The sequence below is a fragment of the Streptomyces sp. NRRL S-340 genome (assembly GCF_000720185.1).
Classification (GTDB): Bacteria; Actinomycetota; Actinomycetes; order Streptomycetales; family Streptomycetaceae; genus Streptomyces.
In genome coordinates this window covers 1-57,341 of record NZ_JOIY01000057.1, presented here as the reverse complement: position 1 = coordinate 57,341, position 57,341 = coordinate 1, and the positions used below count along the sequence as shown (strand labels likewise).

The window sequence follows — 57,341 nt, the reverse complement described above, 5'->3', positions numbered from 1 at the left end:
GGCCGGCCCGGTCGAGGAGCCGGCCCGACACGGTGATCCGTTCCCCGACCGGCTCCCCGGTGTGCTGCCGGGTGAGGTCGTTGTCGGTCTCGGTGACGTCCCGTTCGCCGAAGGCGGGCGAGGTCAGCTCCACCAGCTCCGGGTCCTTGCCGACGTCGATGGCGACCAGCGGCCGGCGGGGGTGGCGCAGCACCGAGGAGCGGTAGGGCGCGTAGTCGCGGCACGGATGGTGCTCGGCCGGTGCGCCGGCGGCGAGCCGCTCCTCGTACGCGGCGTGTTCGGCCGCGATCTCCTGGTCGATGTCGTGCTGGGTGAGGGTCATGCGGGTACCTGGCGCTTCCTTGAGAGTTCCGGACGGAACGGGAGTCCGGAACTCTCACAGCTCCGGACGAAGGGCCCCGGCGGGCGGCGCGGCCACGCGGACGGCGTTGCGGTTCTCCTCGCCGGCGCCGTCGGCGTTGCCGGGACGGACGCCGTCGATCCGGGCCGGGTCCGGGCCGGGTGTCCGGGTGAGGAGTGCGCGCAGGGCGTGGGCGGCCGGGTCGTCCGGGCGCGCGCCCGCGAGGGCTCCGTCGTCCTTGCCGGACGGGGTGCGCGCGGCGTCGACCGGGCGGACGTCCTTCACTCGCAGCCCTCCGCGACGGTCAGTTCGGCGTCGGTCCTGCGGACGACCTCCTCGGCGCTGACGCCGGGCGCGGTCTCCGCGAGCACGAGTCCGTCACCGGTGACGTCCAGGACGCCGAGGTCGGTGATGATCCGGTGCACGCAGCGCTTGCCGGTCAGCGGCAGCGTGCACTCTCGGACGATCTTCGGGGAACCGTCCTTGGCCGTGTGCGTCATCACGACGACGACCGTGCGGGCACCGTGCACGAGGTCCATCGCCCCGCCGATCCCGGTGACCATCCTGCCCGGGACGGCCCAGTTCGCCAGGTCGCCGGTCCGCGAGACCTGCATGGCGCCGAGCACGGCGACGTCGATGTGGCCGCCGCGGATCATCGCGAAGGACAGCGCCGAGTCGAAGAACGAGGCGCCCGGCAGGACCGTGACGGTCTCCTTGCCCGCGTTGATCAGGTCCGGATCGACCTGGTCCTCGGCCGGGTAGGGGCCGGTGCCCAGGATGCCGTTCTCCGACTCCAGGACCACCTCCACGCCCGGCGGCAGGTGGTTCGGGATCAGCGTCGGCAGCCCGATGCCCAGGTTGACGTACTGCCCGTCCCGCAGCTCGCGCGCCGCACGGGCGGCCATCTCCTCACGTGTCCACGCCATCAGGCGCTCACCGTCCCTCGCACACCGGGCACGGACACCGTCCGGTTCTCGATCTTCTTGTCGGCGGCCTGCTCAGGGCTCAGCGCGACCACGCGCTGCACGAAGATCCCCGGCAGGTGCACCGCGTCCGGGTCCAGCGCGCCGGGCTCGACCAGCTCCTCCACCTCCGCGATCGTCACCTTGCCGGCCATGGCGGCCGGCGGGTTGAAGTTGCGGGTGGACCTGTTGAAGACGAGGTTCCCGTGCCGGTCGCCCCGCGCCGCCCGGACCAGCGCGAAGTCGGTGCGGATGCCGCGCTCCAGCACGTACTCGGTGCCGTCGAACTCGCGGACCTCCTTCGGCGCGGAGGCCACCGCGACGCCGCCGCGGCCGTCGTAGCGCCAGGGCAGTCCGCCCTCGGCGACCTGCGTGCCCACCCCGGCCGGCGTGTAGAAGGCGGGGATCCCGGCCCCGCCCGCGCGCAGCCGCTCGGCCAGCGTGCCCTGCGGGATCAGCTCGACCTCCAGCTCACCGGCCAGGTACTGCCGGGCGAACTCCTTGTTCGCGCCGATGTAGGAGCCGGTCACCCGGGCGATCCGGCCCGCCGCCAGCAGCACCGCCAGCCCGGACCCCATCGCCCCGCAGTTGTTCGACACCACCGACAGGCCGCCCACGCCGCGCTCGTACAGCGCCTGGATCAGCACGTTCGGCACACCGCTCAGCCCGAAACCGCCCACCGCGAGCGACGCGCCGTCCGGCACGTCGGCCACCGCCTCCACGGCCGTCGCGACCACCTTGTCCATCGGAAACAAGCCTCATCTCTGCCGAGCGACGCCGACCCGCCCGGAGCCCAGATAGTCAGGGCACTGAGTAAATCGGCAAAGGCGCCCTCACGCTGCCACCGGCGGGACGAGCAGTCAAGACCGGGACGAGAAAGGGGACGTGCCAGGAATGGCTGAGGGCAGGCGAGCGGTACTGTTCAGTGCACGTACAAAAAAGGCAGGCGCCGCGACAGGTCTGCCGAGCCGTGTCCGCGAAGACGTGTACCAAGATGTGCGTACGAGGTCGTGCGTACGGCCACGCGGCTACGACGTCGCGGCTGCGGCGACGTACGCGCGACCAGGCAGGACCGCACCGGCAGACCTACCCCGAGGAGCGCACATGGCCGCGGTGGACCTCACGACGCACCCCGGGCACCTGGCCCGCCGGCTCCAGCAGGCCCACTACCTGCTGTGGAACACGATGGTCTCCGAGGAGATCACCTCGCCCCAGTTCGCGGTCCTCAACGCGCTCGTCGCCGAACCGGGACTCGACCAGCGCACGGTGGGGGAGCGGGTGGGCCTGGACCGGTCCACCATCGCCGAGGTCATCACCCGGCTCGGCCGCCGCGGCCTGCTCGACAAGGTCCGCGACCCGCAGGACGGCCGCCGCTTCCTGCTCCGCCTGACCGACGAGGGGGAACGCACCCACCGACGGCTCACCGTGCGCACGGCCCGGATGAACCAGGTCTTCCTGGGCCCGCTCAGCACGGCGGAGCAGGCCCAGTTCTTCGACCTCATCCGGCGCGTCGCGGACGCGGCCGAGGGCCTGCGCAACCCGCCGGAACCGGCTGCCGCACGCCCCTGACCCGGGGGGCGCCCGCCCCTCGGAGGCCCCCCGTCCGGGTTCGCCCGTCCGGCCCCGGGTACCCGGCCGTCCGTCAAGGCACCGGAGCGTGACGGAAGGGGCGCGACACGATGAAGGCAGTGACCTGGCAGGGCAAGCGCGACGTCCGGGTGGACGACGTCCCCGACCCGAAGATCCAGGAGCCGACGGACGCCGTCATCCGGATCACCTCGTCCGGGCTGTGCGGCTCCGACCTGCACCTGTACGAGGTGCTCACCCCGTTCATGACCCCCGGCGACATCCTCGGCCACGAACCGATGGGCATCGTCGAGGAGGTCGGCCCCGAGGTGACGAATCTCAGGCCCGGCGACCGGGTGGTCGTCCCGTTCCAGATCTCCTGCGGCCACTGCGTCATGTGCTCCACCGGTCTGCAGACCCAGTGCGAGACCACCCAGGTCACCAGCGAGCACATGGGCGCCGCGCTGTTCGGCTACACCCGCCTGTACGGGGCGGTCCCGGGCGCCCAGGCCGAGTACCTGCGGGTGCCGCAGGCCCAGTACGGTCCGATCAAGGTGCCCGAGGGCCCGGCCGACGACCGCTTCGTGTACCTCTCCGACGTGCTGCCCACCGCCTGGCAGGCGGTCGCCTACGCCGACGTCCCGCGCGGCGGCACCGTCGCCGTGCTCGGCCTCGGCCCGATCGGCGACATGGCCTGCCGGATCGCCCTGGCCCGTGGCGCCGGACGGGTGTTCGGGGTGGACCTGGTCACCGAACGCCTGGACCGCGCCAGGCGCCGCGGGGTGCAGACGTACGACCTGCGCGACTTCGACGGCGAGAAGGAACTGGTCGCCGCGATCCACGACGAGACCGACGGGCGCGGCCCCGACGCCGTGATCGACGCGGTCGGCACCGAGGCGCACGGCAGCCACGTCGCCCGGCTCGTCCAGCAGACCGCCGCGATCATGCCGCGCGCCCTGAGCGGGCCGCTGGCCGAACGCTTCAGCGTGGACCGGCTCACCGCCCTCTACACCGCGATCGACCTGGTCCGCCGCGGCGGCACCATCTCCCTCTCGGGCGTCTACGGCGGATCGGCCGACCCGCTGCCGCTGCTCACCATGTTCGACAAGCAGCTCCAGATCCGCATGGGCCAGGCCAACGTCCGCCGCTGGACCGACGACATCCTGCCCTACCTCACCGACGAGGACCCGCTCGGCGTCGACGACTTCGCCACCCACCGGGTCCCGCTCAAGGAGGCGCCGCACGCCTACGAGATGTTCCAGCGCAAGCAGGACGGCGCGGTCAAGGTCCTCATGACCCCCTGAGCCGCGAGGCCCTCACGCCTTCCGGCCCCCGCCCGGCCACGCCTCCCGCCCCCTCCGGGCCCTGCCGTGCTGGGCCCGCCCGGCTCACGGCCCGGAGCCCAGGATCTCGGCGAGGTCGTAGCGGACGGGCTCCTCCAGCTGGGCGTACGTGCAACTGCTCGGGGTGCGGTCCGGGCGCCAGCGCCGGAAGCGCGCCGTGTGCCGGAACCGCGCCCCGTTCTCCATGTGGTCGTACGCCACCTCCGCCACCCGCTCCGGCCGCAGCGGCACCCAGGACAGGTCCTTCTTGCCCGACCAGCGGCTCGGCGCGCCCGGCAGCCGGGCCGACTCGTGCGCCGCCTCCTGGGACCACGCGGCCCACGGATGCCCGGCCGTGTCGTCCATCCGCAGCGGTGCCAGCTCCTCGATCAGCTCCGCGCGCCGCTTCATCGGGAAGGCCGCCGACACCCCGACGTGCTGGAGGGTGCCCCGGTCGTCGTAGAGGCCGAGCAGGAGGGAGCCGACGACGGGACCGCTCTTGTGCAGGCGGTAGCCGGCGACCACCACGTCCGCCGTCCGCTCGTGCTTGATCTTGAACATGGCCCGCTCGTCCTGGAGGTAGCGCAGTCCCAGGGGCTTGGCGATCACCCCGTCCAGACCCGCGCCCTCGTACTGCTCGAACCACTGCCGCGCCACCTCGACGTCCGTCGTCGCGGGCGCCACGTGCACCGGCGCCCGCACCCCCTGGAGCGCCCTGACCAGCAGCGCCCTGCGGTCGGTCAGCGGCACGTCCAGCAGCGACTCGCCGTCCAGCGCGAGCAGGTCGAAGGCGACGAACGAGGACGGGGTCCGCTCGGCCAGCGTCCGCACCCGCGAGTCGGCCGGGTGGATCCGCTCGGTCAGCGCGTCGAAGTCCAGCCGTCCCTCCCGGGCGATCACGATCTCCCCGTCCAGCACGCACCTTTCGGGCAGCCGCTCCCCGAGCGCCGCCACCAGTTCGGGGAAGTACCTGGTCAGCGGCTTGCCCGTACGGCTGCCCAGTTCGATCTCGGCGCCGTCGCGGAACACGATCGCCCGGAACCCGTCCCACTTCGCCTCGTACTGCATGCCCGGCGGGATCTTCGCCACCGGCTTGGCGAGCATCGGCTTCACGGGCGGCATCACGGGAAGATCCATGCCAGCGATTCTGCGCGCCGGCGGCGCCTTTCGCCCGGTGTGCGAGGTGGGCGGGGGACGCCTACCGTGGCTCGCATGGGCGATGCGGTGGAACTCGACGTGGCCGGCCGGACCGTCAGGCTGTCCAGCCCGGACAAGGTCTTCTTTCCGGAGCACGGGTACACCAAGCTGGACGTCGCCCGGTACTACCAGGCGGTCGCCCCGGGCATCCTGCGCGCCCTGCGTGAGCGGCCCACCACCCTGGAGCGCTACCCGGACGGCATCGACGGCGAGTGGTTCTTCCAGAAGCGGGCGCCCAAGGGCATGCCCGACTGGATCCCGACCGCCCACATCACCTTTCCCAGCGGCCGCAGCGCCGACGAGATGTGCCCCACCGAGCAGGCGGCGGTCGTCTGGGCGGCCCAGTACGGCACCCTCACCTTCCACCCCTGGCCGGTGCGGCGCGACGACGTCGAGCACCCCGACGAACTGCGCATCGACCTGGACCCGCAGCCCGGCACCGACTACGCCGACGCCGTCCGCGCCGCCGGTGAACTGCGTGCCGTCCTGGAGGAGTTCGGCGGCCTGCGCGGCTGGCCCAAGACCTCCGGCGGACGCGGCCTGCACGTCTTCGTCCCCATCGAGCCCCGCTGGACGTTCACCCAGGTACGGCGGGCCGCCATCGCGGTCGGCCGGGAGCTGGAGCGCCGGATGCCGCAGCAGGTGACCACCAAGTGGTGGAAGGAGGAGCGCGGCGCCCGCATCTTCGTCGACTACAACCAGACCGCCCGCGACCGCACCATCGCCGCCGCCTACTCGGTGCGCCCCCGCCCGCACGCCCCCGTCTCGGCGCCGCTGCGCTGGGAGGAGGTCGGCGTCGCCCAGCCCCGCGACTTCGACATCACGACCATGCCCGCCCGGTTCGCCGAGGCCGGGGACGTGCACGCCGACATGGACGACCACGCGTTCTCGCTGGAGGGGCTGCTGGACCTCGCCGCCCGGGACGAACGCGACCACGGCCTCGGCGACCTGCCCTACCCGCCCGAGTACCCGAAGATGCCGGGCGAGCCGAAGCGCGTGCAGCCGAGCCGGGCCAGGGCACGCAAGGAGCAGGAGGGCCCGGCCGTCACCTGATCGGCTGACGGCCGGGCCCTCGGTCCCGAGGGGTGCTGCGGCTCCTCGATCCGGATGCCGCGGCAGGAGACGACGTCCGAGGTGCAGTGCGCCCGGATCGCGGTGCACCCGGAGCCGGACCGCCGTCCGACCGTGCCCGGTGTCCGGTGCGTGCGATCGCAAGGCGCCGGAAGGTTCTTGTAGCGGAGCTACCAGGGCCTTCCGGCAACGCGGCGAGGGCGCGTGCCGGGCGCCGCCCACCGGGGCCCACTTTTGTTCGCAGCTCTAAGGGCGGGGAGAGCGCTCTCATCCGGTGGCGGACGCGGGGCTATCCTGTGCCGCAGCCGCTTGTGAGGAGCCCCGAAGTGAGCGAGACAGCGCCGCGTCCGACGCTGGAGGCCGTGGCCGCGCGGGCGGGTGTGTCCCGGGCCACCGTGTCCCGGGTGGTCAACGGCGGGGAGGGCGTGCGCGAGCCGCTCGCCGCGCGGGTCCGGCGGGCGGTGGAGGAACTCGGGTACGTCCCCAACCAGGCGGCCCGCAGCCTGGTGACCAAGCGGCACGACGCCGTCGCCGTCGTCATCGCCGAACCGGAGACACGCGTCTTCGCCGACCCCTTCTTCGCGCTGCAACTGCGCGGGATCAGCAAGGAACTGACGGCCCACGACGCACAGCTCGTGCTGCTGCTCACGGAAGGCCGCGAGGACCACGCCCGGGTCGGGCGCTACCTCGCCGGCGGTCACGTCGACGGCGCGCTGGTCTTCTCGCTCCACCTCGACGACCCGCTGCCCGGCCTGATCCAGCGCGCCGGCGTGCCGACCGTGTTCGGCGGCCGGCCCGGCTGGAGCGACGGCACTCGGGAGGCGGTGTACGTCGACAGCGACAACAGGGGCGGTGCCCGGACGGCCGTACGGCACCTGGCCGGACTCGGCCGCAGGCGGATCGCCCACATCTCCGGGCCGCTGGACCAGACCTCGGCGGCGGACCGGCTCGAAGGCTTTTGCGACGTCATGGGCGACGACGACCCGGGGCTGGTCGCGGTGAGCGACTTCACGCCCGCCGGGGGCGAGCGCGCCATGCGTGAACTCCTCGACCGGCTGCCCGGCCTGGACGCCGTGTTCGCCGCCAACGACCTCAGTGCCGCGGGCGCCCTGCGCGTCCTGCGCGAACGCGGACTGCGGGTGCCCGAGGACGTCGCCGTCGTCGGGTTCGACGACATGCTGCCCGTCGCCGAGCAGACCGATCCGCCGCTGACGACCGTCCGTCAGGACATCGAGGAGATGGGCCGCCTGATGGCCCGCCTCCTGCTTGGCGACCGGCACGCCTCACGTCCCGCGGGCCCCGGCCGACGGACGGAGGACGACCGGCGCGGCATCGTCCTGCCCACCGTCTTGATCCGCCGGGCCTCGGCATGACCCCGCGCACCGTGCGGCCCCGGTGCTCGCTCAGGCCTGCTGCCGCGGCGCCGGCCTGAGCACCGCGAAGCGGGCGCCGTGCGGGTCGGCGAGCCGGGCCACGCGGCCGACGCCGGGGATGTCGGTGGCCGCCATGCGGACCGTACCGCCCAGGTCGCGTGCCCGGTCGACGACGGCGTCCGCGTCCGCGACGGCGAAGTACGGCAGCCAGTGGGCCCCGGCCGCCCCCGCAGCCGCCTCGACCGGGTCGTCGCCCAGCGGGACGATGCCGCCGAACATGGCGTCCTCCCCGCCGGCCGCGGGATTGACGCAGGTGTAGGAGCCACCGGGGAACGAGACCGCCGAGGTCTCCAGCCCGAGCATCCGGTGGTAGAACGCGGCCGCCGCCGCGAGGTCCGGCGTGTACAGCTCGACCCAGCACAGCGAGCCCGGCTCACCGGCGGCGTCCAGGCCCTTGCGGTGCCCCGGCTGCCAGAGGCCGAAGGGCACCCCCGCCCGGTCGGCGAGGAGCGCCACGCGCCCCTGGTCCATCACGTCCACCGGCCCGGCCAGCACTCTGCCGTGCGCCTCCTCGGCGGCCTTCGCGACGGCCTGTGCGTCGCCGCACCGGAAGTACACCGTCCACGCCGGCGGAGCCTGCTCCGCCGTCACCTGCATGCCGCCGGCCACGGCCCTGCCGTCGAGCTGGAAGAAGCCGTAGCCGCCGGCGTCGGGGCCCGCGGAGCGGAAGTCCCAGCCGAAGAGCCCGGCGTAGAAGGAACGAGCACCGTCGATGTCGGGGGTGGCGACATCGATCCAGTTCGGAGCGCCGTCCACGAAACGGGTGGTGAGCATCGTCGCCCTCCTTCGAAGGGACTCGTGGCCTGCTCTGCCGAGTCTCGCACCGCCCACCGGCGATCGCTGCCGGAAGGCTCCGGCTCCGCGCGCCGCCGTGCGCACGGGCCGCCCCCGGCGGATCATCCGGGGGAGGGCTCCCGGACGCGGTGTTGATCCCGCGTTGATCGAACGTTTTTCGCCGCCCGGCACGATCTGGCTCATGCACATCGAGACGATCACCCCGGACGCCCCCGCCTGGCAGGCCCAGGCCCTGTGCGCACAGACCGGGGGTGACTTCTTCTTCCCCGAGCCGGGCAGTTCCGTGCGCGAGGCGAAGCGCATCTGCGCCCTGTGCGAGATGCGCCCGGCCTGCCTGGAGTACGCGCTGGCCAACGACGAACGCTTCGGCGTCTGGGGCGGCCTGTCCGAGAAGGAACGGCAGAACCTGCGGCGAGCGGCCCGCTAGCGAGCGGGCCACCGCGCAGCTTCTGCCGTCCCCGGACCGTTCCGCCGGTGACCTGGACCTGTCCGCCGGCGATCGGTTCCCGTCCGCCGACGCCGCAGCTTCCTGCCCGCCGGCGATCGGCCTTCGTCCGCCGTGACCGGTCAGGCGCTCGCTCGCGCCGCCATCCGCGCCTTGCGCGCCGCCAGCCGCTCGTCGAACGTCGTGGCCTCGGCGTCCAGTCCGCCCATGAACATGCCCAGCTCCTCCTGCGCCTGCCGGCCCTCGGGGCCCAGCCCGTCGATCTCCATGATCTTCAGGAAGCGCAGCACCGGCTGGAGCACGTCGTCGTGGTGGATGCGCAGGTTGTAGACCTCGCCGATGGCCATCTGGGCGGCGGCCCGCTCGAAGCCGGGGATGCCGTGGCCCGGCATGCGGAAATTGACCACGACGTCCCGCACCGCCTGCATGGTGAGGTCGGGCGCGATCTCGAAGGCCGCCTTCAGCAGATTGCGGTAGAAGATCATGTGCAGGTTCTCGTCGGTCGCGATGCGCGCCAGCATGCGGTCGCAGACCGGGTCGCCCGACTGGTGGCCGGTGTTGCGGTGCGAGATGCGGGTGGCCAGTTCCTGGAAGGCGACGTAGGCGACCGAGTGCAGCATCGAGTGGCTGTTGTCGGACTCGAAGCCCTCGCTCATGTGCGCCATCCGGAACCGCTCCAGCTTGTCCGGGTCGACCGCGCGCGAGGCGAGCAGGTAGTCGCGCATCACGATGCCGTGCCGGCCCTCCTCGGCGGTCCAGCGGTGCACCCAGGTGCCCCAGGCGCCGTCACGGCCGAAGAGCGTGGCGATCTCGTGGTGGTAGCTGGGGAGGTTGTCCTCGGTCAGCAGGTTGACGACGAGGGCGATCCGGCCGATCTCCGTCACCTTCGACTGTTCCTTGTCCCAGGCCTCGCCGTCCGCGAAGAGACCGGGGAAGTTGCGGCCGTCGCTCCAGGGGACGTACTCGTGCGGCATCCAGTCCTTGGCGACCCGCAGGTGCCGGTCGAGTTCCTTCTCGACCACCTCCTCCAGCGCGTACAGCATCCGTGCGTCGGTCCAGGCGGACGAACTGCCGAGGTGAGGGGAGGTGATCGTCAAGGTTACTCCAGGGGACGCACGTGCCGGGCGGGGCCGGCGGGAACAGCGGAACTGAGGGAGACGGGAAACCGGCGGGGGACGCCGGACCGGACCGGCGAGCGGTGCCGGTCCGATGGCTTGAACCTACGGGATCGTAGGCTACGAACCCGTAGGTTACGAAGCCGTAGGTTAAGGGTGCCGTAAAGATCACTGATCAGGTCACCGGCCCCGCAAAGCCGACCGGTCGTGCCAGGCTCCGCAAGGCGCAGGTCCCGGCGCCGGAGGGAGGGCCGGCGGCAGGACCGGCCACAGCGCTCCCGCAGCGGCACCGAGAGCCATGTCACACCCTTCCGCCCCCCCGCAGGGAGCAGGCCCGCTACGCCAGTTCCACGATCGCCTCCCGTGTGGTCTCCTTCAGCTCTCCGCCCTCCAGCAGCAGCCACCGGGTGATGCCGATGGACTCCAGGAACGGTACGTCGTGTCCGGCCACGAGCAGCGCGCCCTCGTAGGACTCCAGGGCGGCCGTCAGCCGGCGCACGCTCGCCATGTCGAGGTTGTTCGTCGGCTCGTCGAGCAGCAGCAGTTGCGGCGCGGGTTCGGCGAGCATGAGCGCGGCCAGCGTGGCCCGGAAGCGTTCCCCGCCGGACAGGGTCGCCGCCTTCTGGCCGGCCCGGGCGCCCCGGAACAGGAAGCGGGCCAGACGGGCCCGGATCACGTTCTCCGTGGCGCCCGGCGCGAGACGGGCCACGTTCTCGGCGATGCTCAGCCCGCCGTCGAGGACGTCGAGCCGCTGCGGCAGGAACCTCAGCGGAACGTGCACCTCCGCCTCACCCGACACCGGAGCCAGCTCCCCGGCCACCGTGCGCAGCAGCGTCGTCTTCCCGGCGCCGTTGCGGCCGAGCAGCGCGACGCGCTCCGGGCCGTGCACGTCGAGTCCGCCGCGCACCCGTGCGCCGTACGCCAGTTCAAGGTTGCGCAGGGTGAGGACGGTACGGCCCGGCGGGACCGCCGTGTACGGCAGCTCGACGCGGATCTCGTCGTCCTCGCGCACCGCCTCCACCGCCTCGTCGAGCCGTTCCCTGGCCTCGGCGAGCTTCTCCTCGTGCATGATGCGGTGCTTGCCCGCGGACTCCTGCGCCGTGCGTCTGCGCTGCTTCATCACCGCCCGGGGTTCGCGCTTGGTGTCGTACATCTTCTGGCCGTACCGCTTGCGGCGGGACAGTTTGACGTGCGCGTCGGCCAGTTCGCGCTTCTGCTTGCGCAGGTCGGCCTCGGCGACGCGGACCATCCGCCCGGCGGCCTCCTGTTCGACGGCGAGGGCCTCCTCGTACGCCGAGAAGTTGCCGCCGTACCAGGTGACCTGGCCGGCCCGCAGGTCGGCGATCTGGTCGACCAGCTCCAGCAGTTCGCGGTCGTGGCTGACCACGACCAGCGTGCCGGGCCAGGCGGAGACGGCCGCGTACAGCCGCCGGCGCGCGTACAGGTCGAGGTTGTTGGTCGGCTCGTCCAGCAGCAGCACGTCGGGCCGGCGCAGCAGCAGCGCGGCCAGCCGCAGCAGCACCGACTCGCCGCCGGACACCTCGCCGACCGTGCGGTCCAGACCGATGTGGCCGAGACCGAGTTCACCGAGGGCGGCCAGGGCGCGTTCTTCGACGTCCCAGTCGTCGCCGACGGTCTCGAAGTGCTCCTCGGACGCGTCGCCCGCCTCGATGGCGCGCAGCGCGGCCCGCCGCCGGGCGATGCCGAGGGCCTGGTCGACCCGGAGCGCGGTGTCCAGGGTGACGTTCTGCGGGAGGTGACCGATCTCGCCGGCCGTGCGGACGACGCCGCCGGACGGGGTCAGTTCGCCCGCCATCAGTTTCAACAGGGTGGACTTCCCCGAGCCGTTGGCCCCGACGAGGCCGGTGCGGCCCGGGCCGAAGGCGATGTCGAGCCCGGTGAGGACCGGGGTGCCGTCGGGCCAGGCGAAGGACAGGGAGGTGCAGGAGAGGGATGCGGACATGGGCGCCTCGCGGTTGCTCGGTGCGGTGGGCAGGGGCACACGCGTGTCTGGACACCGCGAGACGACGGGCACCGTGTAGGACCGGCTCCACCGGGCATGAGAAAAGCCCTGGGCCGACTTCCTCCGGGACGGCTCTACGCCGAGGTCGCACGCGACGCACACACCTGTGCGGTGTGACGCGGTGTCTCAGGACCTCAGACGAGCAACGTCCTTCTCCGATCGGCGGCAACAGGGACGTCGTACACCGTAGGAGTGGCGGGTACGGCTGTCAACGGCTTTCCGGGCGGGCCCCGCGCCCCCCGCGTGAAGGAGGTCATCCGGCCCATGCCCGACGGCTCGCCCGTGACAAGTGATCCGTCCGCACCCGACCGGTTCTCGCTGCCCGCCCGGCTCTGTCTGCTGGCCTGGGACCCCGACCCCGCAGCGGAAGGGACCGCCCGCCCGCAGCACCTGGTCAGGGCGGGCGCCCTCACCGAGCTGGCCCAGCGCGGACTGCTCGTCGACGACGACGGCATCGCGACCCCCGTCGACCTCGACGCCGCCACCGGGGACGCGGTGCTGGACGGCCTGCTCGAACTCGTCCGTGAGTCACGGCCCCGCCCCTGGGGGACCTGGGTGAGCCTGCGGGCCGGGTACACCCTGACGGCCGTACGGGACCAGCTGGCCGCCGAGGGGTGCCTGCGCGCACGGAGACGGCGCCGGCTCGGTGTGCTGCCGGTCACCGGGCACACCCTCGAACGCGCCGACGTCGCGGATGCGCTGCGGGCCGGGGCGCGGCAGGCGCTCGACGGCGCGCGACCCGCCGCGGAGGTCTCCGCGCGGGACGCGGCCGTCGTCGTCCTCGCGTCGGCCGCCGGGCTGCGCACCGTCCTGTCCGGCGGCGGGGACGGCGGTCACGGTCACCACCGGCGGGCCGCCGGGGAACTGGACGAACGGCTGGAGGAACTGACCGAGCGCAGCGCGGCGGCGGACCCCGCCCTGCGCACGGTCGTCCGAGAGATCCGGACCGCGCTGCGGCGGACGTCTCCGTGCCCGGAGCCGGCCGACCGGGGCGACCTGACCTAGAGCAGGCCCAGGGCAGACCCAGGGCCCTCTCGGACATCCACAGGGCCTAGCAGGCGTCCCCCATGAGCACGGCCAGGTCGTGGTCGAGGTCGAGCCGGCGGTGTTCGGAGCCGACGGGCACCAGTTCGCTGCTGGCCTGGAGGAACCGCCGGATCTCGCCGCTGCGGACGTGCACCACCGCGGTGCCCTCCGGGGCGTGGAACTCCAGGACGGTGCGGTCGTAGCCGTACGGCCGCACCCGGACGTCCCCGTGTCCCTCCGGCGCCTGCATCCCGGCCGCCAGCAGGTCGCGGGCGAACGTCCAGCAGACCTCCACGCCCTCCAGGGTGGCGGGGGCGGGGAAGGACATGCGGACCGCGAACGGGTCGCTCAGGTCGTAGTGCAACGTTGCGGGAATGCTGGGCATCCGCGGCGCGGCGGCGACCAGGCGCGCCTCGACGGTCTGCTCGATGACGGTGGACAACGCCTTGCTCCCTTGTGACGTCTGACGGCTGGGGACACGTCCGGGTGGATGAAGCCGGGACACCGGGCACTGGAAGAGACGACTGAATCAGCCGTTCAGTGCACATGGGAAGCGAGTGACCTCGGTCACTGCGTTCATGCACGGAAGTGACGAGTGTCTCCGGCGGGCAGCGGCCCCGGGCCGCCGGCGGATCGCCGGGGCCGGAGGCGGACGGGCCGTGGGCCGTTCCGGGCGTCCCTTCCGGGCGTCCGTTCCGCGGCCGCCCGGAGGACGCGCGGCGGACCCCCGTACCCGCGCGCGGCCCTCTTTCCGTGCGGGCGGGGGAAGTTGGGGCCCGTGGGCCGTCTGGACGCCGCCGGGGGAGTGGGCTAGCTTCGCCCGCCATGAAGCTGAGGCGCTGGGGAACGAAGCGACGGACGGGCCGGACGGGTCCGACGATCCGGACGGGCCGGACGACCGGGACGGGCTCGGTGGGCCCGGGGATCCGGACGGACGGGACGGACCGGGCGCCCCGGACGAGCGGAACCGGTGGAGCGGTCGGCGCGGGCCCCGCGACCGGAACACGGCCCGCGGCGCACGCGGAGCCCGCGTCCCGCCTTGCCGCCCCGGCCCTGCGTGCCGGCCGCCGGCCGGCCGGGCTCGTGGGGGCGGTGGTGCTCGCCGTGCTGGCGGCGGTGCCCGCGCAGGCGGCCGGGCCGGTGCACGGCGGCCCCCACGCGCACCGCCCCCACGCCCCGCAGTGGCGGCTCGAGGACGGCGGCACCCCCGACGTCCGCTTCCGCGGCCTGTCCGCCGTGAGCCGCCGCACCGCCTGGGTGGCCGGCACCGGCGGCACCGTGCTGCGGACCACCGACGCCGGCGCCTCCTGGCGGAACGTCTCGCCGGCCGGCGCGGCGGACCTGGAGTTCCGCGACGTCGAGGCGTTCGACGCGCGACGGGCCGTGGTCCTGGCCGTCGGCGAGGGCGAGGCCTCACGCGTCTTCCGCACCGACGACGGCGGAGCCACCTGGACGGAGTCCTTCCGCAACACCGACGCCGGTGCCTTCTACGACTGCCTGGCCTTCTTCGACCACCGGCACGGCCTGGCCGTGAGCGACCCGGTGAACGGCAAGTTCCGCGCCCTGTCCACCAGCGACGGCGGGCGCTCCTGGAAGGTCCTGCCCGACCGGGGCATGCCGGCCGCGCAGCCCGGCGAGGCGGGATTCGCCGCGAGCGGCCAGTGCCTGGTCACCGCCGGGCCGCGGGACGTCTGGCTGGCCACCGGGGGAGGCGCACGCGCGCGCGTGCTGCACTCCGCGGACCGCGGGCTGACCTGGCGGGCCGCCGACGCGCCGCTCCCGGCGGGCGACCCCGCCAAGGGCGTCTTCGCGCTCGCCTTCCGGGACCGGACGCACGGACTCGCGGTCGGTGGCGACTACCGTCCCGATCAGGCGTCGCCGGACGCCTCCGCCACCACCGCCGACGGCGGCCGTACCTGGCGGCCCTCGGCCACGCCGCCGCCGGCCTATCGCTCCGGCGCCGTCTGGATCCCGCACACACGCGCGAGCGCCCTCGCCGTCGGCCCGACCGGAACGGACCTCACCACCGACGGCGGCCGGAACTGGCGCACGGTCGACACCGGTTCGTACGACACCGTGGACTGCGCCTGGGACGGCGGCTGCTGGGCATCCGGTGAGAAGGGCCGTATCGCTCGACTGGGGGATTGAATATCGCCTGATATGACGAACTGTTCCAGGATGCGGGTATCCGTTCCTTGACAGAGAGGAAGTGAACGGTATGCCACGCGGTTCCAGCTCCAAGCGGGAGCGCCAGTACGAGCACATCAAGGAGAGCGCGCAGGACCGGGGGGAGAGCACCGGCCGCGCCAAGGAGATCGCCGCGCGCACGGTGAACAAGGAGCGCGCGCGCTCCGGCGAGTCCAAGACCGCGAGCCGCACCTCCACGCAGGACATGTCCTCCGCGAAGCGCGGCGGCCAGCGCTCGGGCCGGGGCTCCGAGGGGCCCACCTACGACCAGTTGTACGAGGAGGCCAAGCGGCGCAACATCCACGGCCGCTCGGACATGAACAAGCAGCAGCTCCAGCAGGCCCTGGGCAAGCACTGAGCCGAGCCCGCGAGCGAGGCGGGCCCGCGCCGGTACACACCGTACGGACGTACGGACGTACGGACCGCGAGCCCGCCCCGCCCGGCCGCCGGACCGTGAGCCTGCCGCGCCCGCCCCGCCGGGCCGTGAGCCCGCCCCGCCCCGTCGCCGGACCGCGGACCCCGGCCCGACGGCCCGCCGCCCGCGCACGGGCCCGTCCCTCGCCCGCGGGTGCGCCCGGCCGGGCGGATCCCCGCGTCCCCGTGCCCCCGCACGCGTCGTACGCTCGTCCGTCATGACGATCACGACGACCGTGGGCATCCCCGAAGGCTGGCCCGCGACCGAGGCGCAGGCCCTGGCCGTGCAGGACGAGCTGCGGGCCCGGGTGGTGCTGGACGAGCCCGGCCCGGAGCCGGGGACCGGCCACGTCACGGGCGTCGACGTGGCCTACGACGACGAGCGGGACGTGGTGGCCGCGGCGGCCGTCGTCCTGGACGCGGCCACCCTCCGGGTGGTGGCCGAGGCGACCGCGGTGGGCCGGATCTCCTTCCCGTACGTGCCCGGTCTGCTGGCCTTCCGGGAGATCCCCGCGGTGCTGGCCGCCCTCGCCGCCCTGGACCGGGAGCCCGGACTGGTGGTCTGCGACGGCTACGGCCTCGCCCACCCCCGCCGCTTCGGCCTCGCCAGTCACCTCGGCGTACTGACCGGGCTGCCGGCCGTCGGGGTCGCGAAGAACCCGTTCACCTTCACCCACGACGACCCGGCCGCCCCGCGCGGCAGCGTCGCGCCGCTCCTGGCCGACGGCCGGGAGGAGGTCGGCCGCGCGCTGCGCACACGCGACGGCGTCAAACCCGTCTTCGTCTCCGTGGGCCACCGGGTCACCCTGGACAACGCCTGCGCGCACACCCTCGCCCTCACCCCCTCCTACCGGCTGCCGGAGACGACCCGCAGGGCCGACGCCTTGTGCCGCCGCGCACTGAGGGAAGCCACGGACCCGACGCTGAGGAGGACCACGGACCCGACGCGAAAGGCCTGAGCCCGCGCGGGCACCGCCGCACCGGGCCCTACCGCCTCGCCACGCTCGTGCGGAACGTGATCCCCGCGTCGCGCAGCCGCCGCACCAGCGCGTCGCCCATGGCGACGGCCGTCGTCACCTGGCCCGCCGTCGCCGGCAGCTCGTCCAGGGCGAGGCACAGGGCCGATTCCGCGAACATCTTCGCCGTCTCGTCGTACCCGGGGTCCCCGCCCGCCACCTCGGTGCGCACCCGCCGGCCGCCGCCCTCGCCCACGAAGCGCGCCGAGAACCAGCTCCTGGCCCGCCGCTCGGGGCTCGGGCCCTGCCCCGGGCTCAGCCGGCCGGACAACCAGCGCCGGGCCGGTGGCAGTTGGGCGACCCCAGCGAGCGTGCCGACGGCGGCGACCCCGCCGAGGGCGACGGGCAGGTGCCGGACGGCCGCGTAGTGGCGGTAGCGGAAGTCGGGACCGTACCGTTCCAGCGCCCGAGCCGAGCGCGCGACGATCTGCGGGTCGAGGGTCGGCAGCGGCAGCGCCCAGGCGCCGGCCTCCGCAGCGAACCGGGGCGCGCCCACCGGCGCGGACACCCGCCGCCCCGGCAGCCGCGGCTCGTGTCGCGCGCGGTCACGGGCGGCCGCCCGCATCCGCAGGGGACGGGCGAACTGGTTGAGCGCCGAGGCCAGCGTCCCGCCGGAGAAGGCCGCGTCCACCCGGACGAACCCGTCCACCGTCAGCGGCACGCCCTCGGGCAGCTCCCGCACGGTGAGGTACACGCCCAGGTCGTGCGGTACCGAGTCGAATCCGCAGGCGTGCACCAGGCGTGCGCCGGTCTCCCGCGCGCGCGTGTCGTGACGGACGTACACCAGGTCGACGAACTCGGGCTCACCGGTGAGGTCCAGGTAGTCGGTGCCGCTGTCCGCGCAGGCGGCGACCAGGTCCTCGCCGTGGGTCACATAGGGCCCCACGGTCGTGGCCAGCACGCGCGTGCGCCGGGCCAGTTCACGCAACGACGCCGGGTCGGCCGCGTCCGCCCGCAGCACCCCGGCGCCCGCGCCGCCGGGCAGCCGCTCCCGCAGCTCCTCCAGCCGGCGCTCACTGCGGCCCGCGACGGCCCAGCGCAGCCCCTCGGGGGCGTGCGCGGCCAGGTACCGGGCGGTGAGGGCCCCCACGAAACCGGTCGCTCCGAAGAGCACGATGTCGTACGGACGTTCCGTCTTCTTCGCCCTGCTCATGACACCCCTAGTCATCTCATGACACCCCTCGCCGCCCGCCCGCGGCCTCCCTCGCCCCGCCGGACCGCGATCCCGTGCCACTGTCGGTGGCCGAGGCTAGCGTGAAGGAGTGGCGACCGGCGGTGCGGGTGGCGGCGGGCCGGCATCCGCCGCGGCGGCGGCCGGCACGCACCGGCCGGACCCTCGGCTAAGCGCTTGCTCGTTCAGGGCTTGTGCCCGGTGCGGCGCGTTCTTAGCATCATCGGTGTCACATCGGTTGTGTCACAGCAAGGGGGCTGGGATGGCAACGGCACAGGCGCCCGGGCGCGACGGTCCGCTGAGCGGCGTCCGCGTGGTCGAGCTGGCCGGTATCGGCCCCGGCCCCTTCGCCGCCATGCTCCTGGCCGACCTGGGGGCCGACGTGGTCCGGGTCGACCGCCCCGGCGGCGCCGGCCTCGGGATCGACCCGGCCGCCGACCCGACCCACCGCAACAAGCGTTCGGTGGTCGTCGACCTGAAGTCCCCGGACGGCCCCGCCCGCGTCCTCGACCTGGCCGCCCGCGCCGACATCCTCGTCGAGGGCTACCGTCCCGGCGTGGCCGAACGCCTCGGCGTCGGCCCCGACGCCTGCCACGCCCGCAACCCCCGCCTCGTCTACGGCCGGATGACCGGCTGGGGCCAGGACGGCCCGCTCGCCCCGCGCGCGGGACACGACATCGCCTACATCGCCGTCACCGGCGCGCTCGGCATGATCGGGGACGCGGACCGGCCCCCCGCCGTCCCCGCCAACCTCCTCGGCGACTACGCCGGCGGCTCCCTCTACCTCGTCGTCGGCGTCCTCGCCGCCCTCCACCACGCGCGTGCGACCGGCACCGGACAGGTCGTCGACGCCGCCATCGTCGACGGCACCGCCCACCTCTCCACGATGATCCACGGCATGCTCGCCGCCGGCGCCTGGCAGGACCGGCGCGCCGCCAACCTCCTGGACGGCGGCTGTCCCTTCTACGGCGCCTACGAGACCGCCGACGGACGCCACATGGCCGTCGGCGCCCTGGAGCCGCGCTTCTACGCCGAGTTCATGAAGCTCCTCGGCGTCCCCGGCCAGGTGCCGGCGCGCGACGACACGGCCCGCTGGGGCGAGCTGCGCGAGGTGATCGCCGCCCGATTCCGCACCCGCACCCGCGACGAGTGGACGGCCGTGTTCGAGGACTCCGACGCCTGCGTGGCGCCCGTGCTGTCGCTGCGCGAGGCCCCGCACCACCCGCACCTCGCCGCCCGCGGCACCTTCACCGACCACGGCGGCATCACCCAGCCGGCGCCCGCGCCCCGCTTCTCCGCGACCCCCACCACCGTGCGCACCGCCCCCGCCCGCCCCGGCGCCGGCACCGACGCGGTGGCCCGCGACTGGGGCATACCCGCCCTGTCCGCCCCGCCCGAGACGACCCCGCCGGCGACCCGGCCCCCGACAGTCCCCCGGGACACCCTTCAGTGAAAGGTCTGCCAGTGACCACCGAAGCGTACGTGTACGACGCGATCCGCACCCCCCGCGGCCGGGGCAAGGCGAACGGCGCCCTGCACGGCACGAAGCCCGTCGACCTGGTCGTCGGCCTCATCCACGAGATCCGCCGCCGCTTCCCGGACCTCGACCCGGCCGCCGTGGACGACGTCGTGCTCGGCGTCGTCGGCCCCGTCGGCGACCAGGGCTCCGACATCGCCCGCATCGCCGCCATCGCCGCGGGACTGCCGGACACCGTCGCCGGCGTACAGGAGAACCGCTTCTGCGCCTCGGGCCTGGAAGCCGTCAACCTGGCCGCCGCCAAGGTGCGCTCCGGCTGGGAGGACCTGGTCCTGGCGGGCGGCGTCGAGTCGATGTCCCGGGTGCCGATGGCCTCGGACGGCGGCGCCTGGTTCAACGACCCGATGACCAACCTGGCCACCAACTTCGTGCCCCAGGGCATCGGCGCCGACCTCATCGCCACCATCGAGGGCTTCTCCCGCCGCGACGTGGACGAGTACGCGGCCCTGTCCCAGGAGCGCGCGGCCACCGCCTGGAAGGAGGGCCGCTTCGAGCGCTCCGTCGTGCCGGTGAAGGACCGCAGCGGCCTGACCGTCCTCGACCACGACGAGCACCCGCGCCCCGGCACCACCGCCGACTCGCTGGCGAAGCTCAAGCCGTCCTTCGCCGACATCGGGGAACTCGGCGGCTTCGACGCGGTGGCGCTCCAGAAGTACCACTGGGTGGAGAAGATCGACCACGTCCACCACGCGGGCAACTCCTCCGGCATCGTCGACGGCGCCTCCCTGGTCGCCATCGGCTCCAAGGAGGTCGGCGAGCGCTACGGCCTCACCCCGCGGGCGCGGATCGTCTCCGCCGCCGTCTCCGGCTCGGAGCCCACCATCATGCTCACCGGGCCCGCGCCGGCCACCCGCAAGGCGCTCGCCAAGGCCGGTCTGAGCATCGACGACATCGACCTCGTCGAGATCAACGAGGCCTTCGCGGCGGTCGTGCTGCGCTTCGTGAAGGACATGGGCCTGACCCTGGACAAGGTCAACGTCAACGGCGGCGCCATCGCGCTGGGCCACCCCCTCGGCGCCACCGGCGCGATGATCCTCGGCACCCTCGTCGACGAACTGGAGCGCCAGGACAAGCGGTACGGCCTCGCCACCCTGTGCGTGGGCGGCGGCATGGGCATCGCCACCATCGTCGAGCGCATCTGACCCCCTCCCGACGGATCACCTGGAGCCCCTCCTCATGACCACCGAGTCCACCACCATCCGCTGGGAACAGGACGACACCGGTGTCGTCACCCTCGTCCTCGACGACCCGGACCAGTCCGCGAACACCATGAACCAGGCGTTCCGCACCTCGCTCGCCGCGGTCGCGGACCGTCTGGAGGCCGAGAAGGACACCGTCCGCGGCGTCATCGTCACCTCCGCCAAGAAGACGTTCTTCGCCGGGGGCGACCTGCGCGACCTGATCCGCGTCACCCCCGAGACCGCCGAGGACCTCTTCGACGGCGGCATGGCGATCAAGCGCGACCTGCGCCGCATCGAGACCCTCGGCAAGCCCGTCGTCGCCGCCATGAACGGCGCGGCCCTCGGCGGCGGCTACGAGATCGCCCTCGCCTGCCACCACCGCGTCGCCCTCGACGCCCCCGGCTCCAAGATCGGCTGTCCCGAGGTCACCCTCGGCCTGCTGCCCGGCGGCGGCGGAGTCGTCCGCACCGTCCGGATGCTCGGCATCACCGACGCCCTGCTGAAGGTGCTCCTCCAGGGCACCCAGTACAACCCGCGCCGTGCCCTGGAGAACGGCCTGGTCGACGAGGTCGCCGACACCCGCGAGGACATGCTCGCCAAGGCCCGCGCCTTCATCGACGCCCACCCCGAGTCCGCCCAGCCCTGGGACCGGCCCGGCTACCGCATCCCCGGCGGCACCCCGTCCCACCCGAAGTTCGCCGCCAACCTGCCCGCCTTCCCGGCCAACCTGCGCAAGCAGACGGGCGGCGCGCCCTACCCCGCGCCGCGCAACATCATGGCCGCCGCCGTCGAGGGAGCCCAGGTCGACTTCGAGACCGCCCAGGTCATCGAGGCCCGCTACTTCGTCGAGCTGGCCGCCGGGCAGACCTCGAAGAACATGATCCAGGCGTTCTTCTTCGACCTCCAGGCGGTCAACTCCGGCGCCAACCGCCCCCGGGGCGTCGAGCCCCGCAAGGTCCGCAAGGTGGCCGTGCTCGGTGCCGGGATGATGGGCGCGGGCATCGCCTACGCGTGCGCCCGCGCCGGCATCGAGGTCGTCCTCAAGGACGTCTCCCTGGAGGCCGCCGTCAAGGGCAGGGGCTATTCCGAGAAGCTGTGCGCCAAGGCCGTCTCCCGGGGCCGGACCAGCCAGGAGAAGGCGGACGCGCTGCTCGCCCGCATCACGCCCACCGCCGACGCCGCCGACCTCGCGGGCTGCGACGCGGTGATCGAGGCGGTCTTCGAGGACACGGCGCTCAAGCACAAGGTGTTCCAGGAGATCGAGCACGTCGTCGCCCCGGACGCGCTGCTGTGCTCCAACACCTCCACACTGCCCATCACCGCGCTCGCCGAGGGCGTGCAGCGGCAGGGCGACTTCATCGGGCTGCACTTCTTCTCGCCCGTCGACAAGATGCCCCTGGTGGAGATCATCAAGGGCGAGCGCACCGGCGAGGAGGCCCTGGCCCGCGCCTTCGACCTGGTCCGGCAGATCAACAAGACGCCGATCGTCGTCAACGACTCGCGCGGCTTCTTCACCTCCCGGGTGATCGGCCACTTCATCAACGAGGGCGTGGCCATGGTGGGCGAGGGCATCGAGCCCGCCTCCGTCGAGCAGGCGGCGGCCCAGGCCGGCTATCCGGCCAAGGTGCTCTCCCTGATGGACGAGCTGACCCTCACCCTGCCCCGCAAGATCCGCAACGAGTCGAAGCGGGCCGTGGAGGAGGCCGGCGGCACCTGGCCCGCCCACCCCGCCGAGGCGGTCATCGACCGCATGGTGGACGAGTTCGGCCGTACCGGCCGCAGCGGCGGCGCCGGCTTCTACGAGTACGGCGAGGACGGCAAGCGGGCGGGCCTGTGGCCGGGCCTGCGCGAGCACTTCACGAAGCCGGGCCACCAGATCCCGTTCAAGGACATGCAGGAGCGCATGCTCTTCTCGGAGGCGCTCGACACGGTCAAGCTGCTGGAGGAGGGCGTCCTGACCTCGGTCGCCGACGCCAACATCGGCTCGGTCTTCGGCATCGGCTTCCCCGGCTGGACCGGCGGTGTCCTGCAGTACATCAACGGCTACGACGGCGGCACCGGGGGAGCGACCGGTCTGCCCGCCTTCGTCGCCCGCGCGCGCGAACTGGCCGAGCGCTACGGCGAGCGGTTCACCCCGCCCGCCCTGCTGGTCGCCAAGGCGGAGAAGGGGGAGACCTTCACCGACCAGCGCTGAGCCGCGGCTCAGGCGGAGGGCGCGCCCTCCGCCGGGTCCTCCTCCACCCGGTCCCCCTCCGCCCCGGCTTCCCCGGCCCGGGCCTGCCGCGCCTCGTCCGCCGGGGGCTCCGCCCGGTGCTCCCCGGCCCGGGGCCCGGGCCCGGCGTCCCCCTCGGGGGAGCCGACCCACTCCCGCAGCTCCTCCTTCAGCGACCGCTGGAAGGTGGTCAGCAGCGCCTGCACCACCAGGGGGTGCATATGGGCGGACAGGGACTTCACGTCCTGCGTGCCGCGTTCGGCCACCGCGTCGCGCAGCAGCCCCGACAGTTCGCGCGCCGCCGCCCGCGCGTGGTCGATCAGCGCCGTACGGGCCGCGAGCACGGTCTCCTCGGACAGCGGTACGTCCAGCAGCTCCACCCCCAGCCGCAGCAGCCCGGCGTCGACGCGGAAGGAGTCGTCCTCCCGCGCCAGCACGCTCATCGCCGCCAGCCGCTCCACGTCCTCGTCGGTGAGCGGCCGGCCGGCGCGCCGCTCCAGTTCCGGCCGTGAGAGCATCTCCATGCTCTCCGGTGCCCAGGAGGCGACCACCGCGCGGTGCACGGCCAGGTCGTGCGGGCTGAGGCCGGGCGGGAGCCGGCGCAGATGGCGTTCGATCGCCGCGAGCGTCATGCCCTGGTGCTGCATCTCCTCGATCAGCGCCAGCCGCGCGAGGTGGTCGCGGCCGTAGTGGCCCACCCGGCGCGGGCCGATCGCGGGCGGCGGCAGCAGGCCCCGGCCGGCGTAGAACCGCACCGTGCGCACCGTGACTCCGGCCCGCGCGGCCAGCTCGTCGATGGTGAGGACCGGCTCGCCGGTGTCGGTCGTCGTCATGTGCAGCAGTATCGCTGTCTCACCAGTGGTGTGAAAGCGGGTGACCGATCTGCGTGGAAAGTGTGAGAAGTCCCCCTCTGTGACGTACGCCATCGCATGGGAGCTGATCCCTCTGGGAAGCTGCTCTCCTGGTCTGTACCGCGTACCCAGTGGTGCACGCCGGAATCGTACGGACACCCGGGCGCACCCCGCTCGGCCCCCAGAGAGTGGATACCACCGCGTGAGCAAGGACTCCGTGCACACGGAACAGGTCGCCGACCGTCCCCGGGCGACCGCCACCCCCGCCGACGCGGGCGACGCCGGTTACAGCAAGGACCTCAAGCACCGCCACGTCAACATGATCGCCATCGGCGGCGCGATCGGCACCGGCCTCTTCCTGGGCGCCGGCGGCCGGCTGCACTCGGCGGGACCGGCGCTGGCGCTGGCCTACCTGGTCTGCGGCGTCTTCGCGTTCTTCGTCGTGCGGGCCCTGGGCGAGCTGGTCCTGTACCGCCCCTCGTCCGGGTCCTTCGTGTCGTACGCCCGCGAGTTCCTCGGCGAGAAGGGCGCCTACGTCGCCGGCTGGATGTACTTCCTGAACTGGTCGACGACCGGCATCGCCGACATCACCGCCATCGCGCTGTACACGCACTACTGGAGCTTCTTCACGCCCGTCCCGCAGTGGGTGCTGGCGCTGATCGCCCTCGCCGTCGTCCTCACCGTGAACCTGATCTCGGTGAAGATCTTCGGTGAGATGGAGTTCTGGTTCGCGATCGTCAAGGTGGCCACGCTGGTCGCGTTCATGCTGATCGGCATCTTCCTGCTGGCCACCCAGCACAAGGTGGACGGCGCGACTCCGGGCCTGAGTGTGATCAGCGACCACGGCGGACTGCTCCCGCACGGCGCGATGCCGGTGGTCCTCGTCATGCAGGGCGTGATCTTCGCGTACGCCGCCCTGGAGCTGGTCGGCGTCGCCGCGGGCGAGACCGCCGAGCCGGAGAAGGTCGTCCCGCGCGCGGTGAACTCGATCATGTGGCGGGTCGCCCTGTTCTACGTCGGCTCGGTCGTCCTGCTCGCCCTGCTGCTGCCCGGCTCGGTCTACTCGGGCGACGAGAGCCCCTTCGTCACCGTCCTGTCGAAGATCGGCGTCCCCGCGGCCGGTGACGTCATGAACCTGGTGGTCCTCACCGCCGCCATGTCCTCGCTGAACTCCGGCCTGTACTCCACCGGCCGCATCCTGCGCTCCATGGCGATGGCGGGCTCGGCGCCGAAGTTCACCCGCGTGATGAGCCGCAGCCAGGTGCCCTACGGCGGCATCCTGCTGACCTGCGCGGTCTGCGTGCTCGGCGTCGGCCTCAACTACCTGGTGCCCAGCCAGGCCTTCGAGATCGTGCTGAACGTCGCCTCGCTCGGCATCGTCAGCACCTGGGTGATCATCATGATCTGCCACCTGGTCTTCGTCCGCCGGGCGAAGGCGGGCCTGGTCGACCGGCCGCACTTCCGCCTGCCCGGCAGCCCGGTCACCGAGATCGCCACGATCGCCTTCCTGCTGGCCTGCCTCGGCCTGATGTGGAACGACCCCGACGTGGGCCGCAAGACCCTCTTCCTGATCCCGCTGATCGCGGTGCTCCTGGTCGGCGGCTGGTTCGGCGTCCGCCGCCGTGTCACGCAGCAGTCCGCCGAGGCCCCCTCCCTCACGAAGTAGCGGTTCACCCGGCGGCCCCGGCGCCCCCGGCCGGGGTACGAGAGGACCGAGGCCGTCCCGGCCCGGCTCGCCGCCGGTGCTGCCGGGCCGGACGCACGATCGTCACGGCCCCGGGGGCCGGACCGCCCCGGTGCGGAGCGGTCCGGCCGGTGCTCACCTGGCGTGGACGGAGTTCGTCGCCTCGATCTTCTTCCACGACCTCGGCTGCGCCGGGACCGCCGCCGGTGCCGCGGCGAAGGACGCCGCGCGCGCCGCGGGAGCGGCCGGCTTCACCGGCTGGAACAGCCAGGTGTCGAAGAGCGCGGCCAGCGGCTTGCCGGAGACCTGCTCGGCGTACTTCTGGAAGTCGGCCACGGAGGCGTTGCCGTAGGCGTGCTGCTGGGGCCACCCCTTCAGCAGGGCGAAGAACGCCTGGTCGCCGATCGCGTTGCGCAGCGCCTGGATGGCGACGGCCCCCCGGTCGTAGACCGCCGTGTCGAACTGGTCGTCCGGACCCGGGTCACCCGGCTTCACCGTCCAGAAGGCGTCGTCGGCGGGGTGCGAGGCGTACACGTAGTCCGCCAGCTCCTGCGTGGTGCCCTCGCCCTCGTGCTCGGACCACAGCCACTGCGCGTACCGCGCGAAGCCCTCGTTGATCCAGATGTCCTTCCAGCCCTTGAGGGACACGCTGTCCCCGTACCACTGGTGGGCCAGCTCGTGCACCACGACGGAGGTGTTGGAGCCGTTCGCGAACTGCTTCGGGCTGTAGTAGACGCGGGACTGGGTCTCCAGCGCGTACCCGGTCGTCGTGTTCGGCACGTACCCGCCCGCCGAGCTGAACGGATACGGCCCGAAATAGCCGCTCAGCCAGTCGACCAGCTCCCCGGTGCGCTCCACGCTCGCGCGGGCCGCCCCGTCGTTGTCGCCGAGGTCCTTGCTGTAGGCGTTGATCACCGGGACACCGCCCTCGGAGGTACCGGTGGTGATGTCGAACTTCCCGAGCGCCAGCGTGGACAGGTAGGTCGCCTGCGGCTTGTTCTGGCGCCAGTTGTAGCGGGTCCAGCCCAGCTTCGAGGAGACCGACTGGAGGGTGCCGTTGGAGATCGCCTGGGTGCCGTCCGGGACCGCCACCGACACGTCGTAGGTGGCCTTGTCGCTGGGGTGGTCGTTGCTCGGGAACCACCACCAGGCGGCCTCGGGCTCGTCCGCCGCGACCGCGCCGTCCGGGGTGCGGTGCCAGGTGGAGAACCCGTAGGCGCTCTTCGTGGACGGCACCCCGCGGTAGCGGACGACCACCGTGACCGGCGTGCCCTTCGCCAGCGGGCTCCTCGGCGTGACGACCAGCTCGTGCTGGCGCGCGGTGGTGAAGGCCGCCTTCGTCCCGTTGACCCGCACCTCGCTGACGTCCAGCAGGAAGTCCAGGTCGAAGCTGGACAGGTCCTGCGTGGTGCGCGCCGAGATCGTCGCCGTGCCCTCCAGCTCGTCCGTCGCGGGCCGGTACGTCAGCCGCAGGTCGTAGTGGGACACGTCGTAGCCGCCGTTGCCGTAGTCGGGGTAGTAGGGGTCGCCGATGCCCGGCGCGCCGGGGGAGTCGCTCGCGGCCGACGCCGGGATCGCCAGCAACAGGGAGGCCGCCGCCAGAGTGCCCGGCACGATGATTCTGCGGTGCACGTCAGCTCCAAGTCCTAGGGGAACGAAGTCTGTTCGGAGCCTATTGAGTCCCTGGCGGCCCAGACATGTCCATGGTCACTGCTGTCACATGATCGCCATTCGGCCGTCACGAGGGGAACAGCTCGCGTGCGCGTCCGGGCATGAGCGTGCACTCCCGCACCCCTGGGGTGCCCCTTGTGCCCCTGCGGCCCCCTCCGCCCCGGCAACACGTCAGTTTTCCCCTTCTGCCCGGCAGTTGCCCCCTGTACCGTCCCGCTCATGCCGAACAGCATGCGCATGACGACCTGGAGATCGATCGCCCTGACGGTCGTCGCCGTCCTGGCGACCGCACTCCTCAGCCCGGCGGCGCACGCCGCGCCGCACGACGGCCCGGCCCCGCGCGAGAGCCGCCCCGTCTACTCCTACACGAACGCCGTCCGCGAGTCCGTCTGGGTCGACACCGGTCTCGACGGTGACGGCGACGGGCACAGCGACCGCGTCGCCGCCGACATCGTGCGGCCCCGCGAAGCGGCCCTGCAGGGCCGGAAAGTGCCCGTCATCATGGACGCCAGCCCGTACTACTCCTGCTGCGGGCGCGGCAACGAGAGCCAGCTGAAGACGTATGACGCCGACGGCCGCGTCGTGCAGATGCCGCTCTTCTACGACAACTACTTCGTGCCCCGCGGCTACGCCGTCGTCGGCGTCGACCTCGCCGGCACCAACCGCTCCGACGGCTGCGTCGACGTCGGCGGGCGCTTTGACGTCCAGTCCGCCAAGGCCGTCGTCGACTGGCTGAACGGCCGGGCCCGCGCCTACACCACCCGCACCGGCTCCACCCCGGTCAAGGCCGGCTGGACCGACGGGAAGACCGGCATGATCGGCAAGAGCTGGGACGGCACCATCGCCAACGGCGTGGCCGCCACCGGCGTCGAGGGCCTGAAGACCATCGTGCCGATCAGCGCCATCTCCTCCTGGTACGACTACTACTTCGCCCAGGGCGCCCCGCTGTACGGCTCGGGCCCCGACTGGCTCTCCGACGCGGTGGAGAGCGACGCCGCCCACGCCCACTGCGCCGCGGTGCAGAAGAAGCTCGTCGACGGCGCCCCGCGCACCGGCGACTGGACGCCCCTGTGGACCGAGCGCGACTACGTCAAGGACGCGGCCAAGGTCAGGGCGAGCGTCTTCCTCGTCCACGGCATGCAGGACCTCAACGTGCGCACCAAGAACTTCGGCCAGTGGTGGGACGCCCTCGCGAAGAACGGCGTGCAGCGCAAGATCTGGCTCTCCCAGACCGGCCACGTCGACCCCTTCGACTACCGCCGCGGCGCCTGGGTCGACACCCTGCACCGCTGGTTCGACCACGAACTGCTCGGCTACCGCAACGGCGTCGACCGCGAGCCCATGGCCGACATCGAACGCCGCCCCGACCAGTGGGTGACCTCCGCCGTCTGGCCGCCGCGCGGCACCGCGACGGCCACGCTGCGCCCCGCGCCCGGCACCCGGGCCGGCGTCGGCACCCTCGGCCTGCGCCCGGCGCACGGCACCGAGACGTTCACCGACGACCCGAAGCTGAGCGAGACGGACTGGGCCGCGCGGATCGACACCGCGACCCCGGACAAGGCCGGGTTCGTCACCGGGCCGCTCCGCCGCGACCTGCGGCTGTCCGGCTCCTCCGAGGTCACCGTCCGCGCCACGTCCACCACCACGAGCGCCCACCTGTCCGCCGTCCTCGTCGACCTCGGCCCCGACACCATCCGGGACTACGCCGACGCCGCCGAGGGCATCACCACCCTCGCCGACCGCACCTGCTGGGGCGCGAGCACGGCGGGCGACAGCGCCTGCTACAAGGAGACGGCGGCGAAGACGACCCAGGTCGGCTTCACGGTCCTCAGCCGCGGCTGGGCCGACCTCGGCCACCACACCCCCGACGGCAAGGGCCGCCCGCTCGTCCCGGGCAAGGCGTACACCCTCACCCTGGACCTGGCGCCGACCGACCACGTCGTGCCCCGGGGCCACCGCCTGGCGCTGATCGTCGCGGGCACCGACAAGGACCTCATCGACCCGCCGTCCACCACCCCGACGCTCACCCTCGACCTGGCGCACACCTCGGCCAGGGTCCCGCTGGCCGGCGGCGCGGCGGCGTTCGCCGGCGCCACGGCGGGCAGCACCCCCTCCGCCACCGCCGTGACACCGTCCGCCCCGGCGTCCCGGCCGCTCGACGGCGTACGCGCACAGCGCCCCGCGCACCCGCTGCCCGGGCAGTGACGCGGCGCTGAAGCAGCGGCGCCGAGCAGGTCAGGCGGCCGGGAGGACGAGCCCGGCCGCCTGGCGCGCACAGCCCCAGGCCACGGTGACCCCGGCGCCGCCGTGGCCGTAGTTGTGCACCAGCGCGCGCCCGTCCGCGAGCGTCGCCCGCTCCAGCCGCACACCCGAGCGGCGGGCCGGGCGCAGCCCGACCCGGTGCTCCAGCACCCGCGCACCGGCGATCTCCGGCCGCAGCGCCGCGCACCGTGCGACGATCCGCTCGGCCACCCGCGGATCCGGCTCCCTCGACCAGGAGTCCTCCTCGGCCGTACCGCCGAGCAGCAGACCGCCCGGCTGCGGAATGAAGTAGGTGGAGGACGCCGAGACGTCGTCGACGGCGGTCAGCCAGGTCGTGATCCCCGGGTTCTCCACGACGACGAGCTGACCGCGCACCGGATACACCTCCGGATCCGGCACCAGGTCACGGGCGCCCAGCCCCGCGCAGTTCACCACCACCGGGGCGTCCACGGCGGCCAGATCCGTCACCGTCCGCTCCTGAACCGCACCGCCCGCCGCCCGCAGCCGCTCCCGCAGCCAGGGCAGATGAACCGACATGTCGACCACGGGCAGCCGCGCCCACAGCGCCGTCCCCGCGTACTCCCCGGCGTGCGCCGGGCGCAGTCCAGGCACCTGCGCGGCCCACGGCCCGAGTTGCTCCAGCCGGGTCCCGCCGTGCACCCCCTCGGCCATCCGCACGCCGGTCTCCTGCGGCCGGGCCGCCAGTTCCTCGTACACGGCGAAGGACCGCAGCGCCCAGTCACCGACGAGCGGCTCCGGCTCGATCCGGTACGGCCACCACAGACCGCCGGCGACGGCCGAGGTCGTCCGCTCGGCGGGCTCCCGCGTCCACACCCGCACCCGCCGGCCGCCCTCGGCCAGCACCACGGCGGTCGTCAGTCCTATGACCCCGCCGCCGACCACCACCACGTCACCGTTCACCCCAGCATCCATACGGGGACCGTAGCCGACGGTGCCAGGACCGGCCCGGCCGCCCGTCCCGGCCGCCGCGGGCCCGCACGACCGGAACGGGAGGACCTAAGATCGGCGGTCTGATGACTGCCACCCTCGTCGCCAAGAACCTCGCCGCCGGACACGGCGACCGCGCGCTCTTCTCCGGGCTCGACCTCGTCGTCGCGCCCGGGGACGTGATCGGTCTCGTCGGTGCCAACGGCGCGGGCAAGTCCACGCTGCTGCGCATCCTCGCCAGCCTGGACACCCCCGAGCAGGGCGAACTCACCCTCTCCCCGCCGACCGCGACCGTCGGCCACCTGCCCCAGGAGCCGGAGCGCCGGCCCGGCGAGACCGTCCGGGAGTTCCTGGCCCGCCGCACCGGCGTCGCCGACGCCCAGCGGGCCATGGACGAGGCCACCCAGGCCCTCGTCGACGGCGCCCCCGGCGCGGACGACACCTACGCGAGCGCCCTGGAGCGCTGGCTCGGCCTGGGCGGCGCCGACCTGGACGAACGGGCCGAGGAGACCGCCGGCTCGCTCGGTCTGACCGTCGGCCTGGACCAGGCGATGACGTCGCTGTCCGGCGGCCAGGCGGCCCGCGCCGGACTCGCCTCCCTGCTCCTGTCCCGCTACGACGTCTTCCTCCTCGACGAGCCGACCAACGACCTCGACCTCGACGGACTGGAACGCCTCGAACGCTTCGTCACCGGCCTGCGCGCCGGGACGGTCGTCGTCAGCCACGACCGCGAGTTCCTCACCCGCACCGTCACGAAGGTCCTCGAACTCGACCTGGCCCAGGGCCGGGTCAACCTCTTCGGCGGTGGTTACGCGGCCTACCTGGAGGAACGCGAGGTCGCCCGGCGGCACGCCCGCGACGACTACGAGGAGTACGCCGACAAGAAGGCCTCCCTCCAGGAGCGTGCGCAGACGCAGCGGGCCTGGATGGACAAGGGCGTCAAGAACGCCCGGCGCAAGGCCGGCAGCGACAACGACAAGATCGGCCGCAAGTTTCGCAGCGAGGCCAGCGAGAAGCAGGCCGCCAAGGCCCGCCAGACCCAGCGCATGATCGAACGCCTGGAGACCGTCGAGGAGCCCCGCAAGGAGTGGGAGCTGCGCATGGAGATCGCGGCCGCCCCCCGTTCGGGCGCGGTCGTCGCCACCCTGCGCGACGCGGAGGTACGGCGCGGCCCGTTCGTGCTCGGCCCGGTCTCCCTCCAGATCGACTGGGCGGACCGGGTGGCGGTCACCGGCGCCAACGGAGCGGGCAAGTCGACCCTGCTGGCGGCCCTGCTCGGCCGCCTCCCGCTGGACGCGGGGCACGCGGCCGTGGGCTCCGGCGTCCTGGTCGGCGAGGTCGACCAGGCCCGCCGCCTGTTCCACGGCTCCGAGTCGCTCCTGGACGCCTTCCGTGCGGCGGTCCCGGACACCGAACCGGCCGAGGTACGCACGCTGCTCGCCAAGTTCGGCCTGAAGGCGGACCACGTACTGCGCCCCGCGGCGACCCTCTCACCGGGCGAGCGCACGCGCGCCGCACTCGCCCTGCTCCAGGGCAGGGGCGTCAACCTGCTCGTCCTGGACGAGCCGACCAACCACCTCGACCTGCCGGCCATCGAGCAACTGGAGTCCGCCCTCGACGCCTACGAGGGCACCCTCCTCCTGGTCACCCACGACCGCCGCATGCTCCAGGCGGTACGGACCACCCGCCACCTGGAAGTGGCCGACGGCAAGGTGACGGAACACTAGTGCGGCGACCGGGAAGGTCCACCGGCTCGCGACGCCCGGCACGGCGCCTCGCCGCGCGGTCGCGTCCCACGGGTACTTCCGGTACGCGGGTCGTGCTCCGCCCTGCGGTCCACCGCACCGGACGCCGCGAGCTTCCCGGCGGACCTTCCCGGCCACAGCACCGGAGGCCGTCCGGCGGCCCGGGCGCCGGCGACGGCGCGAACCCGGGCCCGGTCCTCGGGCCGGAACCCGGGTCCGGTCGTCAGGTCAGGACCCGAACCGGTCCTCACGCCCTTGTCGAGTACCTGCCCGGAGGCGGTCACAGGTGCCTCGGCCAGGGGGCCTTACACTCGGCAACCGTTGCCCACCGGAGTGAAGCCGCAGACAGAAAGGCATGGTCGCCCATGTTCCAGGACGCCCCCATCTACCACCAGCTGGTCGCGGAACGCGGTGACGTACCCGCACGGGTCCGTGACGCGGCCACGAGCATACGGCGCGAACTCGACCAGGTGATGCGGACGGGGCAGCCGTCGGGCGCCTTCGAGCCCGGCCCCGGGGCGCGGAACGCCTCCCCACGGCCGCACTCCGCGCTGCCGCCCGGCCAGGCTCCGCGATAGCGGCCCCGTCCACGGCGCCCGTCCTGCCCGCGCGTCCCCGGCAGTGACGCGCGCCGGACGGCGGACCGCCGCGACGCGGCCACCGGGCCCGGCCCACCGCCGCGACGCGGCCACCGGGCCCGGCCCACCGCACCACGCGGGGGCCGGGCCCGCGGTACGTCAGCGACGGCCCTTGTCGGAGTCCAGCAGACCGGCCCGGCGCAGCGCGTCCGCCATGGCGCCGTTGGCCGGCGCCGGCGCCTGACGTGAGCCGCCACCGCCGCCACCGCGGCCCTGGCGCTGCTGCGGCGGCCGGCCGCCGCGCCGGCGCGGCTCACCGCCGCCGCCCTGTCCCTGACGGTCCTGCGGCGCCGCCTCGTCGTCCAGGCGCAGGGTCAGCGAGATCCGCTTGCGCGGGATGTCGACGTCCAGCACCTTCACCTTGACGATGTCGCCGGGCTTGACCACGTCCCGCGGGTCCTTGACGAAGGTCTTCGACATCGCCGACACGTGCACCAGACCGTCCTGGTGGACACCGACGTCCACGAACGCGCCGAACGCCGCCACGTTCGTCACGACGCCCTCCAGGACCATCCCCGAGGACAGGTCGGAGATCTTCTCCACGCCCTCCTTGAAGGTGGCCGTCCTGAAGGCGGGCCGCGGGTCGCGCCCCGGCTTCTCCAGCTCCTTGAGGATGTCGGTGACCGTGGGCAGACCGAACGTGTCGTCGACGAAGTCGGCCGGGCGCAGCGAGCGCAGCACACCCGTGTTCCCGACGAGCGAGGCCACCTCCTGGCCGGTGGTCTTCACCATCCGGCGCACCACCGGGTACGCCTCCGGGTGCACGCTGGAGGCGTCCAGCGGGTCGTCGCCGCCGCGGATGCGGAGGAAGCCCGCGCACTGCTCGTAGGCCTTCGGACCGAGCCGCGAGACCTTCTTCAGCTGGGCGCGCGAGGTGAACGGGCCGTTGGCGTCGCGGTGCGCCACGATGTTCTCGGCGAGCGAGCCGGTGATGCCGGAGACGCGCGAGAGCAGCGGCACGGACGCGGTGTTGACGTCCACCCCGACACCGTTCACACAGTCCTCGACCACCGCGTCCAGGGAGCGGGACAGCTTCACCTCGGACAGGTCGTGCTGGTACTGGCCGACACCGATCGACTTCGGGTCGATCTTCACCAGCTCGGCCAGCGGGTCCTGCAGCCGGCGCGCGATGGACACCGCGCCGCGCAGCGACACGTCCATCCCGGGCAGCTCCTGCGAGGCGTACGCGGAGGCGGAGTACACGGACGCGCCCGCCTCGGACACCATCACCTTGGTGAGTTTCAGCTCGGGGTGCCTGGTGATCAGTTCACCGGCGAGCTTGTCGGTCTCCCTGGACGCCGTGCCGTTGCCGATCGCGACCAGTTCGACGGCGTGCTCCCGGGCCAGGCGCGCCAGCGTGGCGATGGCCTCGTCCCACTTGTTGGCCGGGACGTGCGGGTGGATGACGTCCGTGGCGACGACCTTGCCGGTCGCGTCGACCACGGCGACCTTCACACCCGTACGGAAGCCCGGGTCCAGGCCCAGCGTCGCGCGGGTGCCCGCCGGGGCGGCCAGCAGCAGGTCACGCAGGTTGGCCGCGAACACGTTCACCGCCTCGTCCTCGGCGGCCGTCCGCAGCCGCAGCCGCAGGTCGATGCCGAGGTGGACGAGGATCCGGGTGCGCCAGGCCCAGCGGACCGTGTCGGTGAGCCACTTGTCGGCGGGCCGGCCGCGGTCCGCGATGCCGAAGCGGTGCGCCACGATCGCCTCGTACGACGACGGGCCGTCGGTCGGCTCCTCGGGCTCCAGGACGAGGTCGAGGACCTCTTCCTTCTCGCCGCGCAGCATCGCCAGGATCCGGTGCGAGGGCAGCTCGGTGAACGGCTCCGCGAAGTCGAAGTAGTCGGCGAACTTCGCGCCCGCCTCCTCCTTGCCCTCGCGCACCTTCGCGGCCAGCCGCCCGCGCGTCCACATGCGCTCGCGGACCTCGCCGATCAGGTCGGCGTCCTCGGAGAACCGCTCGGTGAGGATCGCGCGGGCCCCGTCGAGCGCGGCCTGCGGATCGGCCACCCCCTTGTCCGCGTCCACGAAGGCCGCCGCCGCGGCCAGCGGCTCCACGCCCGGGTCGCCCAGCAGGCCGTCCGCCAGCGGCTCCAGGCCCGCCTCCCGCGCGATCTGCGCCTTCGTCCGCCGCTTCGGCTTGAACGGCAGGTAGATGTCCTCCAGCCGCGCCTTCGTCTCGGCGCCCCGGATCCGCGCCTCCAGTTCACCGGTGAGCTTGCCCTGCTCGCGCACCGAGTCCAGGATCGCGGCCCGCCGGTCCTCCAGCTCCCGCAGATAGCGCAGCCGCTCCTCGAGCGTGCGCAACTGCGCATCGTCGAGCATCTCGGTCGCTTCCTTGCGGTAGCGGGCGATGAAGGGCACCGTCGAACCGCCGTCGAGCAACTCCACGGCGGCCCTGACCTGCCGCTCCCTGACGCCGAGTTCCTCGGCGATCCTGCCTTCGATGGACCCTGCTGCGAGGGACCCGGGTGTCGTCACGTTCCGGTACCGCCTTCTCCACTTCGGGTTGCGCCGCAATTGTGGCAGGCGGCACCGGCATCCGGGGATCAGGGCGGTCCCCGGCGGGCGCGTCGCCACGGCGGAGCCGGGCGCCCGCGGCCCGGCCGGCCCGGCGGGCGCATGGCCGGAAAGGTGGGAAACCCGTCGTTGCGGCCGTCGTCGCGCCCGCCCAGAATCGACGGCATGGCGCAGCGAACCGTTCTCGTCGTCCTCTTCGACGGCGTGCAGAGCCTGGACGTCACCGGCCCCCTGGAGGTGTTCGCCGGAGCCGAGAAGCACACCCCGGGCAGCTACCGGCTCCGTACGGCCTCGCTGGACGGCGCCCCCGTGCGCACCTCCAGCGGCCTGAGCCTCGTGCCGGACACCGCGCTCACCGGCGCGCCCCGGGCGCACACCCTCCTCGTCCCCGGGGGCGAGGGCACCCGCCGGTCCGATCCGCGCCTGGTCGAGTGGGTGCGCGGACACGGTCCGTGCGCGGCCCGGCTGGTCTCGGTGTGCACCGGCGCGGTCCTGCTGGCCGAGGCGGGCCTGCTGGACGGGCGCCGCGCCACCACGCACTGGGCGTACTGCGCGCAACTCGCCCGCGACCATCCCGCGGTCCGGGTCGAGGCCGACCCGATCTTCGTACGGGACGGCCAGGTGGCCACCTCGGCCGGTGTCACCGCGGGCATCGACCTGGCCCTCGCGCTCGTCGAGGAGGACCTGGGCCGCGACACCGCGCTCACCGTCGCCCGCCACCTGGTGGTCTTCCTGCGCAGACCCGGCAACCAGGCGCAGTTCAGCGCGCAGCTCACCGCGCAGACCGCCCACCGCGAGCCGCTCAGGGAGGTCCAGCAGTGGATCACCGAGCACCCTGCCGGTGACCTGACCGTCGAGGCGCTCGCCGTCCGCGCCGCCCTCTCCCCCCGCCACTTCGCCCGGGCCTTCCAGGCCGAGACGGGCATGTCCCCGGGCCGGTACGTCGACCGGGTCCGCCTGGAACACGCCCGGCGGCTGCTGGAGGACACCGCCGACGGCATCGCGCAGATCGCCCGTGCCAGCGGCTACGGCACGCCCGAGGCCATGCGGCGCGCCTTCCTGCGCACGCTCGGCGCGTCACCGGCGGAGTACCGGCGCCGCTTCCGCCCGGCGCACGCCACCACCTGACCTCCCGTCCACGGCGCTCACGGCGCTCCCCGTGCGGCCCGCCGACCGTCCGCCGGGCGTCCGCCGGCCGTTCACCGGCCGGGGCCGCTCCGTGCGGCTCACCGAAGGGAAGACCATGCAGATCGCCATCGTCCTCTACGACCGCTTCACCGCGCTCGACGCCGTCGGCCCGTACGAGACGCTGGGCCGCCTGCCCGGCGCGGACACCGTCTTCGTCGCCGAGCGGACCGGCCCGGTGCGCACGGACACCGGGAACCTCGCCCTGACCGCCGACCGCACCCTGGCCGACGTACCGTCCCCCGACATCGTGGTCGTCCCGGGCGGACCCGGCCAGAGCGCGCGGATGGACGACGCGGCCCTCCTCGACTGGCTGCGCGCCGCCGATGCCACCAGCACCTGGACCACCTCCGTGTGCACCGGCTCCCTGCTGCTCGGCGCGGCCGGACTCCTGCGCGGCCGGCGCGCCACCTCCCACTGGCTGGCCCTCGACCACCTCGCCTCGCTCGGCGCGGAGCCCACCGGCGAGCGGGTGGTCACCGACGGCAAGTACGTCACCGCCGCGGGCGTCTCCTCCGGCATCGACATGGGGCTCACGCTGCTCGGCCGCATCGCGGGCGACGAGACGGCCCAGGCCGTCCAGCTCCTGACCGAGTACGACCCCCAGCCGCCCTACGACGCCGGCTCCCCGCAGAAGGCCCCCGCCCACCTCGTGGAGAAGCTCCGCGCCGACAGCCGCCCCTACCTCCGGTAGAGCCGCGCGCCGTGCCCCGGTCCGCGCTCCCCGCCCCTACTCGGCGCTCCAGGTGAAGCGCGGCGCCCGGCGTTCCAGGAAGGCGGCGACGCCCTCGGCGGTGTCGCCGCTGCCGCGCGCCTGGGCGGCCCAGTGGGCGTCGCGGTCCGTGCGGCCGTCCGCGAACTCCTTGGCCGCCGCCTGCGTCAGCGGCGAGCGCGAGGTCAGGAGACGGGTGAACTCCGCGACACGCTCGTCCAGACCTCCCTCGGGCAGCACTTCGTCGACCAGCCCGGTGCGCAGCGCCCGCCGCGCACCGATCAGCTCGCCGGAGAACAGCAGGTACTTGGCGGTGGCCGGGCCCACCAGGGACACCAGTCGGCGGGTCGCGGAGGCGGGATAGACGATCCCGAGTCTGGCCGGGGTCACCCCGAACAGCGCGCCCTCCTCGGCGAACCGCAGGTCGCAGGCGGCCGCGAGCTGCGCGCCGCCGCCGACGCAGTGCCCGCGCACGGCGGCCAGGGTCGGTCTGGGGAAGGCGGCGAGCGCCTCCTCGGCGAGCACGGCGAGCTGCTGCGCCTCGGCGGGCGACTCGCGCAGCGTGGAGATGTCCGCACCGGCGCAGAACGTTCCGTCCGCACCCGTCAGCACCAGCGCCCGTACGCCCGGGTCGGCCGCCAGGCGGTCCAGGAGCGGCGGCAGCGCCCGCCACATGGCCGCCGTCATGGCGTTGCGCTTGGCCGGGTGGTGGACGACGACGGTGGCGACCGCGTCGGTGACGTCGTGCAGCAGCTGCGGCTCCATGGCCGGATGCTATCGGCTCGATCGGGCGTTCGATCGCGACCGGGGTCGCGGAGGGAACCCGTACAACCCGAAAAGTTCGCAAACGCGGCGCCGGTCGGGCAGAGCCGGTCCAGGTCGGCGCCGTGGACGACTGAAACGATCGGAAAGGGCCGGGAACCGGCTGACTTGTGTTCACTCCTTGGGGCCGCGCGCCGCGGTACCAACACTCGTCGTGTGGTGACAATCGAGCGCGAGGGTGGCGACCGGACGATGGACGACCACGGGCGTGGGGACGGCCCGCGCCCAGCAGGCGGCACAGCGGCCCCCCTGGACGGCGTGCCGCCGCCCCCGCCGGCCCCGCTGGAGGGCGCGCCGCCGCCCCCGCCGGCCCCGATGCCGTACGAGGGCGTCTGGCGGTTCACCGCTCCCGCGGTCGACGCCTCCGTCCCGCAGGCCCGGCACGCCGTGCGCGACCTGCTGCGCCGCCAGGGCGTACCCGCCTCGGGCGATCTGGTCCACGGCCTGCTGCTGATCGTGTCCGAGCTGGTCACGAACGCCGTCCGGCACGCGGCGGTGCTGTCGCCGATGCTCGCCGTGGAGGTCGCCGTCGGCGCCGACTGGCTGCGGGTCTCCGTCGAGGACGACCACCCCTACCGGCCGACCGCGCTGGAGACCGACCACGGCCGCACCGGCGGGCGCGGGCTGCTGCTCGTGCGCGAGATCGCACGGGAGGCGGGCGGTGTCTGCGACGTCGAGCACACGGCCGGCGGCGGCAAGGTGATCTGGGCCGCCCTGCCGCTCACCCCCGGGCCCTAGGCCCTGTCGTCACATTCCCGTCGTGCGCCCGCGGGGCAGACGGGGACGTGACGACAGGGCCCAGCTGGAACACCCCGCGGAAACGGTTCGCGAGGGCCGGCCGGCTCACCAGCCCGCGGGGCCGGTCAGCTCCCTGATCGCCGGGCGGGCCGCGTCGAGCACGGTCATGAACCACGCCGAGAACGGGTCGCGCGCGTGCCGCGCGGCCAGCTCCTCGGGCGCCACGAACATGGTGTCGGCGATCTCCTTCGGGTCCGGCCGCAGCGGTGACTGCACCAGGCCGACGAAGAGGTGGTTGAACTCCTGCTCCACCAGGCCCGACGCGGGGTCCGGGTGGTTGTAGCGGACGGTGCCCGCCTCGGCGAGCAGCGTCGGGGAGACGCCCAGCTCCTCGTACGTCCGCCGGGCAGCGGCCGCGAAGGGCGCCTCGCCGGGGTAGGGGTGGCCGCAGCAGGTGTTGGACCACACACCGGGGGAGTGGTACTTGCCCAGCGCCCGCTGCTGGAGCAGCAGGCGGCCCTGCTCGTCGAAGAGGAAGACGGAGAAGGCGCGGTGCAGCTGCCCCGGCGGCTGGTGCGCGGCGAGCTTCTCCGCGGTGCCGATCGTCACGCCGTCCTCGTCGACGAGTTCCAGCAAGATCGCGTCCGCGGTGCCGTTCGACGAGCTGTGCGTCGCGGTGGCAGGTGTGATCGGCATACCCATCCTTCGCATCGGTCCTCGAGCCCCAAGTCTGCCGCACGAAACCGGCACTCCCGGCACTTCCCGGCGTACCCGCATGTCCCCGCGGCACCGCGCCCGGGGGCGGGCGCGGCGGTCACCGGACGGTCACCGCGAGAGGGACCCGGTTACTGATCGTGCCCTGCCGGGCGCCACCGGAACCGTCCGGGTACCCCGGCGGACCGGGGGCCGGGAGGGCGCTCAGTGGCACAGACGCGCCTCGTGCTCGGCATGCCCGCCGGGTTCCAGCTGGAAGGTGCAGTGTTCCACGTCGAAGTGGTGGCCGAGACAGCCCTGCAGTTCGTGCAGCAGCTTTTCGTGACCGACCGCGCTCAGCACCTCGGAACTGACCACCACGTGCGCGGACAGGACCGGAAGCCCGGAGGTGATCGTCCAGGCGTGCAGATCGTGCACGTCCTCGACGCCGTCCAGTGCCAGGATGTGCGCCCGCACGTCGTCCATGTCGACGTTCTTCGGGGCCGCCTCCAGGAGCACGTCCAGGGTCTCGCGCAGCAGCTTGACCGTGCGCGGCACGATCAGCAGGCCGATGGCCAGGGAGGCGATCGGGTCGGCGGCCTGCCAGCCGGTGAGCAGGATGACCGCCGCCGAGACCATCACGGCCAGCGAGCCGACCGCGTCCGCGGCCACCTCCAGGAACGCGCCGCGCACGTTCAGGCTCTCCCGCTGGCCGCGCATCAGCAGGGCCAGCGAGACGGAGTTCGCCACCAGGCCGATCAGACCGAACACGATCATCAGCCCGCCGTGCGTCTCGGCGGGCCGCACGAACCGCTGCACCGCCTCGTACAGGACGTACCCGCCCACTCCGAGCAGCAGCAGGCAGTTGGCGAGCGCGGCCAGGATCTCGGCGCGGGCGTAGCCGAAGGTGCGGTTCCCGCTCGGCGGCCGGTTCGCGAAGTGGATGGCGAGCAGCGCCATGCCCAGGCCGAGGGCGTCCGTCGCCATGTGGGCGGCGTCGGCCACCAGCGCGAGGGAATCCGCGACCACGCCGCCGATGATCTCCACCACCATGACGGCGAGCGTGATCGACAGTGCGATGCGCAGCGTGCCGCGGTGGGCGGCCGCCGCCGTGCCGGTGGCGCCGTGCGCGTGCCCGTGGTCGTGACCGGCCCCCATCAGCCTCTCCGTCCTCGTGGGTCCCGCCCGGATCCCCGCCGGGCGCGACCCAGTCAACTACGGGTGGGGGGTATGGGGCAACGCGGCACTGAACACCGTTGTCATGTGCCCTGACCTGCGCAAACGATCCGCAGGTCAGAACGTTTCGGCAGAGGCGGCACCGCGTGTCGGCGGGCGCGTCGCCAGGCGGCGGGGCAGGGGCGGTGCGGGGGGTGACCGGACGGCGGGACGGGTCGGCGGCGGGCGGCGATGCCGTGAGCGCCCCGGCGCCCGACGGGCGGGACGGTCCCGGCTACCGCACCTGCCCACCGCTCACCGCACCGCCCGACCGCCGTCCGTCGCCCCCGCCCGCCCACGGCGTCGTCCGACCGCCGCCCACTGCGCTGCCCGGCCGCTGCCCGGCCGCCGTCCACAGCCCCGCCCGGCCGCGGGCCGCCGTGCCGTCCGGCACCCGCCCCTCACCGTCGCCCCGTCGTTCCCGCACCCGCGCCGCGCGTTCGCGGTGAATGTCCGATCTGGTGCGGAGTTTGTGAGGCGGCACCCCGATCACCGATGATGATCTCGGCGCAGGCTGCGGGCAGATGACGTCGATCGGCCCGTGAACGGGCGGTGAACGCGGGCTTCCCGGCATCCGATAGCCTCTGCCGACATGCCGCCCGGCCGCCCCGGGGCAAGCGGCACCCCTCCACCATGCACATGACCGGCGCCCCCGCGTCGGCACCAGGGAGTGAGTTCGGTTGTCGACCGCCATCCTCACCGGTCAGCCGGTCCCCGGATCGTCGATCGAGGCCGATCTGCGGGCCCTCGGCTTCGACGTGCGTCCCGCCGCCGACGTCGGTGACGCCGAGGCCGTGCTGGCCCGGGTGCCGAGCGAGGAGCGGGTCGCCGTCGTCGACGCCCGCTTCGTCGGGCACGCCCACGCCCTGCGCCTGGGCCTGACCGACCCCCGCTTCCCGCTCGCCGCCGTCCCCGGCGCCGTCACCGCGCAGCCGGCCGGCCGCCAGGCACTGGTCCGCGCGCTGGCCCGGGAGAACACCGCGGGCGGCGGCACCGCGCTCGCCGTGGACAGCGTCGCCGACCGCGTCGTCGCCGCCCTGCACGCCGACGGCACCGCCGTGCACCACCCCGAACTCGGCAGCCTCGTCGCCGTCGTCCCGGCCGACCCGCAGGCCCGCAACGAGGCGCGGCAGGCCGTCGCCGCCGTCGACGACGAGGCCGTCCGCCTGAAGTCGGCCGTCAAGGCCCGCGACGGCTTCTTCACCACCTTCTTCATCAGCCCGTACTCGCGCTACCTCGCCCGCTGGTGCGCCCGCCGCGGCCTGACCCCCAACCAGGTCACCACCGCCTCCCTGCTCACCGCGCTCATAGCGGCCGGCTGCGCCGCCACCGGCACCCGGGGCGGCTTCGTCGCCGCCGGCGTGCTCCTGATCGCCTCGTTCGTCCTGGACTGCACCGACGGCCAGCTCGCCCGCTACTCGCTGCAGTACTCCACCCTCGGCGCCTGGCTCGACGCCACCTTCGACCGGGCCAAGGAGTACGCCTACTACGCCGGACTCGCCCTCGGCGCGGCCCGCGGCGGCGGCCACGACGACGTGTGGGCCCTCGCGCTGGGCGCCATGGTCCTGCAGACCTGCCGGCACGTCGTGGACTTCTCCTTCAACGAGGCCAACCACGACGCCACCGCCAACACCAGCCCCACCGCCGCCCTCTCCGACAAGCTCGACAGCGTCGGCTGGACGGTCTGGCTGCGCCGCATGATCGTCCTGCCCATCGGGGAACGCTGGGCCATGATCGCCGTCCTGACGGCCGCCACCACCCCCCGCATCACCTTCTACGTCCTGCTCGCCGGCTGCGCCTTCGCGGCGACGTACACCACGGCGGGCCGCGTGCTGCGCTCGGTGACCCGCAAGGCACGCCGCACCGACCGGGCCGCGCAGGCGCTCGCGGACCTCGCGGACAACGGGCCGCTGGGCGAGGGCCTCGCCCGCGCCCTGCGCGGACCCGCCCGCAAGCTGCCCGCCGTCACCGCACCCGCCGTCGCCCTGCTCGGCGGCCTCGCCGTCGTCGCGTGCTGTGCCCTCACCGGCTTCGGCGGCCTGTGGCCCGTCGCCGGCGCCCTGGCCTACGTCCTCACCTCGGCGCTCGCCCTCGCCCGCCCCCTCAAGGGCGCCCTGGACTGGCTGGTCCCGCCGCTGTTCCGGGCCGCGGAGTACGCAACCGTCCTGGTCCTGGCGGCCCGCGCCGACGTGAACGGAGCCCTGCCGGCGGCTTTCGGGCTGGTGGCGGCCGTCGCCTACCATCACTACGACACGGTGTACCGCATCCGCGGTGACGCCGGAGCGCCGCCGGCCCGTCTGGTGCGCGCCATCGGGGGGCAGGAAGGGCGGACGCTGCTCGTCACCGTACTGGCGGCGCTGCTCACCGCCGCGCAGTTCAAGGCCGCGCTCACGGTCATCGCCGTGCTCGTGGCCGTCGTGGTGCTCGCCGAGAGCATCCGCTTCTGGGTGGCCGCCCACAAGGGCGGCGCGCCCGCCGTACACGACGAAGGAGAACCCGCATGATCGGCCTCGTGCTGGCGGCCGGCGCCGGACGGCGTCTGCGCCCCTACACCGACACCCTGCCCAAGGCGCTGGTGCCGGTCGGGCCCGCGGGCATAGAGGACGGTTCCGACGGGCTCACCGTCCTCGACCTCACCCTCGCCAACTTCGCCGAGATCGGTCTGAGCGAGGCCGGTGTCATCGTCGGCTACCGCAAGGAGGCCGTGTACGAGCGCAAGGCGGCCCTGGAGCGGAAGTACGGCCTCAAGATCACGCTCATCGACAACGACAAGGCCGAGGAGTGGAACAACGCCTACTCGCTGTGGTGCGGCCGTGACGCTCTCGAGGACGGCGTGATCCTCGCCAACGGCGACACCGTCCACCCGGTCTCCGTGGAGAAGACGCTGCTCGCCGCCCGCGGCGACGGCAAGCGGATCATCCTCGCGCTGGACACCGTCAAGACGCTGGCCGACGAGGAGATGAAGGTCGTCGTCGACCCCGCCACCGGTGTGCGGCGCATCACGAAGCTGATGGACCCCGCCGAGGCGACCGGCGAGTACATCGGTGTCACCCTCATCGAGGGCGAGGCCGCCGCCGACCTGGCCGACGCGCTCAAGGCCACCTTCGAGCGCGACCCGCAGCTCTACTACGAGGACGGCTACCAGGAGCTGGTCGACCGCGGCTTCCGCATCGACGTCGCACCGATCGGCGAGGTCGACTGGGTCGAGATCGACAACCACGACGACCTCGCCCGGGGACGGGAGATCGCGTGCCGCTACTGACCCGGCTGATCCCCTCGCCGGTCGCCGTCGACATCCGCCCGGGCGCCCTGGACGACCTGGCCTGCGTCCTCGCCGACGAGCGGGTCTCGCACTCCGGCCGGCTCGCCGTCGCCGTCAGCGGCGGCTCCGGCGCCCGGCTGCGCGAGCGGGTCGCCCCCACCCTGCCGGGCGCCACCTGGTACGAGGTCGGCGGCGGCACCCTGGACGACGCGATCCGGCTGGCCGGGGAGATGAAGAGCGGCCACTACGACGCCGTCGTCGGCCTGGGCGGCGGAAAGATCATCGACTGCGCGAAGTTCGCGGCGGCCCGCGTCGGCCTGCCCCTGGTGGCCGTGCCCACCAACCTCGCGCACGACGGCCTGTGCTCCCCGGTCGCCACCCTCGACAACGACGCCGGCCGCGGCTCCTACGGCGTGCCCAACCCGATCGCCGTCGTCATCGACCTGGACGTCATCCGCGAGGCCCCGGCCCGCTTCGTCCGCTCCGGCATCGGCGACGCCGTCTCCAACATCAACGCGGTCGCGGACTGGGAACTGGCCCACCGGGTGAACGGCGAGAAGATCGACGGACTGGCCGCCGCCATGGCCCGGCAGGCGGGCGAGGCGGTGCTGCGCCACCCCGGCGGCATCGCCGACGGCGGCTTCCTCCAGGTGCTGGCCGAGGCCCTGGTCCTCACCGGCGTCGCGATGTCCGTCTCGGGCGACTCGCGTCCCGCCTCCGGCTCCTGCCACGAGATCAACCACGCCTTCGACCTGCTGTTCCCCCAGCGCGCCGCGAGCCACGGCGAACAGTGCGGGATGGGCGCGGCCTTCGCGATGCACCTCCGCGGCGCCGTCGAGGAGTCGGCGCTGATGGCCGGGGTGCTGCGCCGGCACGGGCTGCCGGTGCTGCCGCAGGACATCGGCTTCACGGTGGACGAGTTCGTCCGTGCCGTGGAGTTCGCCCCGGAGACCCGCCCCGGCCGCTACACGATCCTCGAACACCTCGACCTCAAGACCGAACAGATCAAGGACGCCTACGCCGACTATGTCAAGGCCATCGGTAGCTGAACTCAGACCGGTCGTGCACCCCGTGGGGGTCAAGGACCGGCGCAGCGGTGAGCACTGGATGGGACGCCTCTACATGCGTGAGGTGTCCCTGCGGGTCGACCGCTACCTGGTGAACACCAAGGTCACACCCAACCAGCTCACGTACCTGATGACGGTGTGCGGTGTCCTCGCCGCCCCGGCCCTGCTGGTGCCGGGCGTGTGGGGCGCGGTGCTCGGTGTCGTCGCGGTCCAGCTCTACCTGCTGCTGGACTGCGTCGACGGCGAGGTGGCCCGCTGGAAGCAGCAGTTCTCGCTCGGCGGGGTCTACCTGGACCGGGTCGGCGCCTACCTGACCGACGCGGCCGTCCTGGTCGGCCTCGGACTGCGCGCCGCCGACCTGTGGGGGAGCGGACGGATCGACTGGCTGTGGGCCTTCCTGGGCACCCTGGCCGCGCTCGGCGCCATCCTGATCAAGGCGGAGACGGACCTGGTCGGCGTGGCCCGCCACCAGGGCGGACTGCCCCCGGTCAAGGAGAGCGCCGCCGAACCGCGCTCCTCCGGCGTGGCGCTGGCCCGCCGGGCCGCCGCCGCGCTCAAGTTCCACCGGCTGATCCTCGGTATCGAGGCGTCCCTGCTGATCCTGGTCCTCGCGATCGTGGACCAGATACGGGGCGACCTGTTCTTCACCCGTCTCGGTACGGCCGTCCTGGCCGGCATCGCGCTCCTGCAGACTTTGCTGCACCTGGTGTCCGTCCTCGCCTCCAGCAGGCTGCGGTGAGCGGCATGACCACCTCGCCGAAGGTCGGGGCCGTCGTCATCACGATGGGCAACCGCCCCGACGAGCTGCGCGCGCTGCTCGACTCGGTGGCCGCGCAGGACGGCGACCCGGTCGAGGTCGTCGTCGTCGGCAACGGCTCGCCCGTCCCGGACGTCCCCGAGGGCGTCCGGACCATCGAGCTGCCGGAGAACCTCGGCATCCCCGGCGGGCGCAACGTCGGCATCGAGGCCTTCGGCCCCGGCGGCACCGACGTCGACATCCTGCTCTTCCTCGACGACGACGGCCTGCTGGCGCGCACCGACACCGTCGAGCTGTGCCGCCGCGCCTTCACCGCCGACGACAAGCTGGGCATCATCAGCTTCCGCATCGCCGATCCCGAGACCGGTCTCACCCAGCGCCGCCACGTGCCGCGGCTGCGGGCCTCCGACCCGATGCGCTCCTCCCGGGTCACCACCTTCCTGGGCGGGGCGAACGCCGCCCGTACGAAGGTCTTCGCGGAGGTCGGCGGGCTGCCGGACGAGTTCTTCTACGCCCATGAGGAGACCGACCTGGCGTGGCGGGCCCTCGACGCGGGCTGGATGATCGACTACCGGTCCGACATGGTGCTCCATCACCCCACGACCGCGCCCTCGCGGCACGCGGTCTACCACCGCATGGTCGCCCGCAACCGGGTCTGGCTGGCCCGCCGCAACCTGCCGGCCCCGCTCGTCCCGGTCTACCTCGGGGTGTGGATGCTCCTCACCCTGGCCCGGCGCCCCTCGCGCCCGGCCCTGAAGGCCTGGTTCGGTGGGTTCCGGGAAGGCTGGGGCACACCGTGCGGACCGCGCCGGCCCATGCGGTGGCGTACCGTGTGGCGGCTCACCCGGCTGGGCCGGCCGCCGGTCATCTGACAAGCTCGTTGCCCGGCAGCACCGGCCGCACCCGGCCGGTGCCCGTGCCATGCCCGTCCATCCGCACAGGCTGCGCATCTCGAAGACGAAAGTATTCCCTTGTGAGTGAGACAACGCATGACGGCCCTGTCGCCCTCGGCGCGGCTTCGCCGCCCGACGAGGGCCTTCCGGCGGACCGGCTCGCCGCCAAGTACGGCCTGTCCGTCAGCGGCGCCCGGCCCACGCTCATCGAGTACGTACGCCAGCTGTGGGGCAGGCGCCACTTCATCCTCGCCTTCTCCCAGGCGAAGCTGACCGCACAGTACAGCCAGGCCAAGCTCGGCCAGCTCTGGCAGGTGGTGACGCCGCTGCTGAACGCGGCCGTGTACTACTTCATCTTCGGTGTCATCCTCAAGGCCAACCGCGGCCTGTCGCACGACACCTACCTGCCGTTCCTGGTCACCGGCGTGTTCGTCTTCACCTTCACGCAGAACTCGGTCATGGCCGGCGTCCGCGCCATCTCCGGCAACCTGGGCCTGGTGCGGGCGCTGCACTTCCCGCGGGCCTCGCTGCCGGTCTCCTTCGCGCTGCAGCAGCTCCAGCAGCTGCTGTTCTCGATGATCGTGCTGTTCGTCATGGTCATCGCCTTCGGCAGTCTCCCCGCCATGTCCTGGCTGCTGATCGTCCCGGCGCTGGTGCTGCAGTTCCTGTTCAACACGGGCCTGTCGCTGATCGTGGCCAGGATGGGCGCCAAGACGCCCGACCTCGCCCAGCTGATGCCGTTCATCATGCGGACCTGGATGTACGCGTCCGGCGTGATGTTCTCCATCGACAGCATGCTCAAGGGCCGCCCGGAGTGGTTCATCCGGCTGATGCAGGTCAACCCCGCCGCCGTCTACATGGACCTGATGCGTTTCGCGCTGATCGACGGCTACGGCGCCTCGCACCTCCCGCCGCACGTGTGGGCCGTCGCCCTGCTGTGGGCCGTGGTCTTCTTCGCCGGCGGTTTCGTGTACTTCTGGAAGGCCGAGGAGAGGTACGGACGTGGCTGAGCACAACAGCGGCCCGGAGACCGCGCGCGAGGGCGGGTCCCGGATCCCCACCGTCATCGCGGACGAGCTGCACATCGTCTACCGCGTCAACGGCGCGAAGAGCGGCAGGGGCAGCGCCACCGCGGCCCTGAGCCGGATCCTGAAGCGGGGCTCGGACGACTCGGCGCGCGGGGTGCGCAAGGTGCACGCCGTCAAGGGCGTCTCCTTCGTCGCCTACCGCGGCGAGGCGATCGGCCTGATCGGTTCCAACGGTTCGGGCAAGTCCACCCTGCTGCGGGCCAAAGGGCGACTTCATCACGCTGCCGATGCGGACGTACTCCTCCGGCATGGCGGCGCGGCTGCGGTTCTCCATCGCCGCCGCCAAGGACCACGACGTCCTCATGATCGACGAGGCGCTGGCCACCGGCGACCGCAAGTTCCAGCAGCGCTCCGAGGAACGCATCCGCGAGCTGCGCAAGGAGGCGGGCACCGTGTTCCTGGTGAGCCACAACAACAAGTCGATCCGGGACACCTGCGACCGGGTGCTGTGGCTGGAACGCGGGGAACTGCGGATGGACGGGCCCACCGGCGAGGTGCTCAAGGAGTACGAGAAGTTCACGGGTAAATAGGCGACGCGGTGGCGGGGCCCCGCCGGAACTCTTCCGGCGGGGCCCCTTCGTCCGTAAAGGAACCGTCAACTCGTACGCTGCTTAGGAATCTTGAACGGGATCGGTGTGTTGTTGTGATGTGCGGGACCCCCCCCTGCGACCCGCACCGTTGTACAACGTAAGCTGTACCGGTCCCGGAAAGCGGCAAGTGGGGAGATAATGCGCGACACCCTCCGCCAGGGCCGCTGCCCGGAGGGCCGGGCGGCGTGTCCGAAATAGTGTGTGTCGGGTCGGCAGTGTAGAACGGGAGATGTGACGGCAATGGCTACGGAAACTCCCCTGCTCACCGCAGCATGTGCCGTCCATGCGCCGGGCAGCGGACGATGACCGGGGCGGCCACGGCGCTCGACCCCGAACGCGCCACACTCGACAAGGCCGCGGGTGAGAACTTCCCCGTGGCACCGTTCTTCCTGCCCCGCGCCTGGCGCACCGACCTGATGGCCGTCTACGGCTTCGCACGTCTGGTCGACGACATCGGCGACGGAGACCTGGCTCCCGGCGGCGCCGACGCACGACTGCTCGGCGTCCCGCCCGAGGAGGCCGAGGACCGCCTCGTCCTCCTGGACGCCTTCGAGGCCGACCTGCGCCGCGTCTTCGACGGCACCCCACGCCACCCCCTGCTGCGCCGCCTGCAGCCCACCGTCCGCCGCCGCGCACTGACCCCCGAGCCGTTCCTCGGGCTGATCGCCGCCAACCGGCAGGACCAGCTCGTCACCCGGTACGAGACCTACGACGACCTGCTGGCCTACTGCGAGCTGTCCGCCAACCCCGTCGGCCGTCTCGTGCTCGCCGTCACCGGCACCTCGACCCCCGAGCGGATCCGCCGCTCCGACGCGGTCTGCACCGCCCTGCAGATCGTCGAGCACCTCCAGGACGTCGCGGAGGACCTCGGCCGCGACCGCATCTATCTGCCCGTCTCGGACATGAAACGCTTTCACGTCCAGGAGGCGGATCTCGCCACGCCCACCGCGGGCGCGTCGGTGCGCGCGCTGGTCGCGTACGAAGCCGAACGCGCCCGTGAACTCCTGAATGAAGGCGCCCCCCTGGTGGGTAGCGTCCACGGCAGGCTGAAGCTGCTGCTCGCGGGGTTCGTGGCGGGGGGGAGGGCGGCGCTCCGTGCGATCGCCGCCGCCGAACACGACGTACTTCCCGGCCCGCCCAAGCCCGGCAAGGTCCAGTTGCTGCGCGAGGTGGGCGTGACTCTGCGAGGAGAGGGGTGATCCGGGCCGTGGAGCCGCAACAGCACGCGTCCGCACCGGTACTCGCCGCCTACAGCTACTGCGAGGCCGTCACCGGACAGCAGGCCCGCAACTTCGCCTACGGCATCCGGCTGCTGCCGGCGCCCAAGCGGCGCGCCATGTCGGCGCTGTACGCGTTCTCGCGGCGCGTCGACGACATCGGCGACGGCGCGCTGGCGGACGACGTCAAGGAAGCCCGGCTCCAGGACACGCGGGCCCTGCTCGGCCGGATCCGCGACGGCGCGGTCGAGGACGACGACACCGATCCCGTCGCCGTCGCGCTCGCCCACGCGGCCCGCACCTTCCCGATCCCGCTCGGCGGCCTGGACGAACTCATCGACGGCGTCCTCGCGGACGTCCGCGGCGAGACCTACGAGACCTGGGACGACCTGAAGGTCTACTGCCGGTGCGTCGCCGGCGCCATCGGACGGCTCTCCCTCGGCGTGTTCGGCACCGAGCCCGGCGCGCGCGGCGCCGAGCGCGCCCCCGAGTACGCCGACACGCTCGGCCTGGCGCTGCAACTGACCAACATCCTGCGCGACGTGCGCGAGGACGCCGAGGGCGGCCGCACCTACCTGCCCGCCGACGACCTCGCCAAGTTCGGCTGCTCGGCCGGTTTCGACGGGCCCACCCCGCCGGAGGGCTCCGACTTCGCGGGCCTCGTCCACTTCGAAGTGCGCCGCGCCCGCGCCCTGTTCGCCGAGGGCTACCAGCTGCTGCCCATGCTGGACCGGCGCAGCGGGGCCTGCGTCGCCGCCATGGCCGGCATCTACCGCCGCCTGCTCGACCGCATCGCACGCGAACCCGAGGCCGTGCTGCGCGGCCGGGTCTCCCTGCCCGGCCGGGAGAAGGCCTACGTCGCCGTGCGCGGCCTGTCCGGCCTGGACACCCGGCACGTGACCCGGCAGGCCGTCAGGAGGCGCGCCTGATGGCTCCGGCCCACCACGAACAGCAGCAGGGCGACGAACCGCGGGCAACCCCGCACCGCCCCACGGCGTCACTGACGGCGACGGCCGGCCGGGGAGCACGCGCCCACCGCGGCGGACGGACAGGGGAGGGCGCACGATGACGGACGGGACGCGACCGGGCGGACCACTCGCGGCGGCGGTGCCGGGGCGGCACGCCGTCGTCGTCGGCGGCGGCCTCGCCGGGGTGACCGCCGCGCTCGCCCTCGCCGACGCCGGGGTGCGCGTGACGCTCCTCGAAGGCCGGCCGCGCCTTGGCGGCCTCGCCTTCTCCTTCCGGCGCGGCGACCTCACCGTCGACAACGGACAGCACGTCTACCTGCGCTGCTGCACCGCCTACCGCTGGTTCCTCGAACGGATCGAGGGCGCCGCGCTCGCCCCGCTGCAGGACCGGCTCGACGTGCCCGTCCTCGACGCAGACAGACCCGAGGGACGCCGGCTCGGCAGACTGCGCCGCGACGCACTGCCCGTGCCCCTGCACCTCGGGCGCAGCCTGGCCACCTACCCGCACCTCTCGCTCGCCGAGCGCGCCCGCGTCGGCCGCGCCGCACTCGCCCTCAAGGCACTGGACCCGGCCGACCCCGCCCTGGACTCCCAGAACTTCGGGAGCTGGCTGGCCGAGCACGGCCAGTCGGCCCGTGCCGTCGAGGCACTGTGGGACCTCGTGGGGGTCGCCACCCTCAACGCGGTCGCCTCCGACGCCTCACTGGGGCTGGCCGCGATGGTGTTCAAGACCGGTCTGCTGTCCGACCCGGGAGCGGCCGACATCGGCTGGGCCCGCGTCCCGCTGGGCGAACTGCACGACCGCCTCGCCCGCAAGGCGCTCGACTCCGCGGGCGTCCGTACCGAGGTCCGTACACGCGTCACCTCCGTCTCCACCAACGAGAACGGCGGCTGGAGCGTCCGTGTTCCCGGCGAGACGCTCCAGGCCGACACGGTCGTCCTCGCCGTGCCCCAGCGCGAGGCCCACGGCCTGCTGCCGCCCGGCGCCCTCGACGCCCCCGAACGGCTGCTCGACATCGGCACGGCACCGATCCTCAACGTGCACGTCGTCTACGACCGCAAGGTCCTCGCCCGGCCCTTCGTCGCCGCCCTCGGCACACCGGTGCAGTGGGTCTTCGACCGCACCGAGGCCTCCGGACTGCGCCAGGGCCAGTACCTCGCCCTGTCCCAGTCGGTGGCCCACGACGAGATCGACGCCCCCGTCGCCGTACTGCGCGAGCGCTACCTGCCCGAGCTGCGGCGGCTGCTGCCGCGGGCGCGCGGCGCCGAGGTGAAGGACTTCTTCGTGACCCGGGAGCGCACGGCCACGTTCGCCCCCACCCCCGGCGTGGGCCGGCTGCGCCCCGGCGCCCGCACCAAGGCGCCCGGCCTGTACCTGGCCGGCGCGTGGACCGCCACCGGGTGGCCCGCGACCATGGAGAGCGCCGTCCGCAGCGGCGTGAGCGCGGCGGACGCCGCCCTGCGCGCCCTGGGCCGGCCCCGCCCGAGCCGCCTCTTCGCTGCGCAGGAGGCGGCCCCCCGCACCTTCCCCGGGGGCACCCCCCGGGGTCCCGGCCGACAACCGGGAGAGACCGGCGCCGCCCAGCGAGGGGGGATCCGGTGAAGGCCGCCCACCAGCCCACCGCGGGTCCCCGCACCGCCGGTACCGCGACAAGAGGAGAGACTGTGCCCACTGTGCCCCCGGCCGCTCGGCAGACCGCGGTGGACGTGACCGCGCTGTTGGAGCGCGGACGGACCCTGGCCACTCCGGTCCTGCGGGAGGCCGTGGACCGCCTGGCCCCTCCGATGGACACCGTCGCCGCCTACCACTTCGGCTGGATCGACGCCGCCGGCAACCCGGCGGACGGCGACGGCGGCAAGGCCGTGCGCCCCGCCCTCGCGGTGCTCTCCGCCGAGGTCACCGGCGCCGCGCCCGAGGCCGGAGTGCCCGGCGCGGTCGCCGTCGAACTCGTCCACAACTTCTCCCTGCTGCACGACGACCTCATGGACGGCGACGAACAGCGCCGCCACCGCGACACCGTCTGGAAGGTGCACGGTCCCGCCCAGGCCATCCTCGTCGGCGACGCCCTGTTCGCCCTCGCCAACGAGGTCCTGCTGGAGCTGGGCACCGTCGAGGCCGGCCGCGCCGCCCGCCGCCTGACCACCGCCACCCGCGCCCTGATCGACGGCCAGGCGCAGGACATCTCCTACGAGCACCGCGACCGGGTCAGCGTCGCCGAGTGCCTGGAGATGGAGGGCAACAAGACCGGTGCCCTGCTCGCCTGCGCCTGCTCCATCGGCGCGGTGCTCGGCGGCGCCGACGACGCGACCGCCGACACGCTCGAGAAGTACGGCCACCACCTCGGCCTGGCCTTCCAGGCCGTCGACGACCTCCTCGGCATCTGGGGCGACCCGGAGGCCACCGGCAAACAGACCTGGAGCGACCTGCGCCAGCGCAAGAAGTCCCTGCCGGTGGTGGCCGCGCTCGCGGCGGGCGGCGACGCCTCCGAGCGGCTCGGCGAGATCCTCGCCGCCGACGCCAAGAGCAGCGACTTCGCGAACTTCTCCGAGGAGGAGTTCGCGGCCCGCGCCGCCCTCATCGAGGAGGCGGGCGGCCGGGAGTGGACCGCCCAGGAGGCGCGCCGTCAGCACACCATCGCCATCGAAGCCCTCGACTCCGTGAACATGCCCGACCGGGTCAGGTCCGCGTTCACGGCGCTCGCCGACTTCGTCGTCGTACGAAAGAGATGATCACTATCGGAACCACCCTCGCGTAGTCGCCGGCCGGTGCCGAAAGGTTTCAGGCACCGGTCGACGGCGGACCCACAGCAGCACGACTTGCACGACTGCACGAAGGGGAAGCCATGACAGCGACGACCGACGGAAGCACCGGGGCCGCACTGCCGACCCGCGCTGCCGCGGCCAGCGAAAGCGTACTCACCACCCCCGTGACGGCCGGGGTACAAGAAGCCGCCGCACACGCCACCCGGCGTGCCACCGACTTCCTGCTCGCCCAGCAGGACGCCGAGGGCTGGTGGAAGGGCGACCTCGAGACGAACGTCACGATGGACGCCGAGGACCTGCTCCTGCGCCAGTTCCTGAACATCGCCGACGAGGAGACCACCCGCGCCGCCGCGCTCTTCATCCGCGGCGAGCAGCGCGAGGACGGCACCTGGGCCACCTTCTACGGCGGCCCCGGCGAACTGTCCACCACCATCGAGGCCTACGTCGCCCTCCGCCTGGCCGGCGACGCTCCGGACGCGCCGCACATGGCGAAGGCGTCGGCCTGGATCCGCGCGCAGGGCGGCATCGCCGCCTCCCGCGTCTTCACCCGGATCTGGCTCGCCCTGTTCGGCTGGTGGAAGTGGGAAGACCTGCCGGAGATGCCACCGGAGCTGATCTGGTTCCCCGACTGGATGCCGCTCAACATCTACGACTTCGGCTGCTGGGCCCGGCAGACCATCGTGCCGCTCACCATCGTCTCGGCCAAGCGCCCGGTTCGCCCCGCGCCGTTCCCGCTGGACGAACTGCACACCGACCCGCGGCGCCCCAACCCGCCCCGGCCGCTCGCCCCGGCGGCCAGCTGGGACGGCGTCTTCCAGCGCCTGGACAAGGGCCTGCAGGCCTTCCGCAAGGTCGCGCCGAAGCGGCTGCGCAGGGCCGCGATGAACACCGCCGTGCGCTGGATCATCGAACGGCAGGAGAACGACGGCTGCTGGGGCGGCATCCAGCCGCCCGCCGTCTACTCCGTCATCGCCCTGCACCTGATGGGCTACGACCTCAACCACCCGGTGATGCGCGCGGGCTTGGAGTCGCTGGACCGCTTCGCGATCCGGCGCGAGGACGGCGCCCGGATGATCGAGGCCTGCCAGTCCCCGGTGTGGGACACCTGCCTGGCCACCATCGCGCTCGCCGACGCCGGTCTGCCCGCCGACCACCCGCAGCTGGTGAAGGCCGCGGACTGGATGCTCGGTGAGCAGATCGTGCGCCCCGGCGACTGGTCGGTGCGCCGCCCCGGACTGCCGCCGGGCGGCTGGGCGTTCGAGTTCCACAACGACAACTACCCCGACATCGACGACACCGCCGAGGTGGTCCTCGCGCTGCGCCGGGTCCGCCACCACGACCCGGAACGGGTCGACAAGGCCATCGGCCGGGGGGTGCGCTGGAACCTCGGCATGCAGTCGAAGAACGGCGCCTGGGGCGCCTTCGACGTCGACAACACCAGCCCCTTCCCCAACCGCCTGCCGTTCTGCGACTTCGGAGAGGTCATCGACCCGCCGTCGGCCGACGTCACCGCGCACGTGGTGGAGATGCTCGCCGTCGAGGGCCTGTCCCACGACCCGCGGACCCGGCGCGGCATCCAGTGGCTGCTCGCCGAACAGGAGGCGGACGGCTCGTGGTTCGGCCGCTGGGGCGTCAACTACATCTACGGCACCGGCTCCGTCGTACCCGCGCTGACCGCGGCCGGCCTGCCCGGCTCCCACCCGGCGATCCGCCGCGCGGTGGCCTGGCTGGAGCGCGTGCAGAACGACGACGGCGGCTGGGGCGAGGACCTGCGCTCCTACCGGTACAGCAGGGAGTGGAGCGGCAAGGGCGCCTCCACCGCCTCACAGACCGCGTGGGCGCTGATGGCCCTGCTCGCGGCGGGGGAGCGGGAGTCCAAGGCGGTCGAGCGCGGCATCCAGTGGCTGGCCGGCACCCAGCGGGAGGACGGCTCGTGGGACGAGCCGTACTTCACCGGCACCGGCTTCCCCTGGGACTTCTCCATCAACTACCACCTGTACCGGCAGGTGTTCCCGCTCACCGCGCTCGGCCGCTACGTCCACGGTGATCCCTTCGCCGGCAAGACGCCGGGCGACCGGCCCCGCGTCGAGGCGCAGGGCAGCTGATGAGAACCCAGCCCGCCCCGGACCCGCTGCTGATCGCCTGCGCGCTCGGCATCGAGCACCTCGCCCTGCGCAGCGGCGACCGCGGCGCGCGACGGGCGGGCCGGCGCGCGGCGGGCGGACCGGAGCGGCACCGGACCGAAGGGCAGGTGGACATCCTGCGCACCGGCATGGGCCCCCGGGCGGCGGAACGCTCCGTCACCCGGGCCCTCGCCGATCCCGCGCTGGCCCGGGCCGCCGTGCTGGCCACCGGCTTCTGCGCCGGCCTCGCGCCGGGCATGCACCCCGGTGACCTCGTCGTCGCCGAGGAGACCCGGGACCCGCGCGGGACCGTCGCCTGCGTCGGCACCGAACTGCTGGTGAAGGAACTCGCCCGCGCCCTGCCCGGCCGCGCCGTCCACACCGGGCCCGTCACCGGCTCCGACCACGTGGTGCGCGGTCCCGAGCGGTCCGACCTGCGCGCCACCGGCGCGATCGCGGTCGACATGGAGTCGGCGGCCACGCTGCTCACCGCCGTCCGCGCCGGCGAGCGCCCGGTCGCGGCCGTGCGGGTGGTCGTGGACGCCCCGGAACACGAACTCGTACGCATCGGCACGGTGCGCGGCGGCATATCCGCCGTCCGCGTTCTCCGCGCCGTCCTTCCTACTTTCTTCGAATGGCACCGTAATGTGCTGCTCCCCAGGAGGTGAGCCAGATGGCCATGCCACTGCGCCAGTCCATCAAGGTCGCTACATATCTGGCCGAACAGAAGCTGCGCAAGCGGGACAAGTTCCCGCTGATCGTGGAGCTTGAGCCGCTCTTCGCCTGCAACCTCAAGTGCGAGGGCTGCGGCAAGATCCAGCACCCGGCCGGAGTGCTCAAGCAGCGCATGCCGGTCGCCCAGGCCGTGGGCGCGGTGCTGGAGTCGGGTGCGCCGATGGTGTCCATCGCGGGCGGCGAGCCCCTGATGCACCCTCACATCGACGAGATCGTGCGCCAGCTGGTGGCCAAGCGCAAGTACGTCTTCCTGTGCACCAACGCCATGCTGCTGCGCAAGAAGATGGACAAGTTCAAGCCGTCCCCCTACTTCGCCTTCGCCGTGCACATCGACGGCCTGCGCGAGCGGCACGACGAGTCGGTGGCCAAGGAAGGCGTGTTCGACGAGGCCGTGGCGGCCATCAAGGAGGCCAAGCGGCGCGGCTTCCGGGTGACCACCAACTCCACCTTCTTCAACACCGACACCCCGCAGACCATCATCGAGGTCCTCAACTTCCTCAACGACGACCTCAAGGTCGACGAGATGATGATCTCGCCCGCCTACGCCTACGAGAAGGCGCCCGACCAGGAGCACTTCCTCGGCGTCGAGCAGACCCGCGAGCTGTTCAGGAAGGCCTTCTCCGGCGGCAACCGGCTGCGCTGGCGGCTCAACCACTCGCCGCTGTTCCTCGACTTCCTCGAGGGCAAGGTGGACTTCCCGTGCACCGCCTGGGCGATCCCGAACTACTCGCTCTTCGGCTGGCAGCGCCCCTGCTACCTGATGAGCGACGGGTACGTCCCGACGTACCGCGAACTCATCGAGAAGACCGACTGGGACAAGTACGGGCGCGGCAAGGACCCGCGCTGCGCCAACTGCATGGCGCACTGCGGCTACGAGCCCACCGCCGTCCTGGCCACCATGGGGTCCCTGAAGGAGTCCCTGCGCGCCATGCGCGAGACCGTCTCCGGGAACCGGGACTGATCCCGTGACGGCCGTTTCCTTGGGCCTTCCCGAGGTACCGGCCCGGCCGGTCGCCGAGCGGCGCGTGTCGCGGCGGATCCAGGTCGGGCCGGTGGCCGTCGGGGGCGGGGCCCCGGTGTCGGTGCAGTCGATGACGACGACGCGTACGTCGGACATCGGTGCGACGTTGCAGCAGATCGCGGAGCTGACCGCGTCGGGCTGCCAGATCGTCCGCGTCGCG

At 73.2% G+C, this 57,341-nt stretch carries 48 protein-coding genes and 3 pseudogenes (1 of these 51 running past the window's edge); 34 read left to right on the top strand and 17 right to left on the bottom strand.

The genetic code is table 11. From position 1 onward, the window contains the following. The 4 genes and pseudogenes from pcaH to IG64_RS33210 all read right to left on the bottom strand — a co-directional run. A protein-coding gene (gene pcaH / locus IG64_RS33225) for a protocatechuate 3,4-dioxygenase subunit beta (RefSeq protein ID WP_037863194.1) crosses the window boundary here: on the bottom strand, window positions 1–322 show its 5' portion. The gene continues 452 nt to the left of window position 1, outside the view; the window shows 322 of its 774 coding nt (coding positions 1–322); the start codon lies at window positions 320–322; its stop codon lies beyond the left edge, outside the window. Between the two features lie 75 nt (window positions 323–397). After that, a pseudogene (locus IG64_RS33220) lies at window positions 398–625 on the bottom strand (3-oxoadipyl-CoA thiolase); the annotation flags it as partial. Next, window positions 622–1,266, bottom strand: a complete 645-nt coding sequence (locus IG64_RS33215; RefSeq protein WP_037863190.1) for a CoA transferase subunit B — start codon at window positions 1,264–1,266, stop codon at window positions 622–624. The gene IG64_RS33215 and the pseudogene IG64_RS33220, both read right to left, overlap by 4 nt. Continuing rightward, window positions 1,266–2,048, bottom strand: a complete 783-nt coding sequence (locus tag IG64_RS33210) for a CoA transferase subunit A (protein WP_037863188.1) — start codon at window positions 2,046–2,048, stop codon at window positions 1,266–1,268. Before IG64_RS33210 ends, IG64_RS33215 begins: the two co-directional genes overlap by 1 nt. Before the next feature lie 358 nt (window positions 2,049–2,406). Between IG64_RS33210 and IG64_RS33205 the strand changes: the two genes are divergently transcribed. Continuing rightward, window positions 2,407–2,871 carry a MarR family winged helix-turn-helix transcriptional regulator gene (locus tag IG64_RS33205; protein ID WP_037863184.1) on the top strand — a complete coding sequence of 155 codons (465 nt, stop codon included), beginning with the start codon at window positions 2,407–2,409 and terminating at the stop codon, window positions 2,869–2,871. A 110-nt stretch (window positions 2,872–2,981) separates the two neighbouring features. Then, window positions 2,982–4,172, top strand: coding sequence for a zinc-dependent alcohol dehydrogenase (locus tag IG64_RS33200; protein WP_037863181.1), 1,191 nt, complete (start codon window positions 2,982–2,984; stop codon window positions 4,170–4,172). 84 nt (window positions 4,173–4,256) lie between these two features. Here the strand turns inward: IG64_RS33200 and IG64_RS33195 are convergent, their stop codons facing one another. After that, complete coding sequence (locus IG64_RS33195) at window positions 4,257–5,327, bottom strand: ATP-dependent DNA ligase (protein ID WP_037863177.1); 1,071 nt, start codon at window positions 5,325–5,327, stop codon at window positions 4,257–4,259. 75 nt (window positions 5,328–5,402) lie between these two features. Here IG64_RS33195 and ligD point away from each other — a divergent pair, with 75 nt between their 5' ends. Further along, the gene (gene ligD, locus IG64_RS33190; protein WP_037863175.1) at window positions 5,403–6,440 is read left to right on the top strand and encodes a non-homologous end-joining DNA ligase; all 1,038 of its coding nucleotides are present in this window, start codon (window positions 5,403–5,405) and stop codon (window positions 6,438–6,440) included. Window positions 6,441–6,784: 344 nt separating this feature from the next. Further along, window positions 6,785–7,831 (top strand): LacI family DNA-binding transcriptional regulator, encoded by a 1,047-nt coding sequence (locus IG64_RS33185; protein WP_037863173.1) that lies wholly within the window; start codon window positions 6,785–6,787, stop codon window positions 7,829–7,831. Between the two features lie 30 nt (window positions 7,832–7,861). Here IG64_RS33185 and IG64_RS33180 read toward each other — a convergent pair whose 3' ends face one another. After that, on the bottom strand, window positions 7,862–8,665 hold the full coding sequence (locus IG64_RS33180) for a VOC family protein (RefSeq protein WP_037863171.1): 804 nt from the start codon (window positions 8,663–8,665) through the stop codon (window positions 7,862–7,864). Window positions 8,666–8,867: 202 nt separating this feature from the next. On the opposite strand from IG64_RS33180, the gene IG64_RS33175 reads away from it, so the two are divergent. Further along, window positions 8,868–9,113, top strand: a complete 246-nt coding sequence (locus IG64_RS33175; RefSeq protein ID WP_037863259.1) for a WhiB family transcriptional regulator — start codon at window positions 8,868–8,870, stop codon at window positions 9,111–9,113. 140 nt (window positions 9,114–9,253) lie between these two features. Here the strand turns inward: IG64_RS33175 and IG64_RS33170 are convergent, their stop codons facing one another. After that, window positions 9,254–10,228: an acyl-ACP desaturase gene (locus IG64_RS33170; RefSeq protein ID WP_037863168.1), complete on the bottom strand. Its 975-nt coding sequence runs from the start codon at window positions 10,226–10,228 to the stop codon at window positions 9,254–9,256. Window positions 10,229–10,583: 355 nt separating this feature from the next. Further along, entirely contained in the window at window positions 10,584–12,209 is a 1,626-nt protein-coding gene (locus tag IG64_RS33165; protein ID WP_037863258.1) for an ABC-F family ATP-binding cassette domain-containing protein, read from the bottom strand. A 342-nt stretch (window positions 12,210–12,551) separates the two neighbouring features. On the opposite strand from IG64_RS33165, the gene IG64_RS33160 reads away from it, so the two are divergent. Beyond that, on the top strand, window positions 12,552–13,274 hold the full coding sequence (locus tag IG64_RS33160; RefSeq protein WP_324609597.1) for a GOLPH3/VPS74 family protein: 723 nt from the start codon (window positions 12,552–12,554) through the stop codon (window positions 13,272–13,274). Between the two features lie 46 nt (window positions 13,275–13,320). Here IG64_RS33160 and IG64_RS33155 read toward each other — a convergent pair whose 3' ends face one another. Next, entirely contained in the window at window positions 13,321–13,737 is a 417-nt protein-coding gene (locus tag IG64_RS33155) for an SsgA family sporulation/cell division regulator (protein ID WP_037863164.1), read from the bottom strand. A gap of 641 nt (window positions 13,738–14,378) precedes the next feature. Between IG64_RS33155 and IG64_RS33150 the strand changes: the two genes are divergently transcribed. The 3 genes from IG64_RS33150 to IG64_RS33140 all read left to right on the top strand — a co-directional run bounded on the left by IG64_RS33150 (window position 14,379) and on the right by IG64_RS33140 (window position 16,855). Continuing rightward, window positions 14,379–15,443 carry a WD40/YVTN/BNR-like repeat-containing protein gene (locus IG64_RS33150; RefSeq protein WP_420710028.1) on the top strand — a complete coding sequence of 355 codons (1,065 nt, stop codon included), beginning with the start codon at window positions 14,379–14,381 and terminating at the stop codon, window positions 15,441–15,443. A 70-nt stretch (window positions 15,444–15,513) separates the two neighbouring features. Then, window positions 15,514–15,840, top strand: coding sequence for a hypothetical protein (locus tag IG64_RS33145; RefSeq protein ID WP_037863161.1), 327 nt, complete (start codon window positions 15,514–15,516; stop codon window positions 15,838–15,840). Between the two features lie 274 nt (window positions 15,841–16,114). Then, on the top strand, window positions 16,115–16,855 hold the full coding sequence (locus IG64_RS33140) for an endonuclease V (RefSeq protein WP_037863159.1): 741 nt from the start codon (window positions 16,115–16,117) through the stop codon (window positions 16,853–16,855). A gap of 28 nt (window positions 16,856–16,883) precedes the next feature. On the opposite strand, the gene IG64_RS33135 is transcribed toward IG64_RS33140, so the two are convergent. After that, window positions 16,884–18,065: a saccharopine dehydrogenase family protein gene (locus tag IG64_RS33135; protein WP_037863157.1), complete on the bottom strand. Its 1,182-nt coding sequence runs from the start codon at window positions 18,063–18,065 to the stop codon at window positions 16,884–16,886. 280 nt (window positions 18,066–18,345) lie between these two features. On the opposite strand from IG64_RS33135, the gene IG64_RS33130 reads away from it, so the two are divergent. From IG64_RS33130 to IG64_RS33120, 3 genes are read left to right on the top strand one after another with little or no spacing between them, the layout of a single operon-like run. Then, window positions 18,346–19,536 (top strand): CaiB/BaiF CoA transferase family protein, encoded by a 1,191-nt coding sequence (locus IG64_RS33130; RefSeq protein WP_051813613.1) that lies wholly within the window; start codon window positions 18,346–18,348, stop codon window positions 19,534–19,536. Window positions 19,537–19,547: 11 nt separating this feature from the next. After that, window positions 19,548–20,762 carry an acetyl-CoA C-acetyltransferase gene (locus IG64_RS33125; protein ID WP_037863155.1) on the top strand — a complete coding sequence of 405 codons (1,215 nt, stop codon included), beginning with the start codon at window positions 19,548–19,550 and terminating at the stop codon, window positions 20,760–20,762. A 34-nt stretch (window positions 20,763–20,796) separates the two neighbouring features. Then, window positions 20,797–22,995, top strand: a complete 2,199-nt coding sequence (locus IG64_RS33120; protein ID WP_037863152.1) for a 3-hydroxyacyl-CoA dehydrogenase NAD-binding domain-containing protein — start codon at window positions 20,797–20,799, stop codon at window positions 22,993–22,995. 146 nt (window positions 22,996–23,141) lie between these two features. On the opposite strand, the pseudogene IG64_RS33115 reads toward IG64_RS33120, so the two are convergent. Then, a pseudogene (locus IG64_RS33115) lies at window positions 23,142–23,846 on the bottom strand (MerR family transcriptional regulator); the annotation flags it as partial. Between the two features lie 220 nt (window positions 23,847–24,066). On the opposite strand from IG64_RS33115, the gene IG64_RS33110 reads away from it, so the two are divergent. Further along, window positions 24,067–25,530, top strand: coding sequence for an amino acid permease (locus IG64_RS33110; protein WP_037863149.1), 1,464 nt, complete (start codon window positions 24,067–24,069; stop codon window positions 25,528–25,530). A 153-nt stretch (window positions 25,531–25,683) separates the two neighbouring features. Here IG64_RS33110 and IG64_RS33105 read toward each other — a convergent pair whose 3' ends face one another. Then, complete coding sequence (locus IG64_RS33105; protein WP_037863147.1) at window positions 25,684–27,180, bottom strand: M1 family metallopeptidase; 1,497 nt, start codon at window positions 27,178–27,180, stop codon at window positions 25,684–25,686. A 258-nt stretch (window positions 27,181–27,438) separates the two neighbouring features. Between IG64_RS33105 and IG64_RS33100 the strand changes: the two genes are divergently transcribed. Next, entirely contained in the window at window positions 27,439–29,424 is a 1,986-nt protein-coding gene (locus tag IG64_RS33100) for a Xaa-Pro dipeptidyl-peptidase (protein ID WP_037863145.1), read from the top strand. Between the two features lie 30 nt (window positions 29,425–29,454). Here the strand turns inward: IG64_RS33100 and IG64_RS33095 are convergent, their stop codons facing one another. Further along, the gene (locus IG64_RS33095; protein WP_037863142.1) at window positions 29,455–30,414 is read right to left on the bottom strand and encodes an NAD(P)/FAD-dependent oxidoreductase; all 960 of its coding nucleotides are present in this window, start codon (window positions 30,412–30,414) and stop codon (window positions 29,455–29,457) included. Window positions 30,415–30,515: 101 nt separating this feature from the next. Between IG64_RS33095 and IG64_RS33090 the strand changes: the two genes are divergently transcribed. After that, complete coding sequence (locus tag IG64_RS33090) at window positions 30,516–32,156, top strand: ABC-F family ATP-binding cassette domain-containing protein (protein WP_037863140.1); 1,641 nt, start codon at window positions 30,516–30,518, stop codon at window positions 32,154–32,156. A gap of 383 nt (window positions 32,157–32,539) precedes the next feature. After that, a complete protein-coding gene (locus IG64_RS33085; RefSeq protein ID WP_037863138.1) occupies window positions 32,540–32,752 on the top strand; it encodes a hypothetical protein in 213 nt (70 codons plus the stop codon). Window positions 32,753–32,911: 159 nt separating this feature from the next. Here the strand turns inward: IG64_RS33085 and IG64_RS33080 are convergent, their stop codons facing one another. Continuing rightward, window positions 32,912–35,293 carry a Tex family protein gene (locus tag IG64_RS33080; RefSeq protein ID WP_037863136.1) on the bottom strand — a complete coding sequence of 794 codons (2,382 nt, stop codon included), beginning with the start codon at window positions 35,291–35,293 and terminating at the stop codon, window positions 32,912–32,914. A gap of 204 nt (window positions 35,294–35,497) precedes the next feature. On the opposite strand from IG64_RS33080, the gene IG64_RS33075 reads away from it, so the two are divergent. Both IG64_RS33075 and IG64_RS33070 read left to right on the top strand, forming a co-directional pair. Next, the gene (locus IG64_RS33075) at window positions 35,498–36,460 is read left to right on the top strand and encodes a GlxA family transcriptional regulator (protein WP_037863133.1); all 963 of its coding nucleotides are present in this window, start codon (window positions 35,498–35,500) and stop codon (window positions 36,458–36,460) included. A 115-nt stretch (window positions 36,461–36,575) separates the two neighbouring features. Then, window positions 36,576–37,211 (top strand): DJ-1/PfpI family protein, encoded by a 636-nt coding sequence (locus IG64_RS33070; RefSeq protein WP_037863250.1) that lies wholly within the window; start codon window positions 36,576–36,578, stop codon window positions 37,209–37,211. A 36-nt stretch (window positions 37,212–37,247) separates the two neighbouring features. On the opposite strand, the gene IG64_RS33065 is transcribed toward IG64_RS33070, so the two are convergent. Continuing rightward, window positions 37,248–37,994 carry an enoyl-CoA hydratase/isomerase family protein gene (locus IG64_RS33065; protein WP_037863130.1) on the bottom strand — a complete coding sequence of 249 codons (747 nt, stop codon included), beginning with the start codon at window positions 37,992–37,994 and terminating at the stop codon, window positions 37,248–37,250. A 249-nt stretch (window positions 37,995–38,243) separates the two neighbouring features. Between IG64_RS33065 and IG64_RS33060 the strand changes: the two genes are divergently transcribed. Beyond that, window positions 38,244–38,789, top strand: coding sequence for an ATP-binding protein (locus tag IG64_RS33060; RefSeq protein ID WP_063758860.1), 546 nt, complete (start codon window positions 38,244–38,246; stop codon window positions 38,787–38,789). A 105-nt stretch (window positions 38,790–38,894) separates the two neighbouring features. Here the strand turns inward: IG64_RS33060 and idi are convergent, their stop codons facing one another. Continuing rightward, window positions 38,895–39,485, bottom strand: coding sequence for an isopentenyl-diphosphate Delta-isomerase (idi, locus tag IG64_RS33055; protein WP_037863126.1), 591 nt, complete (start codon window positions 39,483–39,485; stop codon window positions 38,895–38,897). 222 nt (window positions 39,486–39,707) lie between these two features. Further along, window positions 39,708–40,640, bottom strand: a complete 933-nt coding sequence (locus IG64_RS33050) for a cation diffusion facilitator family transporter (RefSeq protein WP_037863124.1) — start codon at window positions 40,638–40,640, stop codon at window positions 39,708–39,710. Window positions 40,641–41,377: 737 nt separating this feature from the next. On the opposite strand from IG64_RS33050, the gene IG64_RS33045 reads away from it, so the two are divergent. The 15 genes and pseudogenes from IG64_RS33045 to IG64_RS32975 form a co-directional block, all read left to right on the top strand. After that, window positions 41,378–43,201 (top strand): DUF5941 domain-containing protein, encoded by a 1,824-nt coding sequence (locus tag IG64_RS33045; RefSeq protein ID WP_037863122.1) that lies wholly within the window; start codon window positions 41,378–41,380, stop codon window positions 43,199–43,201. Beyond that, on the top strand, window positions 43,198–43,959 hold the full coding sequence (locus IG64_RS33040; RefSeq protein WP_037863120.1) for a sugar phosphate nucleotidyltransferase: 762 nt from the start codon (window positions 43,198–43,200) through the stop codon (window positions 43,957–43,959). The genes IG64_RS33045 and IG64_RS33040 overlap by 4 nt, the downstream gene beginning before the upstream one ends. Beyond that, entirely contained in the window at window positions 43,947–45,008 is a 1,062-nt protein-coding gene (locus IG64_RS33035; RefSeq protein WP_037863119.1) for an iron-containing alcohol dehydrogenase family protein, read from the top strand. The genes IG64_RS33040 and IG64_RS33035 overlap by 13 nt, the downstream gene beginning before the upstream one ends. Further along, entirely contained in the window at window positions 44,986–45,765 is a 780-nt protein-coding gene (locus tag IG64_RS33030) for a CDP-alcohol phosphatidyltransferase family protein (RefSeq protein WP_199811700.1), read from the top strand. The genes IG64_RS33035 and IG64_RS33030 overlap by 23 nt, the downstream gene beginning before the upstream one ends. A 5-nt stretch (window positions 45,766–45,770) precedes the next feature. Continuing rightward, entirely contained in the window at window positions 45,771–46,655 is an 885-nt protein-coding gene (locus tag IG64_RS33025; protein WP_037863115.1) for a glycosyltransferase family 2 protein, read from the top strand. A 101-nt stretch (window positions 46,656–46,756) separates the two neighbouring features. Then, window positions 46,757–47,686, top strand: a complete 930-nt coding sequence (locus IG64_RS33020; RefSeq protein ID WP_037863109.1) for an ABC transporter permease — start codon at window positions 46,757–46,759, stop codon at window positions 47,684–47,686. Further along, window positions 47,679–48,294, top strand: a pseudogene (locus IG64_RS33015) (ABC transporter ATP-binding protein). Before IG64_RS33020 ends, IG64_RS33015 begins: the two are co-directional and overlap by 8 nt. Before the next feature lie 362 nt (window positions 48,295–48,656). After that, a complete protein-coding gene (gene hpnC, locus IG64_RS33010; protein ID WP_037863107.1) occupies window positions 48,657–49,553 on the top strand; it encodes a squalene synthase HpnC in 897 nt (298 codons plus the stop codon). Further along, window positions 49,550–50,500 carry a presqualene diphosphate synthase HpnD gene (gene hpnD / locus IG64_RS33005; RefSeq protein ID WP_037863106.1) on the top strand — a complete coding sequence of 317 codons (951 nt, stop codon included), beginning with the start codon at window positions 49,550–49,552 and terminating at the stop codon, window positions 50,498–50,500. Before hpnC ends, hpnD begins: the two co-directional genes overlap by 4 nt. A gap of 136 nt (window positions 50,501–50,636) precedes the next feature. Further along, window positions 50,637–52,142: a hydroxysqualene dehydroxylase HpnE gene (gene hpnE / locus IG64_RS33000; RefSeq protein ID WP_037863104.1), complete on the top strand. Its 1,506-nt coding sequence runs from the start codon at window positions 50,637–50,639 to the stop codon at window positions 52,140–52,142. Beyond that, window positions 52,139–53,269, top strand: a complete 1,131-nt coding sequence (locus IG64_RS32995; RefSeq protein ID WP_078884366.1) for a polyprenyl synthetase family protein — start codon at window positions 52,139–52,141, stop codon at window positions 53,267–53,269. Before hpnE ends, IG64_RS32995 begins: the two co-directional genes overlap by 4 nt. Before the next feature lie 113 nt (window positions 53,270–53,382). Continuing rightward, window positions 53,383–55,407, top strand: a complete 2,025-nt coding sequence (gene shc / locus IG64_RS32990; RefSeq protein ID WP_037863100.1) for a squalene--hopene cyclase — start codon at window positions 53,383–53,385, stop codon at window positions 55,405–55,407. Further along, a complete protein-coding gene (locus IG64_RS32985; protein ID WP_037863099.1) occupies window positions 55,407–56,093 on the top strand; it encodes a 1-hydroxy-2-methyl-2-butenyl 4-diphosphate reductase in 687 nt (228 codons plus the stop codon). Before shc ends, IG64_RS32985 begins: the two co-directional genes overlap by 1 nt. A 5-nt stretch (window positions 56,094–56,098) precedes the next feature. After that, the gene (gene hpnH, locus IG64_RS32980; protein WP_037863097.1) at window positions 56,099–57,121 is read left to right on the top strand and encodes an adenosyl-hopene transferase HpnH; all 1,023 of its coding nucleotides are present in this window, start codon (window positions 56,099–56,101) and stop codon (window positions 57,119–57,121) included. Window positions 57,122–57,125: 4 nt separating this feature from the next. Then, window positions 57,126–57,341: flavodoxin-dependent (E)-4-hydroxy-3-methylbut-2-enyl-diphosphate synthase (locus tag IG64_RS32975; protein WP_037863094.1), on the top strand; the 216-nt coding region annotated here is incomplete at its 3' end.

Bases quoted from the DNA above. Each gene is read 5' to 3' on its own strand.
- IG64_RS33050 (WP_037863124.1), bottom strand. From the start codon at position 40,640: ATGGGGGCCGGTCACGACCACGGGCACGCGCACGGCGCCACCGGCACG.
- IG64_RS33135 (WP_037863157.1), bottom strand. From the start codon at position 18,065: ATGAGCAGGGCGAAGAAGACGGAACGTCCGTACGACATCGTGCTCTTC.
- IG64_RS33090 (WP_037863140.1), top strand. From the start codon at position 30,516: ATGACTGCCACCCTCGTCGCCAAGAACCTCGCCGCCGGACACGGCGAC.
- IG64_RS33145 (WP_037863161.1), top strand. From the start codon at position 15,514: ATGCCACGCGGTTCCAGCTCCAAGCGGGAGCGCCAGTACGAGCACATC.
- IG64_RS32985 (WP_037863099.1), top strand. From the start codon at position 55,407: ATGAGAACCCAGCCCGCCCCGGACCCGCTGCTGATCGCCTGCGCGCTC.
- ligD (WP_037863175.1), top strand. From the start codon at position 5,403: ATGGGCGATGCGGTGGAACTCGACGTGGCCGGCCGGACCGTCAGGCTG.
- hpnC (WP_037863107.1), top strand. From the start codon at position 48,657: ATGACCGGGGCGGCCACGGCGCTCGACCCCGAACGCGCCACACTCGAC.
- IG64_RS33120 (WP_037863152.1), top strand. From the start codon at position 20,797: ATGACCACCGAGTCCACCACCATCCGCTGGGAACAGGACGACACCGGT.
- IG64_RS33025 (WP_037863115.1), top strand. From the start codon at position 45,771: ATGACCACCTCGCCGAAGGTCGGGGCCGTCGTCATCACGATGGGCAAC.
- IG64_RS33205 (WP_037863184.1), top strand. From the start codon at position 2,407: ATGGCCGCGGTGGACCTCACGACGCACCCCGGGCACCTGGCCCGCCGG.
- IG64_RS33165 (WP_037863258.1), bottom strand. From the start codon at position 12,209: ATGTCCGCATCCCTCTCCTGCACCTCCCTGTCCTTCGCCTGGCCCGAC.
- shc (WP_037863100.1), top strand. From the start codon at position 53,383: ATGACAGCGACGACCGACGGAAGCACCGGGGCCGCACTGCCGACCCGC.
- hpnH (WP_037863097.1), top strand. From the start codon at position 56,099: ATGGCCATGCCACTGCGCCAGTCCATCAAGGTCGCTACATATCTGGCC.
- IG64_RS33030 (WP_199811700.1), top strand. From the start codon at position 44,986: ATGTCAAGGCCATCGGTAGCTGAACTCAGACCGGTCGTGCACCCCGTG.
- IG64_RS33200 (WP_037863181.1), top strand. From the start codon at position 2,982: ATGAAGGCAGTGACCTGGCAGGGCAAGCGCGACGTCCGGGTGGACGAC.
- IG64_RS33180 (WP_037863171.1), bottom strand. From the start codon at position 8,665: ATGCTCACCACCCGTTTCGTGGACGGCGCTCCGAACTGGATCGATGTC.
- IG64_RS33130 (WP_051813613.1), top strand. From the start codon at position 18,346: ATGGCAACGGCACAGGCGCCCGGGCGCGACGGTCCGCTGAGCGGCGTC.
- IG64_RS33075 (WP_037863133.1), top strand. From the start codon at position 35,498: ATGGCGCAGCGAACCGTTCTCGTCGTCCTCTTCGACGGCGTGCAGAGC.
- IG64_RS33070 (WP_037863250.1), top strand. From the start codon at position 36,576: ATGCAGATCGCCATCGTCCTCTACGACCGCTTCACCGCGCTCGACGCC.
- IG64_RS33040 (WP_037863120.1), top strand. From the start codon at position 43,198: ATGATCGGCCTCGTGCTGGCGGCCGGCGCCGGACGGCGTCTGCGCCCC.
- IG64_RS33100 (WP_037863145.1), top strand. From the start codon at position 27,439: ATGCCGAACAGCATGCGCATGACGACCTGGAGATCGATCGCCCTGACG.
- idi (WP_037863126.1), bottom strand. From the start codon at position 39,485: ATGCCGATCACACCTGCCACCGCGACGCACAGCTCGTCGAACGGCACC.
- IG64_RS33215 (WP_037863190.1), bottom strand. From the start codon at position 1,266: ATGGCGTGGACACGTGAGGAGATGGCCGCCCGTGCGGCGCGCGAGCTG.
- IG64_RS33095 (WP_037863142.1), bottom strand. From the start codon at position 30,414: ATGGATGCTGGGGTGAACGGTGACGTGGTGGTGGTCGGCGGCGGGGTC.
- hpnE (WP_037863104.1), top strand. From the start codon at position 50,637: ATGACGGACGGGACGCGACCGGGCGGACCACTCGCGGCGGCGGTGCCG.
- IG64_RS33060 (WP_063758860.1), top strand. From the start codon at position 38,244: ATGGACGACCACGGGCGTGGGGACGGCCCGCGCCCAGCAGGCGGCACA.
- IG64_RS33065 (WP_037863130.1), bottom strand. From the start codon at position 37,994: ATGGAGCCGCAGCTGCTGCACGACGTCACCGACGCGGTCGCCACCGTC.
- IG64_RS33210 (WP_037863188.1), bottom strand. From the start codon at position 2,048: ATGGACAAGGTGGTCGCGACGGCCGTGGAGGCGGTGGCCGACGTGCCG.
- IG64_RS33085 (WP_037863138.1), top strand. From the start codon at position 32,540: ATGTTCCAGGACGCCCCCATCTACCACCAGCTGGTCGCGGAACGCGGT.
- IG64_RS33175 (WP_037863259.1), top strand. From the start codon at position 8,868: ATGCACATCGAGACGATCACCCCGGACGCCCCCGCCTGGCAGGCCCAG.
- IG64_RS33195 (WP_037863177.1), bottom strand. From the start codon at position 5,327: ATGGATCTTCCCGTGATGCCGCCCGTGAAGCCGATGCTCGCCAAGCCG.
- IG64_RS33140 (WP_037863159.1), top strand. From the start codon at position 16,115: ATGACGATCACGACGACCGTGGGCATCCCCGAAGGCTGGCCCGCGACC.